General features: G+C 64.0%; 53 protein-coding genes and 3 tRNA genes (2 of these 56 cut by a window edge). 34 read left to right on the top strand and 22 right to left on the bottom strand.

Annotated elements, in window-relative coordinates; translation table 11 throughout:
* Positions 1 to 609 carry the 5' portion of an Era-like GTP-binding protein gene (locus C442_RS01145; protein WP_004590329.1) on the bottom strand. 33 nt of this gene lie to the left of the window's left edge, so only the first 609 of its 642 coding nucleotides appear in the window; it begins with the start codon at positions 607 to 609; its stop codon lies off the left edge, out of view.
* A gap of 932 nt (positions 610 to 1,541) precedes the next feature.
* Here C442_RS01145 and C442_RS01140 point away from each other — a divergent pair.
* The gene (locus tag C442_RS01140) at positions 1,542 to 3,116 is read left to right on the top strand and encodes a Cdc6/Cdc18 family protein (protein WP_008307187.1); all 1,575 of its coding nucleotides are present in this window, start codon (positions 1,542 to 1,544) and stop codon (positions 3,114 to 3,116) included.
* A gap of 69 nt (positions 3,117 to 3,185) precedes the next feature.
* Here the strand turns inward: C442_RS01140 and C442_RS01135 are convergent, their stop codons facing one another.
* Positions 3,186 to 3,839 (bottom strand): S24/S26 family peptidase, encoded by a 654-nt coding sequence (locus C442_RS01135; protein ID WP_008307186.1) that lies wholly within the window; start codon positions 3,837 to 3,839, stop codon positions 3,186 to 3,188.
* A 128-nt stretch (positions 3,840 to 3,967) separates the two neighbouring features.
* The gene (locus C442_RS01130) at positions 3,968 to 4,678 is read right to left on the bottom strand and encodes a S24/S26 family peptidase (protein WP_008307185.1); all 711 of its coding nucleotides are present in this window, start codon (positions 4,676 to 4,678) and stop codon (positions 3,968 to 3,970) included.
* 88 nt (positions 4,679 to 4,766) lie between these two features.
* Between C442_RS01130 and C442_RS01125 the strand changes: the two genes are divergently transcribed.
* The gene (locus C442_RS01125) at positions 4,767 to 6,335 is read left to right on the top strand and encodes a DNA-directed DNA polymerase II small subunit (protein ID WP_008307184.1); all 1,569 of its coding nucleotides are present in this window, start codon (positions 4,767 to 4,769) and stop codon (positions 6,333 to 6,335) included.
* Positions 6,336 to 6,716: 381 nt separating this feature from the next.
* Positions 6,717 to 8,015, top strand: a complete 1,299-nt coding sequence (locus tag C442_RS01120; RefSeq protein ID WP_008307183.1) for an O-acetylhomoserine aminocarboxypropyltransferase/cysteine synthase family protein — start codon at positions 6,717 to 6,719, stop codon at positions 8,013 to 8,015.
* Between the two features lie 288 nt (positions 8,016 to 8,303).
* On the opposite strand, the gene serB is transcribed toward C442_RS01120, so the two are convergent.
* From serB to C442_RS01105, 3 genes are all read right to left on the bottom strand, one after another.
* Positions 8,304 to 8,936, bottom strand: coding sequence for a phosphoserine phosphatase SerB (gene serB, locus C442_RS01115; protein ID WP_008307182.1), 633 nt, complete (start codon positions 8,934 to 8,936; stop codon positions 8,304 to 8,306).
* A gap of 237 nt (positions 8,937 to 9,173) precedes the next feature.
* Positions 9,174 to 10,583 carry an erythromycin esterase family protein gene (locus tag C442_RS01110; protein WP_049942754.1) on the bottom strand — a complete coding sequence of 470 codons (1,410 nt, stop codon included), beginning with the start codon at positions 10,581 to 10,583 and terminating at the stop codon, positions 9,174 to 9,176.
* 225 nt (positions 10,584 to 10,808) lie between these two features.
* A complete protein-coding gene (locus C442_RS01105) occupies positions 10,809 to 12,986 on the bottom strand; it encodes an ATP-dependent DNA helicase (RefSeq protein ID WP_008307180.1) in 2,178 nt (725 codons plus the stop codon).
* 76 nt (positions 12,987 to 13,062) lie between these two features.
* On the opposite strand from C442_RS01105, the gene C442_RS01100 reads away from it, so the two are divergent.
* Entirely contained in the window at positions 13,063 to 13,815 is a 753-nt protein-coding gene (locus tag C442_RS01100; RefSeq protein ID WP_008307179.1) for a hypothetical protein, read from the top strand.
* Here C442_RS01100 and C442_RS01095 read toward each other — a convergent pair.
* Positions 13,794 to 14,765: a cation diffusion facilitator family transporter gene (locus C442_RS01095; RefSeq protein ID WP_008307178.1), complete on the bottom strand. Its 972-nt coding sequence runs from the start codon at positions 14,763 to 14,765 to the stop codon at positions 13,794 to 13,796. The two genes, C442_RS01100 and C442_RS01095, sit on opposite strands and share 22 nt — an antisense overlap.
* Before the next feature lie 66 nt (positions 14,766 to 14,831).
* Between C442_RS01095 and C442_RS01090 the strand changes: the two genes are divergently transcribed.
* Complete coding sequence (locus tag C442_RS01090; RefSeq protein ID WP_008307177.1) at positions 14,832 to 15,341, top strand: metallophosphoesterase; 510 nt, start codon at positions 14,832 to 14,834, stop codon at positions 15,339 to 15,341.
* Positions 15,342 to 15,478: 137 nt separating this feature from the next.
* Here the strand turns inward: C442_RS01090 and C442_RS01085 are convergent, their stop codons facing one another.
* Positions 15,479 to 16,162 (bottom strand): ArsR/SmtB family transcription factor, encoded by a 684-nt coding sequence (locus tag C442_RS01085; RefSeq protein WP_008307176.1) that lies wholly within the window; start codon positions 16,160 to 16,162, stop codon positions 15,479 to 15,481.
* 159 nt (positions 16,163 to 16,321) lie between these two features.
* Between C442_RS01085 and C442_RS22795 the strand changes: the two genes are divergently transcribed.
* Positions 16,322 to 16,447: a DUF7859 family protein gene (locus C442_RS22795; protein ID WP_004959992.1), complete on the top strand. Its 126-nt coding sequence runs from the start codon at positions 16,322 to 16,324 to the stop codon at positions 16,445 to 16,447.
* A 43-nt stretch (positions 16,448 to 16,490) separates the two neighbouring features.
* A complete protein-coding gene (locus C442_RS01080; RefSeq protein WP_008307175.1) occupies positions 16,491 to 17,582 on the top strand; it encodes an aminopeptidase in 1,092 nt (363 codons plus the stop codon).
* A 187-nt stretch (positions 17,583 to 17,769) separates the two neighbouring features.
* Here C442_RS01080 and C442_RS01075 read toward each other — a convergent pair whose 3' ends face one another.
* Positions 17,770 to 20,136 (bottom strand): methyl-accepting chemotaxis protein, encoded by a 2,367-nt coding sequence (locus C442_RS01075; RefSeq protein ID WP_008307174.1) that lies wholly within the window; start codon positions 20,134 to 20,136, stop codon positions 17,770 to 17,772.
* Between the two features lie 284 nt (positions 20,137 to 20,420).
* Here C442_RS01075 and C442_RS01070 point away from each other — a divergent pair, with 284 nt between their 5' ends.
* The gene (locus tag C442_RS01070) at positions 20,421 to 20,795 is read left to right on the top strand and encodes a YccF domain-containing protein (RefSeq protein WP_008307173.1); all 375 of its coding nucleotides are present in this window, start codon (positions 20,421 to 20,423) and stop codon (positions 20,793 to 20,795) included.
* A gap of 3 nt (positions 20,796 to 20,798) precedes the next feature.
* On the opposite strand, the gene C442_RS01065 is transcribed toward C442_RS01070, so the two are convergent.
* Positions 20,799 to 21,314 (bottom strand): CNNM domain-containing protein, encoded by a 516-nt coding sequence (locus C442_RS01065; RefSeq protein ID WP_008307172.1) that lies wholly within the window; start codon positions 21,312 to 21,314, stop codon positions 20,799 to 20,801.
* A 107-nt stretch (positions 21,315 to 21,421) separates the two neighbouring features.
* Between C442_RS01065 and C442_RS01060 the strand changes: the two genes are divergently transcribed.
* The gene (locus C442_RS01060) at positions 21,422 to 21,742 is read left to right on the top strand and encodes a DUF7577 domain-containing protein (RefSeq protein WP_049942753.1); all 321 of its coding nucleotides are present in this window, start codon (positions 21,422 to 21,424) and stop codon (positions 21,740 to 21,742) included.
* Here C442_RS01060 and C442_RS01055 read toward each other — a convergent pair whose 3' ends face one another.
* Together C442_RS01055 and C442_RS01050 are read right to left on the bottom strand one after the other, a co-directional pair.
* A complete protein-coding gene (locus C442_RS01055; RefSeq protein ID WP_008307170.1) occupies positions 21,743 to 22,579 on the bottom strand; it encodes a hypothetical protein in 837 nt (278 codons plus the stop codon).
* A 315-nt stretch (positions 22,580 to 22,894) separates the two neighbouring features.
* Complete coding sequence (locus tag C442_RS01050; protein WP_008307169.1) at positions 22,895 to 23,926, bottom strand: radical SAM protein; 1,032 nt, start codon at positions 23,924 to 23,926, stop codon at positions 22,895 to 22,897.
* A 133-nt stretch (positions 23,927 to 24,059) separates the two neighbouring features.
* Between C442_RS01050 and C442_RS01045 the strand changes: the two genes are divergently transcribed.
* The 5 genes from C442_RS01045 (at position 24,060) to C442_RS01025 (ending at position 27,534) form a co-directional block, all read left to right on the top strand.
* Positions 24,060 to 25,394: an MFS transporter gene (locus C442_RS01045; RefSeq protein ID WP_008307168.1), complete on the top strand. Its 1,335-nt coding sequence runs from the start codon at positions 24,060 to 24,062 to the stop codon at positions 25,392 to 25,394.
* A 41-nt stretch (positions 25,395 to 25,435) separates the two neighbouring features.
* Entirely contained in the window at positions 25,436 to 25,936 is a 501-nt protein-coding gene (locus C442_RS01040; protein ID WP_008307167.1) for a phosphate-starvation-inducible PsiE family protein, read from the top strand.
* A 45-nt stretch (positions 25,937 to 25,981) separates the two neighbouring features.
* Positions 25,982 to 27,079 (top strand): DUF373 family protein, encoded by a 1,098-nt coding sequence (locus tag C442_RS01035; protein WP_008307166.1) that lies wholly within the window; start codon positions 25,982 to 25,984, stop codon positions 27,077 to 27,079.
* Positions 27,079 to 27,375: a hypothetical protein gene (locus C442_RS01030; RefSeq protein ID WP_008307165.1), complete on the top strand. Its 297-nt coding sequence runs from the start codon at positions 27,079 to 27,081 to the stop codon at positions 27,373 to 27,375. The genes C442_RS01035 and C442_RS01030 overlap by 1 nt, the downstream gene beginning before the upstream one ends.
* Positions 27,376 to 27,429: 54 nt before the next feature.
* A tRNA-Arg gene (locus C442_RS01025) sits at positions 27,430 to 27,534 on the top strand.
* A 592-nt stretch (positions 27,535 to 28,126) separates the two neighbouring features.
* On the opposite strand, the gene C442_RS01020 is transcribed toward C442_RS01025, so the two are convergent.
* A complete protein-coding gene (locus tag C442_RS01020) occupies positions 28,127 to 28,489 on the bottom strand; it encodes a group I truncated hemoglobin (RefSeq protein ID WP_008307164.1) in 363 nt (120 codons plus the stop codon).
* A gap of 131 nt (positions 28,490 to 28,620) precedes the next feature.
* Positions 28,621 to 30,084 (bottom strand): M61 metallopeptidase family protein, encoded by a 1,464-nt coding sequence (locus C442_RS01015; protein ID WP_049942752.1) that lies wholly within the window; start codon positions 30,082 to 30,084, stop codon positions 28,621 to 28,623.
* Between the two features lie 145 nt (positions 30,085 to 30,229).
* Between C442_RS01015 and C442_RS01010 the strand changes: the two genes are divergently transcribed.
* Entirely contained in the window at positions 30,230 to 30,679 is a 450-nt protein-coding gene (locus C442_RS01010) for a TRAM domain-containing protein (RefSeq protein ID WP_008307162.1), read from the top strand.
* A gap of 76 nt (positions 30,680 to 30,755) precedes the next feature.
* Positions 30,756 to 31,538: an SDR family oxidoreductase gene (locus tag C442_RS01005; RefSeq protein ID WP_008307161.1), complete on the top strand. Its 783-nt coding sequence runs from the start codon at positions 30,756 to 30,758 to the stop codon at positions 31,536 to 31,538.
* A gap of 21 nt (positions 31,539 to 31,559) precedes the next feature.
* Here the strand turns inward: C442_RS01005 and C442_RS01000 are convergent, their stop codons facing one another.
* Together C442_RS01000 and C442_RS00995 are read right to left on the bottom strand one after the other, a co-directional pair.
* Positions 31,560 to 32,555, bottom strand: coding sequence for a mannose-1-phosphate guanylyltransferase (locus tag C442_RS01000; RefSeq protein WP_008307160.1), 996 nt, complete (start codon positions 32,553 to 32,555; stop codon positions 31,560 to 31,562).
* Between the two features lie 81 nt (positions 32,556 to 32,636).
* A complete protein-coding gene (locus tag C442_RS00995) occupies positions 32,637 to 32,921 on the bottom strand; it encodes a DUF7091 family protein (RefSeq protein ID WP_008307159.1) in 285 nt (94 codons plus the stop codon).
* A 178-nt stretch (positions 32,922 to 33,099) separates the two neighbouring features.
* Between C442_RS00995 and C442_RS00990 the strand changes: the two genes are divergently transcribed.
* On the top strand, positions 33,100 to 34,044 hold the full coding sequence (locus C442_RS00990) for a replication factor A (RefSeq protein ID WP_008307158.1): 945 nt from the start codon (positions 33,100 to 33,102) through the stop codon (positions 34,042 to 34,044).
* Entirely contained in the window at positions 34,045 to 34,659 is a 615-nt protein-coding gene (locus C442_RS00985) for an RPA family protein (RefSeq protein WP_004590293.1), read from the top strand.
* A gap of 49 nt (positions 34,660 to 34,708) precedes the next feature.
* On the opposite strand, the gene C442_RS00980 is transcribed toward C442_RS00985, so the two are convergent.
* A complete protein-coding gene (locus C442_RS00980; protein WP_008307157.1) occupies positions 34,709 to 35,137 on the bottom strand; it encodes a VOC family protein in 429 nt (142 codons plus the stop codon).
* A 134-nt stretch (positions 35,138 to 35,271) separates the two neighbouring features.
* Here C442_RS00980 and C442_RS00975 point away from each other — a divergent pair, with 134 nt between their 5' ends.
* Positions 35,272 to 35,706: a CopG family transcriptional regulator gene (locus tag C442_RS00975; RefSeq protein WP_004515935.1), complete on the top strand. Its 435-nt coding sequence runs from the start codon at positions 35,272 to 35,274 to the stop codon at positions 35,704 to 35,706.
* Here C442_RS00975 and C442_RS00970 read toward each other — a convergent pair.
* The gene (locus C442_RS00970; RefSeq protein WP_004590290.1) at positions 35,698 to 36,150 is read right to left on the bottom strand and encodes a DUF5814 domain-containing protein; all 453 of its coding nucleotides are present in this window, start codon (positions 36,148 to 36,150) and stop codon (positions 35,698 to 35,700) included. The genes C442_RS00975 and C442_RS00970 overlap by 9 nt on opposite strands.
* 179 nt (positions 36,151 to 36,329) lie before the next feature.
* Between C442_RS00970 and C442_RS00965 the strand changes: the two genes are divergently transcribed.
* The 4 genes from C442_RS00965 (at position 36,330) to C442_RS00950 (ending at position 38,411) form a co-directional block, all read left to right on the top strand.
* Positions 36,330 to 36,400 (top strand) — tRNA-His (locus C442_RS00965).
* Between the two features lie 104 nt (positions 36,401 to 36,504).
* Entirely contained in the window at positions 36,505 to 37,353 is an 849-nt protein-coding gene (locus C442_RS23030) for an HNH endonuclease (protein WP_049942751.1), read from the top strand.
* A 43-nt stretch (positions 37,354 to 37,396) separates the two neighbouring features.
* Positions 37,397 to 37,675, top strand: coding sequence for a hypothetical protein (locus C442_RS00955; RefSeq protein WP_008307154.1), 279 nt, complete (start codon positions 37,397 to 37,399; stop codon positions 37,673 to 37,675).
* A 91-nt stretch (positions 37,676 to 37,766) separates the two neighbouring features.
* On the top strand, positions 37,767 to 38,411 hold the full coding sequence (locus tag C442_RS00950) for a phosphoribosyltransferase (RefSeq protein WP_008307152.1): 645 nt from the start codon (positions 37,767 to 37,769) through the stop codon (positions 38,409 to 38,411).
* A gap of 3 nt (positions 38,412 to 38,414) precedes the next feature.
* Here the strand turns inward: C442_RS00950 and C442_RS00945 are convergent, their stop codons facing one another.
* On the bottom strand, positions 38,415 to 39,620 hold the full coding sequence (locus C442_RS00945) for a CBS domain-containing protein (RefSeq protein ID WP_008307151.1): 1,206 nt from the start codon (positions 39,618 to 39,620) through the stop codon (positions 38,415 to 38,417).
* Between the two features lie 101 nt (positions 39,621 to 39,721).
* On the opposite strand from C442_RS00945, the gene C442_RS00940 reads away from it, so the two are divergent.
* From C442_RS00940 to C442_RS00930, 3 genes are all read left to right on the top strand, one after another.
* Complete coding sequence (locus tag C442_RS00940; RefSeq protein WP_008307150.1) at positions 39,722 to 40,087, top strand: cupin domain-containing protein; 366 nt, start codon at positions 39,722 to 39,724, stop codon at positions 40,085 to 40,087.
* Positions 40,088 to 40,373: 286 nt separating this feature from the next.
* Positions 40,374 to 42,419: a DEAD/DEAH box helicase gene (locus C442_RS00935; RefSeq protein ID WP_008307148.1), complete on the top strand. Its 2,046-nt coding sequence runs from the start codon at positions 40,374 to 40,376 to the stop codon at positions 42,417 to 42,419.
* Positions 42,420 to 42,498: 79 nt separating this feature from the next.
* Positions 42,499 to 44,670 carry a hypothetical protein gene (locus tag C442_RS00930; protein WP_008307146.1) on the top strand — a complete coding sequence of 724 codons (2,172 nt, stop codon included), beginning with the start codon at positions 42,499 to 42,501 and terminating at the stop codon, positions 44,668 to 44,670.
* A 33-nt stretch (positions 44,671 to 44,703) separates the two neighbouring features.
* Here the strand turns inward: C442_RS00930 and C442_RS21985 are convergent, their stop codons facing one another.
* Positions 44,704 to 44,877, bottom strand: a complete 174-nt coding sequence (locus tag C442_RS21985) for a glycyl radical enzyme family protein (protein ID WP_008307145.1) — start codon at positions 44,875 to 44,877, stop codon at positions 44,704 to 44,706.
* Between the two features lie 142 nt (positions 44,878 to 45,019).
* Between C442_RS21985 and C442_RS00925 the strand changes: the two genes are divergently transcribed.
* A complete protein-coding gene (locus C442_RS00925) occupies positions 45,020 to 46,894 on the top strand; it encodes an SLC13 family permease (protein ID WP_008307144.1) in 1,875 nt (624 codons plus the stop codon).
* Positions 46,895 to 46,949: 55 nt separating this feature from the next.
* Positions 46,950 to 47,022, top strand: a tRNA-Pro gene (locus C442_RS00920).
* A 183-nt stretch (positions 47,023 to 47,205) separates the two neighbouring features.
* On the opposite strand, the gene C442_RS00915 is transcribed toward C442_RS00920, so the two are convergent.
* The gene (locus tag C442_RS00915) at positions 47,206 to 49,578 is read right to left on the bottom strand and encodes a methyl-accepting chemotaxis protein (RefSeq protein ID WP_008307142.1); all 2,373 of its coding nucleotides are present in this window, start codon (positions 49,576 to 49,578) and stop codon (positions 47,206 to 47,208) included.
* The gene (locus C442_RS00910) at positions 49,578 to 50,723 is read right to left on the bottom strand and encodes a BMP family lipoprotein (RefSeq protein WP_008307140.1); all 1,146 of its coding nucleotides are present in this window, start codon (positions 50,721 to 50,723) and stop codon (positions 49,578 to 49,580) included. The genes C442_RS00915 and C442_RS00910 overlap by 1 nt, the downstream gene beginning before the upstream one ends.
* Before the next feature lie 386 nt (positions 50,724 to 51,109).
* On the opposite strand from C442_RS00910, the gene C442_RS00905 reads away from it, so the two are divergent.
* From C442_RS00905 to C442_RS00880, 6 genes are all read left to right on the top strand, one after another.
* Complete coding sequence (locus tag C442_RS00905; RefSeq protein WP_008307139.1) at positions 51,110 to 53,206, top strand: minichromosome maintenance protein MCM; 2,097 nt, start codon at positions 51,110 to 51,112, stop codon at positions 53,204 to 53,206.
* A gap of 1 nt (position 53,207) precedes the next feature.
* Complete coding sequence (locus C442_RS00900; RefSeq protein ID WP_008307138.1) at positions 53,208 to 53,480, top strand: DUF7854 family protein; 273 nt, start codon at positions 53,208 to 53,210, stop codon at positions 53,478 to 53,480.
* Positions 53,481 to 53,649: 169 nt separating this feature from the next.
* The gene (locus tag C442_RS00895) at positions 53,650 to 53,985 is read left to right on the top strand and encodes a DUF7855 family protein (RefSeq protein ID WP_008307136.1); all 336 of its coding nucleotides are present in this window, start codon (positions 53,650 to 53,652) and stop codon (positions 53,983 to 53,985) included.
* A complete protein-coding gene (locus C442_RS00890) occupies positions 53,982 to 54,791 on the top strand; it encodes a DUF7856 family protein (RefSeq protein ID WP_008307134.1) in 810 nt (269 codons plus the stop codon). The genes C442_RS00895 and C442_RS00890 overlap by 4 nt, the downstream gene beginning before the upstream one ends.
* Positions 54,792 to 54,823: 32 nt before the next feature.
* On the top strand, positions 54,824 to 55,591 hold the full coding sequence (locus C442_RS00885) for a DUF7857 domain-containing protein (protein WP_008307132.1): 768 nt from the start codon (positions 54,824 to 54,826) through the stop codon (positions 55,589 to 55,591).
* Positions 55,588 to 56,117, top strand: partial view of a MinD/ParA family ATP-binding protein gene (locus C442_RS00880; protein WP_008307130.1) — the 5' portion only. The gene runs 187 nt beyond the window's last position; 530 of the gene's 717 nt are visible here — the first part of the coding sequence; the start codon lies at positions 55,588 to 55,590; the stop codon falls past the right edge of the window. Before C442_RS00885 ends, C442_RS00880 begins: the two co-directional genes overlap by 4 nt.

The following is a 56,117-nucleotide window of genomic DNA, read 5'->3' as shown; positions in this document are numbered from 1 at the left end:
TTCGTCCATGTTGTCTCCCTCAAGCGCCGACAGCGGAATCGTCTCGTGCTGGGGGTAGGCGTTTCGGATGCGCTGGACGGAGGACTCCTCCAGATCGATCTTGTTCGCGAGGATCAACACCGGAAGGTCCTGGCTCTCGATGATGCCAATGAGCATGGTGTTGACCTGCGTGAACGGATCGGTCGCGGAGTCAAGCACGTAAATGACACCGTCGACATCCTCGCGGAGCCAGTGCATCGCTTCGGCGACGCCCTCGGTCGCTTCGCGGGAGCGACGGACGGCGTCGTCTTTCTCCATGTCGTGTTCGAGGAATTCGGTGTAATCGACCTTCGTCGTCACGCCCGGCGTGTCGACGATGTCGATTGTCACTTTCTTCCCGTCGCGTTCGATCTCGACGTTCTCCTTTCGGCGCGCACGGCGAGTCTCGTGTGGAACGTGACTCTCCGGACCGACGGCGTCGCCGGTCCAGTCGCGTGCGATGCGATTTGCCAGCGTCGTCTTGCCGGCGTTCGGCGGGCCGTAGATACCGATCCGCTTCGGATCCTCTTCGGAGAACAGCGTCGATGCCGCGCGTGAGATGCTATCTTTGAGGTTTGTTAACAATCCCATCCTATCCTCCCGCCGCCCGGAGTCGTCCGGTATGGCGGCTCTGCCCGTAAAAGATAGGCGAATTCACTTAAGCCTACGTCAGACATTAGTCCTTTTTCTGACATGGGGAGGCATAGCACAGATCAGCGTGTGCGCGTTTCCGCGGATGCGATCGTGACGGGAACTGTTCGGGTGGAGTCCGGTCATCCGAAACCCAGCGATTCGGATTGGGGGTGGACCATCCTAGCCCCCCACCCCTTTGTTTCAGGTGGAACGACAGACACCCCTGGGGAGGGGGTGGAGAATTACCGATCAAATCGGGAGCGGACCAGCTGTTCAAATCGGCGCGACTTGCGATACCACTAGTTAGAACGGCCTAGACACTAGAAAACTGAACACTACCCTCTACTAGGAATTTGTTTTATCTAGTACGGCTTTGGTTTTTGAGGTAGTGTATTAAACCTTTCTCCTTACTAGAGGGCATTTTCGCCCCCCTCACCCCCTCCCCCCGGGCCTGTTTCCCGTTCCACCGGAAACGAAGGGGTGGGGGGGTTGGCCCGTTACGGTCGCTTTGTCCTACAGGTCCCGTCCTTCCGTGGTACCACCAGTCGTGTTCACACAGCGTACCAGCTCCCGGAACCACTCCATGGCTTCCCTCCCCTCCACTCATTCCCCTGCCGTACCATGCCCGTCTAACCCAGTGAAACTGAAGCTATAGTCCTCTTTACGACAACGGAACCCATGCGGGAGAAATCATAAATATGACAACATATATGTTTCATGGGTGGTGTACCGAAATATTTAATATCGACTCACGGTACGGTTCATGTGGTTCAACTGGACGCACCGGAGAGCGCTGATGCTCACTAACGACGGCACTGACGCACTCCTCGCTCCCTCTGTTCCGGTGTCTCCAACTCTCTCCACACGAAACGAAGGGGACTCTCTCGACTATGACTGACGAAAGCGACAACTCGGCCCCGGCATCCGACCCGTCGACGACAGAGACGTCGAACGACGCCGACGGGTCCGACGAGCAACTCGATGTCGAAACGGACTCCGGGACATCGACCGGGCCGTCCGATCTCGATGACGTTATTCTCGACAATCTCGATGCCGGATCCGACGATCCCTCAGACGAGGCGTCCCGCGGCCTGTTCGACGACCTTCTCGAAGGGGAACCCATTTTCGAGAACAAGGAGGTCCTCCGCCCCTCCTACACGCCGCACAAACTCCCCCACCGCGAGGAGCAGATCAACAACATGGCGACGATTCTCGTCACCGCCTTGCGCGGCGATACGCCGTCGAACATCCTCATCTATGGCAAGACTGGAACGGGGAAAACCGCGTCCGCGAAGTTCGTCAGCGAGGAACTCGAAACGACCTCACAGAAGTACGAGGTCCCCTGTGAAGTGGAGTACATCAACTGCGAGGTGACCGACACCCAGTACCGCGTGCTGGCCCAGCTCGCGAACAAGTTCATCGACAAGAACGCCCAGCTCATCGACGACCGCATCGCCGAACTCGAGGATGTTCAATCACGCGCACGCGAGAACGCGGCTGCACTCGAAGAGACGGCGTTCGATTCCCTCGACGACATCGAAACCGAAATCGAATCGCTGGAAGCCGACAAGGCGGAGTTCGAGGAAGTCCCGATGACGGGGTGGCCGACGGATCGGGTGTACAGCTCCTTTTTCGACGCCGTCGACTACCACGAGCGCGTGGTCGTCATCATGCTCGACGAGATCGACAAGCTCGTCGAGAAAAGCGGCGACGACACGCTGTACAACCTCTCCCGGATGAACTCCGAACTGGAGAACTCCCGTGTCTCCATCATGGGCATCTCGAACGATCTGAAGTTCACCGACTTCCTCGATCCACGGGTCAAATCCAGCCTCGGCGAGGAGGAGATCGTCTTCCCGCCCTACGACGCGAACCAGCTTCGGGACATCCTACAGGCACGCTCTGACGTGGCGTTCAAAGGCGACGCGCTCACTGAGGACGTCATCCCGCTGTGTGCGGCCTTCGCCGCACAGGAACACGGGGACGCACGCCGGGCGCTCGACCTCCTCCGGACGGCCGGCGAACTCGCCGAGCGTGACCAGACGGACAACGTCCTCGAAGACCACGTCCGGCAGGCTCAGGAGAAGATCGAACTCGACCGCGTCGTCGAGGTCGTCCGGACGCTCCCCACGCAGTCGAAGATCGTCCTGTTTGCCATCATCCTGCTGGAAAAGAACGGCGTCCACAACATCAACACCGGCGAGGTGTTCAACATCTACAAGAACCTCTGTGAGGAGATCGACGCCGACATCCTGACACAGCGCCGCGTCACAGACCTCATCTCGGAGCTGGACATGCTCGGCATCGTCAACGCCGTCGTCGTCTCGAAGGGCCGCTACGGGCGCACGAAAGAGATCTCCCTCTCGGTTCCAACCGAAGAAACGGAGGCGGTGCTCCTGTCGGATTCGAGACTCGGCGATATCGACGACGTCCAGCCGTTCGTCCAGGCCCGGTTCGACAACTGACCTGCGAACTGTATTCGCGCTCGACAGCTCGGCCGTTCCAGGTGAAACAGTCCCCTTCGAGTGCTACGGCTACCCGGCCGCGGTGCCGTTCACCGCTGTGGGTCCCGTCTCGTCCGTCACCGTCGGCCCCGCCTCGTCCGTTACTACACCAGTCGCTCCGGCCTTGTTCCACTGGAGTCGGACCTGTCCCAGCAACGGGACGCGTATCTCTGCCGTACCGACGACCCACCCGGGTTTGACCGGTTCGCTGATCGGGGGAGAGCCGACCTGATCGTATCGGCCGTTTTTGTCGCCCTTGGTGATGAAGCCGGCGTGGTCGGCCGGACAGGAGCTGAGGTCGTCACAACTGTCCGCACTGCCGATGTAGTCCTTGTTCGCGCGGTCGTACCAGTTCTCGTCCTCCTCGACCCACAGCATCGCTCGGTGGATGATCGGAGTCTGCCGACTGTTGCCGTCGGGCTCGTATACGATAACGTCGCCCGGACGCTGGAACGTCCGATAGCTGTCGTCGTTCGCTGCGGTGACGACACCCTCGTGATCACCCGGGCCGGAGAACCGCTCCTCTTCCATCACGAACACGAGGTCGCCTTCCTTGATATGGGGGTCCATGCTCGGGCTTTCGATAGCGACGAGCGGGGGCCACACACCGCTGACGGCGAACAGCAACACCCCGACGAGCAGGACCGAGCCGGCGCTACTGACGATATCGGCCACGTACATCATCCCTCCCGGTCCTTCGGTTTCGTCTCCGTCCGACGACCGACGGTCTGACCCGGCCATTCGTACCACGAATACTCGGAGGCGGCCAATCAACTTTCTGTTGTTGGACCGAACGCTATCTTCCGGTTTGGTCAGGCTGCCGCTGGTGCTGTAGCTCCTCCGACCGGTATCGACACCGACGTGTGCCACAGCTGAGACGGCTGGACCCGCACGTATCCCAGACGCGGAATTCGGAAAGTACCGGTCCCAATGACCCACTCAGGACGGACAACGGTACTCGCCCCGGTGACCTGATCGTATCTAGTGTTGGTTACTTTGTTGTCACCTTTCGTAATAAATCCAGCATGCGGCGCCGGACAGTTCTGTAGTTCGTCGCAACTGTCCGCGCTCCCGACGTACGTCTGGTTCGCGCGGTCGTACCAGTTCTCGCCGGCATCGACCCACAGCATCGACCGGTGGATGATCGGCGTTCGCTGCTCGTTACCGTTAGGTTCGAAGACGATGACGTCCCCGGACTGCTGAAAGGTCCGATACCCGGTCTCTGTCCCGGCCGCTGCCGTTACAACGCCGTGACGGGCCTCCTGTCCCGAGAACCGCTCCGCGTCCATGACGAACACCATATCGCCGGTGTCGATGTGTGGCTCCATGCTCCCGCTTTCGATGGCGACCAGTGGCGGCCACACCCCGCTGACAGCAAACAGGAACGCGCCGACGAGCACCACGGCCCCGACGCTCGTACCGATGTCACGGACGTATAGCGCGAGACGAAACGCAGGGCTGGCCTCCACAGACTCCTCTGTCCCGTCTGGAGGCGTGCTACTGGTCGGTTCGTCCCGGCCCATCCTATCTCGGATTGCCGACAGCGGCGTATCAATCTTGTGACGGCCGTTGGTTCGCTATCCTTTTGCCCGCAGACACTGAGTGTGGAACGTGCCTCTGGAGACGCCGGCACGAATCGTCAGCGAACTCGCGAGCCACGGCTACAACGCGGAGCGCGAGGCAGTGACTCGGATCGCCGACACACCGGACCCATCGGCGACGCTGGAACGCGCACTCGAAACCCTCCCCGACGACGCGCTGAAGCTGACAACAGACCACGTCGAATCTGTGATTGAACCGACAGAAAACGGTGAGGGAACGTCAAATACCGAACCAGACCGCGAAAACGAAACAACCGGCGCTCCGACTCAATCACACCCCTCCGTTTCAACTGGAACTGACGCAGCCTCGTCGACCGAACCGGGTGCGTCCGCTCCACCTGAAACGGGGGGGTCACGGGACGTGGACACATCCCTCCGGGCAATCGAAGTCGCGAACGACATGACCGGCCAGTCCACTGGGACCGGCGAGTACTCTGACTTCGTTGCGGTGTTCCGGGACCGCTACGAGAAACTGGCGGGCAAGCTGCGCGGCAGAGTGAACCACCGACCGACTGACGCCACCGAGAACATGGGCGGTGGCAGCGACGCCGCACTCATCGGGATGGTCTCGGATATTCGGTCGACCGCCAGCGGGCACTGGCTGGTCGAACTGGAAGACACGAACGGGACCTTCCCCTGCCTCGTGATGAAAGACCGGCCCATCGCCGACCTCGTCCAGCAGTTGCTCATGGACGAGGTCATCGCCGTCGAGGGGACGCTGGCCGACGACGCCGGCATCCTGTTCGTGGACTCGCTGTACTTCCCGGACGTGCCCCGGACCCACAGTCCCTCGACCGCTGACCGGCACGTCCAGGCGGCGCTCATCTCCGACGTTCACGTCGGGAGCCAGGAGTTCATGGAAGACGCCTGGCACCGCTTTACCGATTGGCTCCACACTTCCGAAGCCGAGAACGTCGAATACCTGCTCATCGCCGGCGACATGGTGGAGGGCGTTGGCATTTATCCCGAGCAGGACGAGGAGCTGGACATCATCGACATCTACGACCAGTACCGCGCGTTCTCGGAGTACCTCAAGGAGGTCCCGGGCGACATGGAGATTCGGATGATTCCGGGCAACCACGACGCCGTTCGGCTGGCCGAGCCCCAGCCCGGCTTCGACGAGGAACTCCGAGATATCATGACCGCCCACGACGCCCAGGTCCACTCCAACCCCTCGCTGGTCACCGTCGAGGGCGTCACCGTTCTCATGTACCACGGCGTCTCGCTCGACGAGGTCATCGCCGAACTCCCGGACGAGGAGGCCAGCTACGAGGAGCCACACAAGGCGATGTATCAGCTCCTGAAAAAGCGCCACGTCGCGCCGCAGTACGGGGGCCACACCCGGCTTGCCCCCGAGGACCGCGACTATCTGGTGATGGAGGAGGTCCCCGACGTGTTCCACACCGGCCACGTCCACAAGCTCGGCTGGGGCGAGTATCACAACGTCGTTGCGCTGAACTCAGGATGCTGGCAGGCCCAGACCGAGTTCCAGAAGAGCGTCAACATCGACCCGGACGCCGGCTTCGCGCCGATTCTGGACCTCGATACGCTTTCGATGACGGTCCGCAAATTCAGCTAAACCACGTTTTTCCACGGGGGCCTCGCGCTCGCCGGGGCCGAGCGCTCAACCCCCGTACAAAAACGTGGGCGAAAAAGGCCGGACGCTCACTCCGTTCGCGTCCGGTGAAACCGGTCGCCAGGCGACCGGTATGCTAACCGCCCGGCACGACCGCAGGCCTGCCCTTCCCCGGGTCGCTTCGGGTGCGACAGTCGTCGCACCACTCGCTCCCGGCCGTCCGCCTGTTTGTACGTTGTCTCGACAGCACCGCCCAGATTGTACCCTGTCGACCCATGGCCGAACCCATTCGGCATTAGTGCGAAGAATCACCGGTATCTCGTAGCAGTGGCGGGGCTGACCGGTGTGGCTGTTATTAAGACCTATCAGGCGAAAGCGGGGTGTATGAGTGACGACCAAGACCACGGATTCGAAACCGACGCGCTGCACGTCGGGCAGGAAGAGCCGGACGCCGAGACCCGCTCTCGCGCGCCGCCGCTGTACCAGACCACCTCCTACGTCTTCGAGGACGCCGAGGACGCCGCAAAGCAGTTCGCACTGGAAAAGCCGGGCCACATCTACTCGCGGCTGATGAACCCCACGGTTGGGATGCTGCAGGAACGGCTGGCGGCGTTGGAGGGCGGCGTCGGTGCGGTCGCCACCGCGTCGGGAATGGCGTCGCTGAATCTGGCGACGTTCCTGCTCGCGGACGTCGGCGACAACGTCGTCACGGCGTCGTCGCTGTACGGCGGGACCTACACCTACTACACCCACACCGCGCCGCGCAACGGCGTCGAGACCCGCTTCGTCGACACGCTCGACTACGACGCCTACGCCGAGGCTATCGACGAGAACACCGCCTACGTCCACTGTGAGACTATTGGCAACCCGTCGCTCGTCACGCCCGACTTCGAGCGCCTCGCCGAGATCGCCCACGACCACGGCGTTCCCTTCTTCGTCGACAACACCTTCGCGACCCCGTACCTCTGCAACCCAATCGAGCACGGGGCCGACCTCGTCTGGAACTCCACGACGAAGTGGATTCACGGCCACGGCACCACCGTCGGCGGCGTGCTCGTCGACGGCGGCTCGTTCCCGTGGGAGGAACACGCCGACAAGTACCCCGAAATCGCCGGCGACAACCCAGCCTACCACGGCGTCAACTTCCGGGAGCGCTTCGAGGACGCGGCCTTCACCTACGCCGCCATCGCCCGCGGCCTCCGCGATCTGGGCTGCCAGCAGTCTCCCTTCGACGCGTGGCAGACGATGCAGGGTCTGGAGACGCTGCCCGCGCGGATGGACCGCCACTGCGACAATGCGATGGGCGTCGCCGAGTTCCTCGCGGACCACCCCGAAGTCTCGTGGGTCACCTACCCCGGCCTCGAAGACCACGAGACCCACGACACCGCCAGCGAGTACCTCGACGGCGGCTACGGCGGCATGATAACGTTCGGCCTCGAAGCGGGGTACGACGCCGCCCGAACGACTGTCGAATCGACGGAGATCGCCTCACTGCTGGCCAACGTCGGCGACGCGAAGACGCTCATCATCCACCCGGCCTCGACCACCCACCAGCAACTCACCGACGAGGAGAAGGCCGCTGCTGGCGTCACCGACGACATGGTCCGTCTCTCTGTCGGGACCGAATCTGTCGAGGACATCAAAGCCGACCTCGATCAGGCTATCGGTCAGGCAACCAACTAACCGAAGATACAGTATTCTGGGGAAAATATCTGGACACTCGTACCAAAGCGGCGCAAGAATCCTCCTGTTCACTAGGTTTATTACGGGAGAGGATAATGTATTCAATGAACCGTCGCCGATAGCGAGCACGCGTCGGTTCACGCTCAACCATACTCTGTCATTGGTCCGACAACGAATGCTCGCATCCGTGGGGAGCGTGCCTCTCCCTGCTTCAATCTCTCATCCGATACTGTTCAGCGGCGAGAACGGCTTCAATGCGCTATCCGGAGCGCGAGCGCGGAAACTGCGCTACAGGACGTCTTCGGCTTCCAGCAGGTCGTACAGTTCATCCATCGTCTCGACTGACGTGTCACACGACGGGGCGACGGCCGGCTTCGGATCGAAGCCGATAGCCAGGTTTGCGACTTCGAGCATCGGCAGGTCGTTGGCTCCGTCGCCGACGGCGACCGTCGTGTCCCGGTCCTCGCCGGTGACTGCGGTCACGACCTCCATCGCGTCGTCTTTCGTTCCGGAGATGAGCGGGCCGCGGACCTCCCCGGTGAGTTCCCCGTCTTGCATAACCAGCCGATTGGCGACGATGGCGTCGACCTCGACCCCCTCCGTTTCGAGTGCAACCTCGACGCCGCGTTCGAACCCGCCGGTGAGGATAGCGACGTAAACGCCGGCGTCCCGTAGCGCCTCGATGACCCGCGCCGCACCGGGGCGCAGGGCGACCTCGTCGAAGGCGTCCTGTGCCTTCTCCTCGGAGAGACCTTCGAGGAGCGCACACCGCTGGCGGAGGCTCTCGGCGTACTCGATTTCGTTGTTCATCGCGCGCTCGGTGATGTCGGCCATGTCCTCGGCCGTCCCGTTCTGGCTCCCCAGCAGGACCGTCATCTCCGAATCGGAGAGCGTCCCGTCGAAGTCGAAAGCGACTAGCATTGCCCCCGAGTTTCGCGTGGAGGGTTTCAAAACATCCGGTTTCGGCTGGTCAACCGACAACGCCGAGCGGGTATCCGACGATCCGCAGTGGGCTCTCCATCTCGCCGGACCGGTCTCACAGCGCCTCTCTCGGGTCCTGATTTGGGAGCACCAGCAGTCGCCGCGAATACGGGACATACTGACGCGAACCTGAACCAGCCGTCGTGACCGGTTTGTAAAAAGACGACTTCGCTGTGGCTACGCTGACCCGGAGAACGCTGCGGGCGAGACCTCGCGGACGAAAACGACGCCATCCATCAGTTCGTAGGGAGGTACTGGAATCCCCATCGCACCTTTTTGGGGTGCCTTCGGGGCCGTCACCTGCATCTTCGATGTATTCGCGACCGAGCGGTCGATCGAGTCCCGCTCCCGTACGTCTTCGAAATCAAGGAAAAACTGTGGGTGTGACGCCTCCGCCAGCGTCGCTTCCAGCGTCTCGGCGACTGGGCCACCGAGGTCGAACGTCTCGAACTCGGTTCTCTCGTGGTTTGCCGGCACTGCGAACGAACCCGACCCGAACAGCAGTCCGAGCGAGTAGTAGTCCGAGCCAAACCGTTCTGTCAGGTGCTGCCCCATTCGCGCTCCGTTCTCCGATGCGTCCCCGACATTTCTCATCGTGTGGTTGGCGTTCCCCATCACGATGGCGCGCTCCGAACCCGTCCACTCACGGAGCCACGCGACGTTGTCGGCCATCGCTGCGTCTCGGATCGTTTTACCCTGTGTGTACTCCTCGGCAGCGAGTTTCTCCACGAACCGTAGCCCTCGCTCCAGCGTCCAGACGTGGCGCTGCATAAGCCGGAACTCGGTCTCCGAACGCTGCTCCACGTAGCGACTCTCGTGGGTCCGCAGCCGCTCTTCGAGATCCTCGATCAGTGCCACCTGGGAATCGGTCGCGACCGCGGAGGGATCGGTCGCCTGAAACCGCGTCGTCAACGGTTCGAGCGAGTCCTCGATCTCCGCCAGATACTCCGGGTCCACGCTATCGAGGTACGACCGGATAGCCCTCGCGTTGATGTGATAGAACTGGGCATCGTACCCCCGCACGACAGCCTGGTCCGCACTGGGTCGCCCGTCGTTGAACTCCCGTAGCCACTGGAACAGCCGGCGAATCTCGTCGGTCTGCCAGAAGTAGAATTCGAGTGACGACAGCGCCGCGTCGAGGTCACCTTCCCCGCCAGTGACGTACGCGTTCACGGGAGCGAAGTCCCCGAGTGTCCCTTCTATCGCCACCAGACGGTAGCCGTGGTCGCCGACCAGTCGCTGAACGAGTTGTCGAGGGATCGCTTTGAATTCCTTCACCCCGTGTGAACTCTCTCCGATCCCGACGATAGGCGTCTCAGCGAGTCGGGTGGCGATGTCGTCGAGCCCACTGGACGAGGATCTCAGTTCGAACGGAACTGCCTGGCTATCGATAGCCTTGACGAGGTCATTTGTCTCTGTTGCTCCGCCATCGGTCGTATTCGCGCCTGTTGTGCTCCCATCAGTGGTCTCCATCGCTGATTCCGTTGTTTCAACGGTGCTCCCGGAACAACCCGCTAGCGCACTGGTAGTGACTGCGCCGGCCACCGTGACGAACTCGCGACGTGAGATGTCTGTCGTTGGTTTCATCGCACTTTCTCAGGACGTCCGGTTCAAAACACCGGAGAATAAAGTCACGAGCAGTTTTCCAATCCTTGCAAACGATCCGACGTATCGACAACTTTATGATCAAATTGACATCAAAATTAAAATCATCCTGTGACGAACACAGCGACAAGAGCAGGGAGCAGCACCCCTCTCTGAGTCTGAGGCTCTTTATGCAACGGACTCACGGGAAGACGTCACAGATCCGCTCTACGGCTTCGGTGGCGGCCCGTCGTAGGCGTCCATGTCCTGATAGAAGTTCAGCATCGCGAACTTGAGTTTCTCGGGGCCGATGTCGACCATCTCGCGGCGCTCCTCGGGCGGAAAAGTTCCGCGAACGGCGTAGTCGTGCATCTCCATCTCGGCGGCTTCGGTGTAGCGCTTGTCCAGCAGGATGCGCGCGCCGAAGTCGTCCGGCGAGCGGACCACGCGACCGAGGGCCTGTCTGGTCTTGCGGACGGTCGGAATTTCGACGGCGTAGCGCCAGCCGGCATCGTCCTCGCCATCGCCGAAGGTCGTGTCGTAGGCGTCCTGCACGGCGTCCATCCGGTCGTCGAGGTGCGGGTAGGGAACGCCGACGACCACGACCGTCCGGGCGTCGTCGCCGTCGTAGCTCACCCCTTCGCCAAGCGTCCCCCACAGCGAGGTGTACAGAACTCCGTCGTCGCCGTCGGTAAAGGCCTCGCGGAGGTCACGCGCCTGGGTTCCCGGTTCGTCCAGATACCGCGTCGCGCTGACGGCGGTCATGTCGTGGTAGCGCTCGGCCTCGCTGTAGGAGGGACAGAAGACGAGCGTATTGCCGGGCGTGAAGCGAACGATGTCTTCGAGCGTGCGGGCGATGCGTTGCTGGGTCTGGGGGTCGTCCCGTTCGCTGGAGAACAGCGCGGGGCCGTCGACGGCGTAGGTTCGGCGGCGCTCCTCGGGGAACTGCGCGCCGTAGGCCATCGTTACCGGGTCCTCGACGCCGACCACGTTCTCGGTCACGTCGAACGGCCGGAGCGTGGCGCTCATCAGCACCGCCGCGTGCAGGTCCTCGAACAGGTCGCGGGTGACTTCCTCGGGGATGCAGGTGTACAGCTCCGCGCGGCCGTACACGTCGTCGGTCGACTCGTCGCGGCGGACGCTGACCACGGGATACTGGCCGGTGTCGTCCGATTCGTCGAGCCAGTCGGAAATGAAGCCGGCGGCCTGCAGGGTCTGACACTCCTTTCTGGTGTCCAGATCGCCCTCTTTGAACGCCTTCTGGTAGCGGGCGTCGAGGTCCCGGCCGAGTTCCAGCGCGCGGTCCAGTTCCTCGTGGAAGCCGGGGCCGGTGTACCCCTGGAGGAAGGCAAGCGTCAGGTCGTCCTTCCGGTCGTCGTTGGCGATGGTGATGTCGTCCCAGTGCTCGTCGACGGCCGCACGGCCACCGAACTCGAAGGAGTCCTCGTAGGCCTCGACGAGCGCGTCCCGGAACGTCTCGATGACGTTGGCCGCGGCGTCCGTTCGGGCGTCCTCCTCGCTGTCGAGTTCCTCCAGCGCCTGATCGAGCGTGTTCTCGGTGAGCGTCCGCCGGGCGTGGTCGCGGGCGGCGGACTCGACGTTGTGGGCCTCGTCGAAGACGGCGATGATGTCCTCGGGGTCGCGGCCGATCCAGTTGAAGAACTGCTCGCGGATGGTCGGGTCCAGCAGGTGGTGGTAGTTACACACCACGAGGTCGACGCCGTCCATCCCCTCCTTCAGCAGTTCGTAGCCACACAGCCCCTGCTGGTGAGCGTACTCGTACACGTCGTCGGGCGTCCGCACGTCGTCGAACAGCCACGCGTAGAACTCGCTGGTGTCGACGGTCAGGTTCCGGTAGTAGTGGTCGCAGGTCGACCGCTCGGTTTCGATTTCCTCACGCTCGTCCTGCAGATCCCGGAGTTCCTCGACCACGGCGTTCCGAGCCTCCATCGCCTCGCTGCTGCCCGCCTGGCCGTCCGAGAGCAGTTCCCCCTCGCGCTGTTCGAGTTCGGCGATGTCGCTCTCGACTTCGACCAGGTCACGGGTCGTATCCCGCAGCGCCTGGCACTCCTCGTAGTCCACGTCGATGTGACACATCGACCCTTTCCCCCGGAAGACAACCGCTCGCAGTCGCTCCTGGGCGGTAATCGCTCTGGCGTCCTCGACGAACTGACGCATCTGCTGGTGGACGTTCGTCGTGATGACGACGGTCTTGCCCGTCTCACGGGCGTGTTCCAGCGCGGGGACCAGTGAGGCGAGCGTCTTGCCGGTCCCACACGCCCCTTCGAACAGCACATCCCGGCCCTCGTCGAGGGCATCGTATATCGTTCCCATCGCCTCCTGCTGATGGTCGTACGGCTCCTCGAAGGGGAAAAACCGCATGTAGCCGTCGTCCGTCGTTGCCACGTACTCTCGATTGGCCGTTCACCGGCAAAAGGGTTCGGCCCACAGCTACTTGCCGCGAGCGCCCTTCCTGAAACGTATGTGGCGTGTCACGCTCACTGTCGCCATCGCGCTTCTCGCGGGCTGTTCCGGGCTCTTTTCGGCCGGGTCGACAGCGGACGGCGGCGACCCGGTGACGCCAGCGCCCGTCCCCACTAGCTCGCCGGACGCGACAGTGACAGTCCCGACTAGCAACGGAACCGTCGACGTGGACCGACTACTGGACCGTCACCAGCAGGTGCTTTCGACCCGGAGCTTCCACCGCCATGTCGAACAGGCGGGGCCACAGAACACGCTCGACGTCTGGGTAGACCGTGAGCGAGAGGTCCAGCGCGTCAGACGGCGGTTCGGTCCGATATCTGATGACGTGGTCCTCGCCAACGGGACGGTGTACACCAACGTCCGAGACGATCCCGATACGCCGTACGCCACCACGCCCGCGACACCGAACACGTCGCTGGTCACCTCGACAGCCGGGACTAATCTGCTCCGACAACTCCTGTCGAATACCGAGTACCGGCAGGTGGATTCCTTCCAGTGGAACGGACGGCCGGTCGCTGTTCTGGCCGCGACGGAGACGGTCGAGACGCCGATTGGCGAGAACGAGTCCGAAATCGGGCGGTCGCGGCTGTACGTCGACCGACAGGGGGTAATCAGATACGTCGAACACACCGAACGTCGACCGGACCGGCCGGACATCGATACGACAGTGACGGTCACGACCGACACCGAGCGCGTCCCGATTCCGTGGTGGCTCGAAGACAGCGACCCCTACGACTCCGGCTCGATGTAGACTTTCCTGATGTCGCCGTTAGTGTCCTGCATCGCTGATTCGAGGGTCGTTATCTCGTCGTCCATCAACTCAGTATCGAGTGCCGGGTCGAACTGTAGGTCCGCGAAGACGATGACCTCGTTCGGCCCGAAGTAGACCGTCCGGAAGCCGATGATCCCCGTCACGTTCTCGTTCTGCATGATGACGTCACGGAGTCGCTGTTCCTCGTCCGTCGGGAGGCTTTCCCCCAACAGGAGGCGCTTGTTCTCCCAGGCCAGGGCCAGGGCGAAGCCCATCAGCATAATCCCGATGAGCAGCGCGGAGATCCGGTCGAAAAACGGGTTGCCGGTCTGCTGTTCGAGGAACAGGCCGACCAGCGCGATGACGATACCTGCCAGCGCGATGGTGTCCTCAGTGAGCGCGGTCAGCGTCGTCACGTCGCTGGTCTTGCGGAACGCCTCGCGGTAGCCCGACCAGTCGTTCCGGTCGATCTGGCGTTTCATTTCGGCGCGGGCCTTTATCAGCGCGTACGTCTCGAAGACGAACGCACCGAGGAGGACGGTGTAGTTGACCCACAGCGGGTCCAGCCATGCCGGCGGCTGGAAGGAGAAAAACAGGAACTCAACCGCCTCGCCGGCGTGTCCACCGCCGCCGTGCCCGCCGGCGGTCAGTTGGTTGTAGCCGTGTTTCGCGCTCTCCCAGCCGGCGATGCCGAACAGGAACACGGAGACGAGAAAACTGTAGAAGAACTGCGCCTTGCCGTAGCCAAAGGGGTGGCGACGGTCCCGCTCCCGCTCGCTGAACCGAATCCCGATGAGCAAGAATACCTGATTTCCGGTGTCTGAGATGCTGTGGTACGTCTCCGACAGCATCGCGGCACTCCCAGTAAGGAGGAAGCCGAAGAACTTCAAAATCGCAATCGCGCCGTTGGCTATCAGTGCGGCGATGACGACTGATTTGCTCCCTGCCATTATTTTTCCGTCACATCCATCACGCAAAATGCTTCTGGATTTATACCTGGCTCCGTTACCGGCGGTATGCTCACTGTCATCTCAGATACACACGGGACGGACGACCATCGACTGTCAGGTCGGACGCTCGATGCTGTCCGCGAGGCTGACCATGTTCTCCACGCGGGCGATTTCATGACCGAGCGGGTCCTCGACGCTATCGACGCCGAATGCGACGAACTGACCGGCGTCGTCGGGAACAACGATAGACCGGCGGTCCGCGCCCGCCTCCCCGACGTTGCGACCGTCTCCTGGGAGGGGCTGACCATCGTCGTTGTCCACGGCCACGAGCACACCGAAACCGCCCTCGGGATGCTGGCTCGGCAGGAAAACGCCGATGTCGTCGTCGTCGGTCACTCGCACAAACCCGTACTGACTGATTTCGGCGGCTGGACGCTGGTCAATCCTGGCAGTTACGCGGACCCGCGGCGCTATCAGCCGGCCCACGCGGAACTGGATGTGATGGCCGGTGACGTTCGCGTCCGTCTCCGCTCCCCGGATGGCACGCCGATATCGACGACTATCGTCGAACGGTGAGACAGTTACAGCGGGAGCAAGGCGAAAGCCCACCCCTTCAGGGGTGTGGATGAAGCCGACAACCCGGCAGCTTCGCCTGTAGCCTCACACGGTAACTTTCCGTCAAAAGCTCGCGCCACAGTGAACCGAATCAGCGGCTACTGGCGCATGTACCACAGCGCCGCCATGCCTGCGATGACGAACGCACCGCCGGCGAAGAACGCCAGTCCCGGCGGAATCACAGCAGCGGCGGCTTCAGCGCCGCCCTGTGCGGCGGTGTCGAGCGCGCCCGCAGTGGCCTCGAAGCCGCCGTCCGTCACGGTTGCGTTCTCGGCGTAGAGACTCGGATTCCGGGGGTCAGTGTCCGCACTCCCGGAGGACACTGTCGGGCCACCGAACAGCGACCCAAGCCCGTTCCCGAACACCTGCTGGACCAGCAGGCTGGCGAAGCCGATGATCGCGAGCCCGCCGATAATGTTCGCTAGCGCCGCCCGCAGCCCCGACGTCTCCTGTTCGTCGCCGGCACAGATAACGAGCGGCTGGTTGGCCGGCGCGAACACGTCCATCTCGCGTCCCTTCTCGGAGTAGGCCGTATCGACGACCTCGACCGCACCGGCGTTTTTGAGTTTTTTCAGGTGATACTGTGCGTTCTGTAGCGACGTATCCACCCGGTCGGCCAGCTCCGACGGCGGTGCTGGCTCCTTGTTTAGCTCTGACAGTAAGTTGCGCGCTGTCTCTGCCGAGAGTGCCGACAGCACGTCGTCCGCATCATCACTGTCGACACCGATTACTCGGGGTTCGGCGTCCGGGGTCGCCGGGTCCCGAGAGGGCAGCAACGACATGACTATCTGTATGTTCTATGGGATTATGAGTCTTTGCCAAAGCACAGTGATCGTTGTAGCTATCGGTCAAACCCGTATTTTACCCTCCGATATCGACCGGTAGACGCCCGAAGGCGGGTCTCCCGAAAGGACTTTGATGTCGGCTCGACAACCGCCGGTATGGCTGACCTGCTCACCTACGCACTCCTCGCTGCTGTGCTCCTGTTTTTCTTCTTTATGTATCTGATGCTCCGGCGGACCTTCCAGGGATTCAAAGAGGGGTTCCAGCAGAGCAAGAAGAAGTAGCCGGGAGGGTAACGATTAGGGGCCGTCGGTGGTGCCTATCTGTATGGACCCACGTATTCGCGAACACGCGGAAGTCATCGTCGACCACTCTATCGACCTGAGCGAAGGCGACAACCTCGTTATCGACGCCCACCCGCAGGCTTCGGACCTCGTCACCGCGCTACACGAGTTCGCCGCCGACCGCGGCGCGAACCCGCTTGTCGTGCAGGACCGTCTCGGCGAGCGGTTCCGGCGCGCCTACCTCCGCAACCGGGACGAGTTCGAGACACCGAGCCACATCGAGGCGCTGTACGAGGAGATGGACGCGTACATCGCTATCAAGGGCAGCGACAACGTCACCGAGACCAGCGACGTTGACCCCGAAACGACAGCCGCCTACCAGCAGTCCCAGCAGCCACTCTTGAACGAGCGGCTCTCGAAGACCTGGTGTCTCACGCAGTACCCCGCGCCCGCGAACGCCCAGCTCGCCCAGACCTCCACAGAGGGGTACGAGAACTTCGTCTGGGACGCCGTCCTCAAAGACTGGGACGCCGTTCGCGAGCACCAGGCACAGATGGTCGAGATACTCGACCCCGCCGAGGAAGTCCGCATCGTCTCGGGGGAGACGACGGACGTGACGATGTCTGTCGCCGGCAACGAGACGCTCAACGACTACGGCGAGAAGAACCTGCCCGGCGGTGAGGTGTTCACTGCGCCAGTCTCCGACAGCGTCGAGGGCGAGGTGCTGTTCGACAAGCCGCTGTACCACCAGGGCCGAGAAGTGACCGACGTATTCCTCCGCTTCGAGGACGGCGAAGTCGTCGAGCACAGCGCCGCCAAGAACGAGGCCCTCCTGACAGAGGTGCTGTCGACTGATGACGGTGCGAGCCGACTCGGCGAACTGGGTATCGGAATGAACCGGGATATCGACCAGTTCTCCTACAACATGCTGTTCGATGAAAAGATGGGCGACACCGTTCATATGGCGGTAGGGCGAGCCTACGACGAGACGGTTGGCGAGGACAACGAGCAAAACGAATCGGCCGTCCACGTCGACATGATCGTCGACATGAGCGAGGACTCGTTCATCGAAGTCGACGGCGAAGTCGTCCAGCGGAACGGGACGTTCGTCTTCGAAGACGGGTTCGAGGACTGAGTACCGACCGCGAACAGAGTGAGCGGTCGGCCTTTTCATCGACGTTTTTCAAGGAGCGGTCGCCAGCGGCGACCCGACGCCGAAAAAGGTCGGTGCAAGTCGTCCAGCGGAACGGGACGTTCGTCTTCGAAGACGGGTTCGAGGACTAACGGCTGGGTAGGGTCCTCGTCGGAGAGCCGCTGACCGCTCAGTCGTCTCCTGTTGACTCTACTTCTGTCTGGTTCTTGATCGCTGCATCGAACACGTCGGTCTCACCGTCGATGCTACCGAGCTCTTCGTCGACAGTGAACGCTTCGAGCAGCTGCCCGAGATCAGTGGCGCGCTCGGAGAGCTGTGTGACGGAGGATTCGACGCTATCGACGGCCGTGACTTGCTCGGTCGCCGCGTCGGCGACGGCTGCCGCTTCGGTCGCTGTGGCGTCGCTGATATCGCCGACTCCCTCGACCATCGAGACGACTTCCTGCGTGGACGCCGCCTGTTCGTCGGTCGCCCTGTCGATCTCCCGCATTCCGGTGGTCGCGTCCTCGATGTCGTCGACGATGCCGTCGAACGCCGCCAGCGCCTCGCCGACGGTCTCGGCCCCGGTGGCGACCTTCGACTGAGTGGTGTGCATCTCGTCGACGGTGCGTTCGACCTGTTCGCGCATCTCGCCGATGGCGGTCTCGATGTCGTCGGTCGCGGCGACCGTCTCGTCTGCGAGAGCCTTCACCTCGTCGGCGACAACGGCGAACCCGTCGCCCTCACCGCTGGTCCCGGCACGGGCGGCTTCGATGTTTGCGTTCAGTGCGAGCATTGTCGTCTGGTCCGCGATGTCCGCGATGAGGTCGGTTACGGCTTCGACCTCACTCATCAGCGCGTCGAGTTCCTCGACCTGAACGACGGTCTCTCCGGTCGAGATCTCGATTTCGTCGAGGGCCGTCGCTGCACGCTGGGCCGCCGCGCGCCCGTCTTGCGACCGGTCGAGCGCCTCGTCGGCGCGGTCCCTGACGGTGTCGGCGGCGGTCGATACCTCTTCGACGGTGGCAGAGAGGTCTTCCAGCTCCGCCAGAACGGTATCGAGCTTCGCCGACTGGGCCTCCGCGCCGTCGGCCATCTCCGTCGCCGAGTCCTTGACACCGGTGCTGCGGTCGTGGACCGCGGCGACGTTCTCGGAGACAGTCCCGCTGGCGGCCTGGACCGACTCACTGAATGTCCGGACCTCGCGCATGGTGTCCTCCCACTCGTCGAGCATCGCGTTGTACGTCGTCGCGATGTGGGTCATCGACTCGTTGTCCGCGTCTGTCGCCATCCGCGCCGTCAGATCGCCGTCGGCGCAGGCGTCCATGACGTCACCGTAGGCCGCGGCGCGGTCCTGCAGTTGCTCACTGAGTTCCAGCGCGTCCTCGCGAGCCGATTCGGCTTCCCGCTTGGCCGATTCCGCCTCGCTCCTCGCTGACTCGGCGCTTTCCCTGGCCCGTTCGGCGTCGGCAATCTGCTCCCGCAGGGACCGACGCATCTCGTCGAACGCGTCGAACAGGCGGCCGATCTCGTCGTCGCGGGCCGTGTCGAGCGTCACGTCGAGGTCGCCTGTTTTCATCCTGTCGGCCGTTTCGGCGAGGTCCGCGAGAGTCGTCGCCGACCGCTTCCCCATGCCGATGGTCACGCCCCCGAGGACGACCAGCGCGGACGCGAGCGTCAGGAGGAGGCTGGTCCCGATTTGGTTCCGCATGGCGTAGGCGCTCGACGCCGGTACCTGGGTCACGACAGTCCAGCGGACGCTATCGAGGTTCGCGTAGCCGTACACCGTTCCCGAGGACTGCTCGAACCCGTCCCCGTCGCCGCTCGCAAACGCCGTGGCCGTTGCCGAGGGGACGCTCTGGCCGACGACTGCTGACCCGTCCGGTCCGAGAATTGTCGTCTCACCGTCGGTCATCGATCCGCGGAACTCCTCGGTCCGGGCGGAGAGGTTCGCTTCGACGACGACGACGTGTTCGGTGTTTCGCGGGGGCGAACTGACGAACGCGAGAACGTTGTCGTTGGTCACCGGCGACTTGTAGGGCTCTTCCGGCACAACGACGGCCCCCGACGTGTCGGTTTCGCTGTCGACCCCCGCCATCTCCGAGCCCCACGGTACACCCAACTCGGCGAGTGTCTGCCCGCGGATCCCGTTCGCGGTGCTTGCCTCCACCGTCCCGTCCGACGCCTGTACGTAATGCACGGCGACGAACTCGGAGGTAAGGTCACTCGACTCCAGCAGGAGATAGTCCTTGATGACGCCCGGCTGTCCGTTCTGGAACTCCTTGACCGACGAGAGCGTTCGGGTCTGCCGGCGGAAACCGTCGACCCAGTTGTCGAGACCGTCCGCCTGTAACTCGGCGGTCGAGACGACCTGTGACTCGACACGGCGGTCGAGCGTTCGCGTGGTGTCGACGTAGAACGCCGCTCCGATGCCACCGGCGACCAGTACTGCCACTAGCACGGCCGCGAGAAACTTCCTGACGAATCGTTTCCGGATAGCATCCGGGACGAACCGTGAAACCCGGAACCGGGACGGACGAAAGCGTTGGCTCACCATTCGTCCGCCGGTTTCTAATTATTATACAAAAAGCTGCCACATATATAGAATTACTGACTGAGGCATATACGAACATATTGGCCAGAGAACGGCATTTTCAGGCGATCTGATGGACGATATACTCATCCCATTTTTGAGACCTGTCCGTGAATATATCATCTGCTATGCGTCGGGTATCACCTCTGATACTGATCTGGTAGACGCCCGACAGTGTGGGTACACCTATGATGACGCATCCCGCCACCGAACCAGAAACTTATGCCGGCAGGTATGGTAGCTCCTGTATGAGTGAACAGCGGTCCCTCCTCGTTCGGGCGGTGTGGTTTCTGCTCGTCGGCTGGTGGGTGACGGGCATCTGGCTCTCGGTCGCGTGGCTACTGAACGTCACGATCATCGGCATCCCGCTGGGCATCAAGATGATAAACAGGGTACCGCTCGTGCTGACGCTCAAGCGGCGCGACCGACTCGTCACAGAGACCGACGGTGGCTCGCAACACTCGCTGCTCGTCCGCGCCGTCTGGTTCGTCTTCGTCGGCTGGTGGGCCAGCGGCGTCTGGACCGGCGTCGCGTACGCGCTGTCGGTGACGATCATCGGCCTCCCGCTGGCGATCTGGATGTACAACAAGCTCCCGTTCGTCGTTTCGCTGTACCAGTACTGACGGTCAGTCCAGATACGGCTTCTCGATGTCCGTCTCGACGGGGATGAGGGCGTTTATGCGACTGGTAATTCCGTCGAACAACGTGATAAGCGGGGAGAGCACGCGCTCGACGATCCGGACCGGCGATGCGACGGTCAGGGCCCATTCTTGCGCGTTGCCGAGGCCGAACGCCTTCGGCACGATCTCGCCGAAAATCAGGATGAGGAAACTGGTGACGACCGTGGTCGCGACGACCGCCGGCCCTGGGGAGAGATAGCTCGCGACGAGAACGGTGATGATGCTCGAAATCGCGATGTTGACGATGTTGTTGCCGACCAGCAGTGTCACCAGCAGGCGGTGTGGGTTGTCGTACAGCTCTTCCAGCACCTGGGCCTGTCGGTCGCCCGTCGCCGCCTGCTGTGCTATCCAGTCCTTCTGTAGCGAGAACACTGCGATCTCCGAGCTCGAAAAGAACGCGCTCAACCCGAGGAGCAAGACCACGGCGAGTCCGCCACCGACTGCCACGATAGGGCCACTCATACCCTGTCTTCAGCGAGGCGGGGCAAGAAGGCGTCGACGCGGCCTGACGGCCCGCGAGCCGACGGATGCGGCGAAGGATACTCGACGCTTCAGCCCATTGTGACTGTATGCCACCCGGTCAGGTGGAACTGGCGTTGCGCGTCATCATTGGCCTGTTCGTCATCGTCGCGCCGACGCTGCTGTTTCTGGGACTGTGGCGCGGCCTCGAAGCGATGCGTGACGACGAACTCATCCAGCAGGCCCACCAGCGCGCCGAGATGAAAGACCAGTCGCCGACCAGACCCGACTGGTCGGCCGACGTATTGACCGACGCCGAGGCGTCACCGCTGTCGGCGACCAATATGTCGGTCGTGACCTGTAGCACCTGCGGCACGCCGAACATGCAAGACGCCACTTACTGTCAGGAATGTCTCACGGAACTGGAGTAGTCAGTCTAACGTGTCGCCTTCGTCGACCTGAATCGCTATCGTCGGCTCGGAGCGCTCCGCGCTGCAGTCGATGTCTCGCTCGACGGCGTACGTTTTTGACTCCGTCCGGTTCGGGTCAATCGGTAACTCGGCGGTGACGGCGTAGGACTTCGTCGTCGAAGCGCCGATGGTGTCCTCGTCCCACTGGATATCGGTGTCTACGTACACGCTGTCCTGCGGGTGGTCTGTCGGCCCGACCAGACAGCCCGAAAGCGAGGGGAGGTCTAGCGCTCGCAGGAACGGTGACGGGTTCGATGCGGTAACGGCTCCGATCTCCGCCTCGATGTACGGGTACCTGTCCGGGTTCTCCGGCTCTGGGACCGACACGGTGACCGACTCGTTTGTCTGCACGTCGTAGGTCACCCCGCCACTGAGCGCGTCGGCTCCCACGAGCAGGACGCTCACGACGAGGAGGCCGCCGAGGGCGACTGCCGCTGTTTGCCGCGACGGTGTCGGAATCCCCGCTCGGAGCGCGTAGCCGAGGCCAACGAACAGCCCCGCGGACGCGGCGAGCAACAGGAACGTGCCAGTTTCACCCGGCGAATACCGGACGACGACGTAGCCGGCGAACACGACGTAGGTCACGCCACTGAGAGCGAAGGCGACGACGTCAAGCACGTCCCGTTCGACGGCCACACCTGCTACGAAGAACGCAATAAAGCCCAGCAACAGCAGCGCCGCTTTCACCGTTATCGAGAGATCGAACACGACGTCCCGGACGAAATACAGCAGCGCCGCCGCGGCGAACAGGACACCGAGTGCGTACAGCAGTTTGCCGCTGTCGATAGCCAGGCGCATGGAGGGTCACTGGCATTTCTCTTAGCTGATAAATAAAGCCACGGCTGGAGAGTACAGGCCTGTGTGATGCAGAAACCGGGCAGAAAAACGGAACCCATGTCTCAGTCGTCAGCCGTTGCTCGTCCAGCGTCAGCACCGTTGGACAGCGGCGTCCGCTCGACGACCGTCCCGTCGTATGTCGGGTACTGCCGCGAGTACCTTTTTCATCGTCGGGTTTCCTCGCTCGCTCCGCTCACTGCGGGAACCACTCCTCGAAAAATCTACGCTAAAAAACCGGACGTCTCACTCGCTTCGCTCGTTCGCGTCCAGAACGACTCAGTCCCCCACCGCCGACTGCTCCGACTGCGGATTCGAAGCCGACAGCGGCGTCCGCTCGACAACCGTCCCGTCGTACGTCGGGTACTGCTCGACGATTTCGCCCTTCTCGACGTCGCCCTCTTCGACCATCTCTTCGAGCAGCCACCAGGCGAGTTCGACGTGCTCGGATTTGACTGTGTAGTACTCCTCGGGGACGCCGAGGGTTTCGAGTCGTGCTTCGGAGGTCCACGCCTTCCCGTAGACGAGCGTGCCGTCGTCAGTCACGTCGTCGAAGGGCCGGCGGATGTTGCGGGCCATCCGCTTGAGCCGTGAGCGGTGCTGGGCGGCGTCTTTGAACACGCTCGTACAGAAGTACACCTTCTCGTGGTCGCCCATCTTCTCCAGGATGTCGTGGGAGCCCTCGACAGCGCTCATGTGGTCTTCCTTCAGTTCGAAGCCCTCCTCCTGCATCCGGCGGTAGTTCCCGTCGGACATCTCGAACTCGTTGATGTTACAGAAGTCGGCCGCGCCCTCGTCGAGGAATTCGAGGAACTCCTCCTCCGCGCGGATGCCGGGAATCTCGAAGGCGGGGGTCAGCCCCTCCTCGCGGGCGATGTAGAGGATGTCCTCCCACTCGGTCCCGTGGAGGTCGCCCCACTGCTCCAGAGGCGGGTGGAAGCGGATCTCGTCGAGGCCGGCCTCAGAGAGGCGGCGCATATTCTCGCGGCCGCCGGGGATGCCGGTGTAGAGGTGCGTGTGGTGATCCTCGCCGAACTCGTCTTTCAGCAGTTCCAGATAGTGACAGGTCCGGTCGAGCACTTCCTGGGGTTCGCCGCCGGTGATCGATGTGCCGAGCGCGCTCATGCGCTTGGCCTCCTCGATGACGTCCGAGTCGTCCTCGACGGGACGCTCGTTGGCGTACATCTGGGTGACGTTCTTGCGGTTTTCCCCGAGGGGACAGTAGAAGCAGTCTCGCTGGTCGCAGTAGCCGTAGACGAACAGCACCATCTTGCCGCCTTTGGCGCACTGTTCGCAGCCCTCGGAAATCATTGTCTCTAGCCACTCCGCCCAGCGGGAAAAAGCGTGCGCATCGGTTCTGGCGTGGGACGGGACGGCATGGCTCGTCCCCCTGACTGTCCTGGCCTCCCTGGCTCTTATCCCGCTCCCCGACGCAGACGGTGGTATGACAGACACCGGGACCGGAATCACCGGATCCCGCCGCCGTCGCGGCCTCGCGGTCGTCTTCTTCGTGGTCTTTCTGGACCTGCTGGGGTTCGGTATCATCATCCCCATTCTGCCGTACTACACGCGCACGTTCCCGGGCGGCACGGAGTTCGTCATCGGACTGCTCGCGGCGTCCTACTCTGCGATGCAGTTCGTCTTCGCACCGCTGCTTGGCTCGCTGTCGGACCGCGTCGGTCGCCGCCCGGTGCTGGTGGTGTCGCTGTGTGGCTCCGTCGTCGCGTGGACGGTGTTTGGGCTGGCCGACGCGCTGTGGCTCCTGTTTCTGTCCCGGATGCTGGCCGGCGCGATGGGCGGGAACCTCTCGACGGCACAGGCCTACGTCGCCGACGTGACGCCGCCGGAGCGGCGGGCCGCGGCCCTGGGGTTCATCGGGGCCGCGTTCGGCCTCGGCTTCATCTTCGGCCCCGGTATCGGCGCGGTGTTGAGCTTCGACGCCACGGTTACCGCCGTCGACGGCCTTTTGCCGGCGGCCGTCCCGATAACCCGGTTTTCGCTCCCGAGCTTCGCCGCCGCGGCCGCGAGCCTGGGTGGCGTGTTCGTCGCACTCCTCTTTCTCCCCGAGTCCAGAAGAGCGTCCACGTCCACGGACACGACGGAACGTACGTCTGCGGTTACGCAACTCCGCACGGCGGTGGCGACGCCGGGTCTCCGTCCCCTGCTCGTGGCCTTCTTTCTCGTCTCTTTCGCCTTCTCCGGCGTGCAGGTGATGTTCGTCCCCTACGTCGCCGACATCTACGGCTACACCGCGGCCCAGAGCGCGCTGCTGTTGACCTACATCGGCGTCGTCGCGGTCATCACGCAGGGGGTCCTCGTTGGCCGGCTCTCGGCCCGCTACAGCCCGGTCCGGCTCTCGGTGTTCGGGACCGGGCTGCTCGTCGTCGGCGTCGGCGCGATCCCGATTTCGCGGCCCATCGGGTCGGTACTCCCCGACCTGACCAATCTCGTCCCGTTTCTTACTGCTGACCTGCTTGGCTTGCTTCTCGTGCTGACAGTGCTGCCGCTCGGCAACGGTATCCTCTCGGTGACGCTGACAGCGCTGGTTTCCCAGCAGGCCAGCGCGGCCCTCCAGGGGAGCGCCTTCGGCGTCACGCAGGGCGCTGGCAGTCTCGCCCGGACCGTCGGCCCGCCGGTCATGGGGGGACTGTACTTCGCCGTCGGCTACTGGTCGCCCTTCGTCGTCGGGAGCGTCCTGTTGCTCCCGGTGCTGTGGCTCGTCGCCAGATTGGGCGCGACACCGGAGTCCTACGAGCCCCGGCCGGCGGACCCACGCTAGATGGGGCCTGCTTTGAATGGGCTGGCGTTCGTTTCGTGCGTATGGACGACGAGGAGTCCGACCCCGTCGGCGGGCCGCTACCGGCGGCGAAGTCGTTTGACGACAAGGTGCTCGGAATCAGCGAGACGGCGATTCGGTACGTCGAAGTCGTCGCGGCACTGGTGATCGTCCTCCTCTTTGCTATCGGCGTGTTCGACCTGAGCCTCCAGATATTCCAGAGCGCGCTCCGTGGCGACATCACCGACCCGCTGGTCGTCGTCGGTTTCATCGACACTGCCCTCCTCCTGTTCATCATCGTCGAGGTGTACCAGACCGTCGTCGCGTACACGCAGGAAAGTGAAACCCGACGTATCGTTCGCCTGGTCATCTACACGGGCGTCATCGCGATGGTCCGGAAGGCTATCATCTTCCGCACCGGTGAGTACAGCTCCGAACAGGCCGCGCTCACCGCCGCAGCGGCGTACACGCTCATCATTCTCGGGCTCGCCGCACTGCTGCTCGTCGAGCGGCGGACCCGCGGGACGCTGCCGGAATCAGAGTGAGGCGGTCCCGAAAGAAGTTAAACACAGACGGCGTAGCGCCGGTAGATGCTGCTGGTGCTGTGTATCGACCTCGACGACGACCTCGGCCGCAAGACCGGTATCGAGACGCCAGTCATCGGGCGCGATGCCGTCGTAGACGCAGCGGTGGCGCTGGCCTCGAACGACCCGGAGGACTCCGACGTGAACGTCCTCTTCGAGGGCGTCCACATCTACGACGACATCACCGACGAACCGGTCGAAGTCGCGGCCGTCACCGGTGTCGACGGAAGCGACGTCGCCGCCAACCGGGCGGTCGGCGAGGAGGTCGATACCGTTCTCGCGTCGCTGGCGGCCAGCGAGGACGTGCGGGCGCTCATCGTCACTGACGGCGCACAGGACGAATCGGTGGTCCCCGTCATCCGCTCGCGGGTCCGCATCGACGGCGTCCGCCGCGTCGTCGTCCGCCAGGCACAGAACCTCGAATCGATGTACTACACCATCAAGCAGGTGCTCGACGACCCGGAGACCCGCGGCACAATTTTGGTTCCGCTCGGTATCCTCCTGCTCATCTACCCGCTGACAATCGCCATCGAGGCGCTGGGCTACCCCGGCTCCGCGCTGGGTGTCATCTCTGGCCTGCTTGGGCTCTACATCCTCGCCCGGGGCCTCGGCGCTGAGAAGATACTGGACGAAGCGGTCGAACGGGTGACTTCAGGGCTGTACGCCGGTCGCGTGACGATCATCACCTACGTCGTCGCGGCCGCGCTGCTCGCCATCGGCGGCGTCAGCGGCGTTCAGGAACTCGAACGCCAGACCGACCCCGACGCCCTCGAAGTCATCGCGTCGCTGGTTTCGGGAGCGATCCAGTGGTTCGCCGCCGCCGGCATCACCTCCAGCCTCGGCCGCGTGACCGACGAGTATCTCGACGGCAGCTTCCGCTGGCGGTATCTCAACGCCCCCTTCTATGTTCTGTCGATTGCCGCCGTATTGCACGCCGTCAGCGCCTTCTTCCTCGGGGTTCGGGACCTGGAGTACCTCGCGGTGATGCTCACCGGCGGGACGCTGCTCGGCCTGGTCAGCACGCTGGCCTTCGCCGTCGCGGAGGCCCGCTTCGACCACCCCGAACAGCACAATCAAGGCCCCGGCGGTCCCTCGTCCGAGTGATGTATGTCTCCCGTGCCGTCGAGAGTCTGCGTGCGGACCCCATCGAAGGCGAGCCTGTCGACCTGGTTCTCGAAACGGCCGACGACGCCGACTCCGAGCGTGTCGCCGCGGCCGCGGCGGCCGCCGGCGCGACCGTCGAGCGCCGCCTCCAGTTCGACGACCTGCTGGTCTCGACCACGCAGGACGAAATCGACGCCCTCTGTGAGCTGGACGGGCTGACCGCGATTCAGACCGGGAACGTCAACGCCATTACGACGGCTGATGACGTCGAAGAAGACCTCGACCACGGTGACTAACCGGCGACCGCGTTCCGCATTTCTTTTGTCACCACCGGAAGTACACGACAGCGAGGGCACGTAGCTCAGTCCGGATAGAGCGTCGGACTTCTATCTCCGCTGGCTGTGCCATCGGGGGAAGATATCCGACGGTCGTGGGTTCGAATCCCACCGTGCCCGTGAAGCCGCTGAACGATAGTGAAGCGTGCTGAACCGCAGCACGCAGGGGATTCGAATCACGCCAGACTGAACGGAGTGAGGCCTGGCCTCGGGTGAGAATCCCACCATCCCGTTATCTCCGAATAAAAGCAACGTAGACAGCCACGCGACACGCCGAGGAGTCACATTCTCAAAACAACAAACGCGCCATCGGTCGCATTCCAGCGTCCCCCGCGGTTCGCTGCCGACTGACCGCTCTGAAACTGCCTGTCACCATCGGTATGTCCCACCAGAACCAGTCCTCAGAATGTCGCAGTGAAGGGCACACTACTGCCGATACCTAGTCGGCTCGCATGACTTGTCAGAGGCACGGCAACCCGACTTGGGGGGATGGTATCGGTTTCGTACCCTCCACAGCCATGGTTTTCCCGGCGAGATGTATGAAACAGCGACATTTTCACACCCAGCTATTGTTTTGAAAACATGGGTGAACCGTTGGTGTGGCGGTCGCCGTCTCGGCTCTCGTTCACAGGGCCGGACCTACAGCGACACCGAGCTGTTCCGGTCTCCAAACGGCTCCAGCGCTGTGTCTGAATGCATCCGAACCCCAGTGCTACGCTTCTACGATGTCGTCTTCCATGGCAACGACCTCCGTGAGAATCGCTTCGACGTCGTCGTCGGGGACGCCGTTCTCCCGGAGCGCGGCTTCGAGGTGGGTCGCGACGTTGGCGAACGCTTCCTCGGTGATTCCCATGCCCTCGTGGGCGGTCTGCATGTCATCGCCGTCGTAGTCGACCGGTCCGCCGGCGACGGCACTGATGAACTGCGCCTGGTGGCTGCGGAGCTGGTCCATGTCGGTCGCTTCGAAGTACGGGTCGAGCACCGGGTCGTCGAGCACCCGGTCGTAGAAATCCGAGACCACCGCGTCGACCGCGTCGCGACCGCCGATCCGCTCGAAGATGGACTGTGATGCCATTGTCAGGTGACAGGTAAGCGGCCGGCATGTCAGTTGTGGAAAAACATATTCGGCACAGAACGCCGCGTTGGCGCTCGGACGCGATGCGTGGCCTAGCCCCTCTCAAAGCAGGCGAAGCGATCATCGAAGCGCTACAGCCGTTTGCGCCGTCGCTGCCGACCGACCAGTACCACCGACAGTATGCCGAGCGTCCCGAGCACGGTCCACTCCCCGTGACGGTCGGTGATGGGCTGTGCGGTACCGATGCCGTGCTTGCCCTCGTCGTCGGCGCTGGTCGCTGTGGCCGCGCTGCTATCGACTGACGGCGCGAAATTCGCCCGCCGGCCGGTCGTATCCGCCGCGCTGCTTCGCCGCAGGTCGCGGTCACTGAGTGCGTCGGTCTGGACCGACGGCGCGGTGTCAGTGACAGCCTGTCGAACGAACGCGTCGAGGTCGTCCCCGGCGACAGCCGACACTGTCTCGGCGAACAGCCTGAGTGTAATTCGCTCGTCTCGCCGGGTCAGCCTGTCGAGGACGGTTTCGAACGTTCGGTTACCGTCGGTCGCCTGCCGGAGGCGGGCGTCGATAGCCGCGACGACACGCGTTCCCTTGTGGTACTGCGCGCCCGGTCCGACCCAGCTATCGGGCTGTGTCAGGTCAGCGGTTTCGTGGCGCTCGGTCGTAATCCTCTCATGAAACTGGTCTTTTTCGATACCGCCCGCGCTGTAGGTGAGTGCCGCGGTGTGATAGTCCGCGCTCCCCTCACTGAGCCAGTCCATCGCCGGTGTCGTCTCGAACGTCTCCCGGGTGTGGCGGTACTCGTGGACCCAGACGTTGACCGGTGTCCGGACGGGTTCGCCGGCGTTGACGATGACATCTGACTCGCCGTTCGACGGGGTGTACCCGCCCGGTGCGAGTTCGTTCGGCGCGACAAACACGCGGATGTGGTCGTGGTCCGCTCCGGCGGTCGAGGCACGCTTCGCGTGGCTGATGGAGTCCAAGACGGCGGTTCGGTTGGGTCGCAGGTCCGAAGCCGCCGGGACAACGAGCGTGATTCGGTCCCCGTCGACTGTTCTGGTTTCTGTCTCGTGGGGACCGATGTAGGCGGCCGTACGCCCGGCGACACCGTTCTGGCCGGGCGCGAGCGCGAGCGACTCGTTCCACGTGGGCCGCGGCCCGACGTGCCAGCGCCAGCGGGCACGCAGTGACACTTCCTGTCTGGCCAGCAGCGTCCAGTTGTCGGTGTCGGCGGTCCGCTGGCCGAACGTCGTCGAGAGTCCGACCGGCACAGTGTAGGTCAACTGTGCTGTCCTCGTATCGCCGCTGAGACGCCAGCGGTCGCCATCGGACTCGAGGCCGTCGGCTCGAAGCACAGTCGTCTCCGCCGGCGTCCGAACTGACAGTCCAGTGACGTGCCGTGGTCGCTCAATCGTCGCGGTCACCCGTACCCGACCGGTCTGGGTCGGCTCTCTGTCGACTGTGTACCGGACATCAATCGAATTATCGCTGTCGCTGGTGCCGATTTGTGCCGGTGGACTCGACTCGACACCGAGGGCGACTGGAGACGTGCAAACCAGAAGCAGGCAAACCAGCCCTGCCGACATCTGCGTTCTCATAGCTCTGGGCACTGCCGAATGCTACGCGACAACCAGCGAGTGGCAGTAAAGTGTGTGCCGGTGAAAATCTCAAACGTAATAACAGGCTGTGCGGCGCGGAGATGGGGTCGCAAGCGTTTTGCCAGCGGCCACGTTATCCCCTGATATGGCCGATTGTCCGCTCGCAGACGACTGTCCCAAATTCACCGAACGAATCCAGGGGATGGGCTGTACCCACTACGGCGACCGTGGCGGCGCCGAGTGGTGCAATCACTACAACCAGCCGATCTCGGAGCTCAAGAGCCAGCCGGTCAAGATGGGCGAGGAAGTCGCCGTCGACGTCGAGGACATCCACGAGAGCGGTGCCGGCGTCGGTCGGACCGAGGACGGCTTCATCATCATGGTGGACGGCGTGCTCCCGCCGGCCCGCTCGCTGGTCAAGGTGACCAACGTCCACTCGAACCACGCCCGCGCCGAGGAGGTCGAGCGACTGGAGATGGACGAGGACCTCTCCGAATCCGAAACCGACGAGAGCGACACCGAGACCGACGAGACGGACGACGACCCCGACGACGGCCGGCGTCTCGGGAGCCGGGACAACTTCTGGGGCAGCTAGGACAGTCCGCGGTCGACAGTCATTGGGACAGTTTGCGAGCGGGACTTCTTTGGGACAGTCGGTACTTCTCCCGGACATGGACCTCGAACTCGATGGCAACGCAGCGCTGTGTACCGCCGCGACGAGCGGCCTCGGACTCGCGAGCGCCGAAGCCCTCGCCGCTGAGGGAGCCGACGTGGCCGTCTGTGGCCGAACGCCCGAACACGTCGACGAGGCACGGGACCGGCTCGAATCGGTCGGCGACGGCGATGTACTGGCCGTCGAGGCCGACATCACTGACCCCGACCAGATCGAGGCGCTCGTCGAGGAGACCGTCGACAGCTTCGGCGGCCTCGATCACGTCGTCACCAGCGCCGGTGGCCCCGCCCCCGGACCGTTCATGGAGACGACGGAACGGGACTGGTACGGCGCGTACGACCTGCTGGTGATGAGCGCCGTCTGGACGACCAAGACCGCCTACCCCTACCTCCGGGAGTCGGAGGCCGGGACCATCGTCAACATCACCTCCCGTTCAGTCCGGGAGGTCATCGACGACCTGGTGCTCTCGAACGCTGTCCGTCGAGCCGTCATCGGCCTGATGAAGACGCAGGCCCGCGAGTTCGCACCGGAAGTCCGCGTGAACGCGGTCCTGCCCGGCGCACACGAGACGCCCCGCATCGAGGAACTCGTCGAGGCGGCCGTCGAGCGCGGCGAGTACGACTCCTACGAGGAGGGCATCGAATCCTGGTCCGACGCGCCGCTCCAGCGCGTCGGCCAGCCCGAGGAACTCGGAGACGTGGTGGCGTTCCTCTCGTCGGCCCGCTCCTCCTACGTCACCGGGACGGCCCTGCCCGTCGACGGCGGCGCGATGCGGAGCTAACAGCCCTGGCCGCCGATCCGCTCAGAATCGCTCGTCATCGCGTAGCTCCGACACGACCTCCCGAACGCGCTGAGCCTCGTCTTTCGGGACGACGAGCGTTCGGTCGTCGAAGGTGGCTACCACGAGGTCTTCGACGCCGACGGCGCTGACGTGCCCGTCGCTCACCAGCACGTTCCCATCGGCGTCGATGGTGACCGCCTCCCCCAGCACCGCGTTTCCGTCCTGTTTGTTGAGGATGCGCTCGAAGGCGTCCCACGACCCCAGGTCGTCCCAGTCCAGCGCCGCCGGGACGACGAAGGCGTTCTCGGCGTCTTCGAGCACAGCGTAGTCGATGCTCACCGGGTCGACGGCGTCGAATGCGGCGTCGTAATCGCCTTGATCCAACCGCTCGACCATCGGTGCAAGCGGCGAGGACGCCGCGGCGGACAGGAGCGCCGTCGGCGTCCAGGCGAACAGCCCGGCGTTCCAGTAGAAGCCCTCCCGGACGTACGCCGTCGCGGTCTCCCGGTCGGGCTTCTCATGGAACGTCTCGACCGGTGCGAAGCCGTTCTCGGACGCCCCGGGCTTGATGTAGCCGTAGCCGGTCGCTGGCCGGTCCGGCTCGATACCGACGGTGACGAGCCCCTCGGTTTCCACTGCGACCCGCGCCGCCGTGCGGGCGACATCCGAGAACGGTCCCGAAATCCGGTGGTCGCTCGGCAGACACAGCAGGACGCAGTCGCCGACCTGCTCGCGGATGCGATGCGCCGCGTAAGCAAGCGCCGGCCCGGTGTCTTTGGGCGCTGGCTCGGTCAGCACTGCCGCACTAGGGGCGCGTTCACGCACCCCGTCGGCGAATGACTCCCGGGTCAGAACGTATGTCTCGTCCGCGAAGCCGACACGGTTGACCGTCTCGGCGAGCAGGGACTGTTCTCGGCCAAAGGAGAGAAACTGCTTTGGCCGGTCGCTCCGGCTCGCCGGATACAGCCGTGTGCCGGTTCCCCCGGCCAGGACGAGCGCGACGATTGGTCGCTCCATACTCGGCGTTCGCCCGGCCGGTGCTAAAGTGTTGTACTGGTGACCGAGATGCGACCCGGTGAATCCACTGCCGTCGGTTGGCTACCACGTCTCTATCGTGCCGTCTCTGATGTCTTCGACACAGCCCTGACAGTCCGGGTTCTCGGCGTCGTAACACACCGGCCGGCGCTGCTCGTCCATCGACACCGCGCGGTACTCGGCGTGGCGGCGACAGACGATGCGGGCCCGCCCCTCCTCGTCCCTGGGCAGGCCGGCCTCCGCCGACCGCTTGCCGTTCTGATAGGCCTTCTTCGCGTCCGAGAGCTGCTGCTCGGCCGACCGCAAGGTATCTCGGATGAACCGTGCGAGGCGGTCGTCGTCGGCCATACCGACCGTTGTGCCCGCCGACAAATCAATCTTCTCGCGTGGCTCTCACAGCTCAATTCAGGGGCCACGACATCCGAACGCAGCTTCACTTTCACTCCGCCGGGCGAGTGTTTATTACCGAAGGCGACCAAGCGTCGGATGTCTCCCAACGAAAACCAGGCGGAGACAGTGAAAGCCAATGACTGAGTCAGATTTGCGTACCCACGCGACAGAGATACACGAGCAGTTTTCCGACCAGCTAGAGATCGACGTCGACGACGTCGTCGAGCGGCTCGATACGCTGGTGAACGACTATCAGGTCCCGATCAGCGAGGCCCGCCGAAGCGTCGTTAACACGTACCTCGACGAGGCCGGTATGGACCGCGACCAGCTGGGCGGCGGCGACGGCGGCGGCAACGAGCAGGTGGACGTCGCCGACGTCGACGCCCCCGAGGAGTGGGTCGACGTCCGCGCGACGGTCGTCGAACTCTGGGAGCCGCGCGCCGACGCCGTGGCCCAGGTCGGCCTGCTGGGCGACGAGACGGGCACGATCAAGTTCACGAAGTGGTCGAAGTCCGACCTCCCGTCGCTCGAAGAAGGCAAGTCCTACGCCCTGCGCAACGTCGTCACCGACGAGTACCAGGGCCGCTTCTCCGTGAAGCTCAACCGGACGACGACCATCGAGGAACTGGACGAAGCAATCGAGGTCGGCGACGACAGCGTCGAGGCCGAGGGCGCACTGGTCGACATCCAGTCCGGCTCCGGGCTCATCAAGCGCTGTCCCGAGGACGACTGCACGCGCGTCCTCCAGAACGGCCGCTGTAGCGAACACGGCGAGGTCGAAGGCGAGTTCGACCTCCGAATCAAGGGCGTCCTCGACGACGGCGAGGAGGTCACCGAGGTCATCTTCGACGAGGAGGCGACAGAGGAACTGACCGGCATCGCCCTCGAAGAGGCGAAAGAGATGGCGATGGACGCGCTCGACACGACCGTCGTCGCAGACGAGATGCGACAGAAGATCCTCGGCCGGTACTACCGCGTCCGGGGCCCGACCTTCGGCCGCTACCTGCTCGCCGACGAGCAGGAGCGACTGACCGGGGCCGTGGATGCAGACGAGATTCTCATCAAAGCGAGGTCGATCTAAATGGCGAGTACACCCACCCGCGAGGTCGCACGGCGCGTCTTCGCACGCGAGTTCAACGACGCGAGCTACACGTTCAAAGAATCCGACGACGACCGCGCGCCGGTGTACGTCCTCCTGCCGACCGGCCAGCGCGCCAACCGCGTGTTCCTGGTCGGGACCCTCACCGAGACCGAAGACGTCGGCGAGGACAGCGAGTACTGGCAGGGACGGGTCGTCGACCCCAACGGCGACACGTTCTTCATGTACGCCGGGCAGTACCAGCCCGACGCGGCGTCGATGCTGCGCGAACTGGAGCCCCCGGCCTACGTCGCCGTCGTCGGCAAGCCACGCACCTACGAGACCGACGAGGGCGAGGTCAACGTCTCGATCCGCCCCGAGTCTATCTCGGAGGTCGACGAGGCGACGCGGGACCGCTGGGTCGTGGAGACGGCCGAGCGCACGCTCGACCGGGTCAAGCGGTACAAGGAGGCCGACCTCGAGGACCCGGCCACCGACGAGTACATCGCGATGGCCGACGAGGAGTACGAGCAGTTGTCAATCGAGAACTACCGGCAGTCGGTCGTCGGCGCACTCGAAAGCCTGCAGGACGAACAGGCCGAAGCCAGCGCGGACTGAAACGGACTGGTCTCGGCCCGCTTTTTCGACTTTAGCGGTTTTGCCGACGCTACGGCTCTAGTAGCTCGATTCGGTTCCCTTCTGGATCGACGACGAACATGATCGTCGTCCCGCTCTCGGTCGTCTGCGGGCCGCTGAGCGTTTCGACTTCGTCGGGCAGTCGGTCGGCGACGGCGTCGAGGTCGTCGACTTCCAGCCCGGGATGGGTCGCTCCCGGTCGATTGAGGTCCGGGTCCGGCATCGCCTCGCCTTCCGGCTCGTAGGTCGCCAGTTCCAGGCGTACGCCGCCAGCGTCGAGGTGGACCAGTTCGGCGCTGGCTCCCTCGATGTCGACAGCGGTGCCGAACGCCTCGTCACCGACCGAGAAGCGCGTCAGCACGTCGAGTCCGAGCACGTCGCGGTAGAACTCAATGGCACGGTCCAGGTCGCTGACGATGATACCGAAGTGGTGAGCGGTTGCGTCGATGTCTGTCGCCATCTCTGTCCGGAACCGGGGTCGGCCGGCTGTTAAATCACAGCGGTTCGACTGTTGCGACTCACGGCTACCAGGGAATCGGTCCGGTAGCGTCTGACAAACGATTAAATACGTTGCTACTAAAACAGTACGTAACTATGGGCAACAAAAACAAAACAATCTCCTTTCGCGTCAGCGAGGACAAATTCGAAACCCTCCGCGAAATCGCCGAGGAACGCGATATCTCGCTGTCCGCCGTCTTCCGGGATTACGTCGACACGCTTGTTTCCCACGACGGTCAGGTGAAGGTCGCGCCGGAACACGAGTTCGAAGACGACGCAACCGAGACCAGCACCGAGAGCTTCCCGCCGAAAGTCGAAGTTCCGAAGAGCTTCGTCCGCGAACACGAACGGCTCGAACTCGAAGCCGAACACCTCCGCGAACAACTGGAAGAACACAAGCGCTACGTCACGAAGCTCCGCCAGCAACTCGACGAGATGGATCAGGACGAGGTCATCCACCTCGAAGACCTCGATCAGGGCGAGGAGGAAGACGCCTCCTATCGCATCGGCAGCTTCGACGACCTAGAGTAACCGCTGGCGTTTCTGCTGTACGTCCTCGGCGACGTCGTCGCGCCCATCGACGTCGGCCAGGGTCTCCACGGCTTCTAACGTTCTGACGGAGTTATCGAGGAACGAGAGCACGTCGCCCGGATAGGCATACAGCATGTAGTCGTCGCTCATCACGTCGACGATCGCGTCCGGCCCCATGCCCTGCTCGCGCAGTTCCAGCAGGTACGAGATGAACTTCCGCTCGGCACAGCCACAGTGTGGGTTGGCCTCACAGTCACAGTCGAGGAAGTCCTCAGCGAAATCGAGGACTCGCTCCCTAGAGGCTTCGTCGAGCTTTGCCAGCCCTTCGCCCTGAAAGAGAATGTCCAGCGTCGCACCCTTGAACGCCCCTTTCGGGAAGCTCGTCTCTAGCTGGGAGGCGAGTTGCTGGTGGTTCTTGACGTATATCTTGTCCGTGATGGCCACGCGTGCCTCGCTGTACGCGTCGGCTGTGTAAAAGCGTCTCGAAGCAGCCGGTGACCTGGACGAAATCCACTCCGAACCGATGTACAACCGCTGTCATGCGCTCTCACGACTCACTGGTTTCCAGATTCGTAACGTATTTCTGTTCCAGCGGAATACCTTTGGATGTCTCAACACGCGTGTCCGGGTTGGGGTAGTGGTATCCTTCAGCCTTGTGGTGGCTGAGACGTGGGTTCAATTCCCGCACCCGGACTGTATGAAATTTCTTACATATACGACTGAGAACTGCAGCACGTTTAGTTTCACTTTCACTCTCCCCGGCTCGGATTTACTATCTCCCGCGTGGTCGTATGCGATATGACAGGATACGACTGTCCGACATGTGGTCGGGTGTTCGATAGTCGACGCGGTCTCGGGGTACATCATACCCGCGCCCACGACGAACGGTTACCGAACAGAGAGTGCAACCATTGTGGGGACTCCTTCTACTGTGAGTCTGCCCGGGCCTACTGCTCGGAAACGTGCCACGACGCTGCCGTATCGTACGAAGGAGAAGCGAATCCGAACTTTTCCGATGCGACGGAGAAGACGAACTGCGAAGTCTGTGGCGCGGAGTTCGAGTACTACCCGTCAGAAAAAGACGGGGTGTACTGTTCTGACTGTGTCGAAAATGTGGCTTGGCGTGACCCGCCACAAACTTCTGGGACTGCACACCACTCGTGGTCCGGTGGCAAACTATCGGTGTCCTGTGACGTTTGCGATGCCCACATCGGGCGATATCCGAGTCAGATTCAGAGCGAAGTCGTCCTTTGCAGCCGCGACTGCCACGCCGAGTGGCTCTCGGAGGCGTTCACCGGCGACGGACATCCGAACTGGCGCGGCGGTGGCGTCGGCGAATACGGGCCGGGATGGCGGGCGGTGCGCGAGCAGGCCCTGGAGCGCGACGACCACGCCTGCGTGCTGTGTGGCGCTGCTGCCGACGACCTGGGGCGGAACCCGGACGTGCACCACATCGTGCCGGTCCGGCTGTTCGCCGCGATGCCGGCCCTCGCCGTCCGGGACGCACACACGCTGGACAACGTCGTCTCGCTGTGTCCGGGCTGTCATCGTCGCGCGGAGTTCGGTCGGGTCTCGCCGTCGGAACTGCGCTGGCGGGCCGGCATCCCTCGGACTGATGCCCCCGTCGCAGGCGGCGCGATGGCGTAACCGGACCGGAATCTACACAATCAGTCCCGCCGCCAGTACGCGTATGTCACCCACTGTCGACGAACTGCGGAACGAGATCCGCGAGGCTGTCGGGCGGTACGAACGCCCGGTTTCGACGGCCTTTACCAAGGAAGCTCTGGCGGCTATCTGCGGGGCTGTCGGGTACGATATCGACACCGACCGGTTGCCGTCGAAACCACAGATGCGGGCGGGAATTCTCTGGCAAATCGGCGAGCGGGACGACGATGACCCGGCGGACGCGGAGCAGCCCTTCCGGAAGGGGGAACTCGAAGCGATTGCCGCGGCGCTGTCCGACGAGTAACGCCGTCGTCGACTGGGGCGAGAGTCCAGTTGGCAATCCAGCAGTCGTTAGAATGCGGAGATATTTGCTTCCCGACAGCGAACTAACCAGTATGGGACGCAACCGCTCCCCGACGTTCGAGAACAGGCAGACTGCCGGTCGGCGGCTGGGAGAGGCGTTGCGCGAGCGGGACATCGCGGTCGACATCGTCCTCGCGATACCGCGCGGTGGGCTGCCAGTGGCGCGTCCCGTTGCTGACGCGCTGGACGTGCCGCTGGACATCGCGGTCGCAAAGAAGATCGGCGCACCGAACAATCCCGAGTACGCTATCGGCGCTGTCGCCGCCGACGGGTCGGTCTGGCTCAACACCGATGTCATCGAGCGACGAGAGGTTCCCCGCGACTACGTTGCGAGCACACGAGCGGAAATGGCGGACGCCGCCCGACAGAAAGCCCAGCGCTACCGCGACTCGGAGTCGTCGCCGCTCACAGGCAAGCGGGTGTGTCTCGTCGACGACGGCGTGGCGACGGGCGCGACGGCGCGGGCCTGCATCGAGCAGATTCGACAGGCCGGTCCCGAGCGACTCGTGCTTGCGGTGCCGGTCGCTTCGCCGCGGGCGATTTCGGACCTCGAAGCGCTGGTCGACGAAGTGGTCTGTCTGGAAGTCCCGTCGGCGTTCCGCGCTGTCGGCCAGTACTACGAGCAGTTCGACCAGGTTTCCGACGAGGACGCGATGTCGTATCTCGACGGCGAGTGACCGTTACCGCTCTATCCTTGATTCCGGCCGGACAGTCTCGGTCTCCGTCTCACCGATGGGGGTAAAGTCGCCGCTGGACTTGATAATCGAGAGCGCTGTCATGATGTCTGTCCGGGTGAGTAACCCCTCGAAGGAGCCGTCCTCGTCGGTGACGAGCAGGCGACCGACGGAGTTCTGCTGGAGCGAGGTCAGCGCGTCCATCACATCGGTGTCCGGGCTGATCGTGATGATCTCCGTCGTCATCACGTCGCCGACGGTGTAGGCCTCGCGCTCGACCTCCTGGACGGCGCGGGCGTCTTCGAGCGTGACGAGGCCGACGACCTCGCCGCCGCGCTCGACCGGATAGCCGGTGTGGCGCTCCTTGAACATCGTCTGGATGAGCTCCCGGACGGACATGTCCTCGGGGACTGTCGTTACGTGGTCCGCCGGCGTCATCACGTCCGCGACGGTGACGCCCTCGAACGCGGCCCGCATCGAGGTTTGGCGGGACTCGCCTGCCGCGCCGATGTAGATGAAGAAGGCCAAGCCGGCGAGGAAGATGTTCCCGAGGACGAAGATGCCGAAGAGGCCGAGGAAGACGGCGAACACCTTCCCGACCTCGGCGGCGATGGTGGTGGCTCTGGCGTAGGACCGCCGGCGGGCCAGCAGCGCGCGCAGGACGCGGCCGCCGTCCATCGGGAAGCCGGGGAGCATATTGAACGCCGCCAGTGCGATGTTCATCAGCGCCAGATAGCCGAGGATGAACCGCGCCGATTCGACGATGGTCCCCACGCCGCTCGGGAGAATTTGGAACGCGACGAAACAGACGGCACCGACGGCGACGCTGACGATTGGGCCGGCAATAGCGATGACCAGTTCCTGCTTCCAGTCTTCTGGCATCTCGCTGAGCTGGGCGATGCCGCCGAACAGCCAGAGTGTGATGGAGTCGATGGGGAAGCCGTACCGGATTGCGACCAGCGAGTGGCCGAGCTCGTGGAGGACAACGCCAGTGAACAGCCCCACGGCCGCCCCGATGCCGAGCACCCAGACGAGCGCACCGTCGGTGAGGATGGCCACGTCCAGCCCGGCGTTCAGCGTCCCGTTCAACAGCTCAGTCGTCTGTTCGATCTGTGTCCCGATAATCCAGGCGAACAGCGGTAGCACGAGGAGAAACGTCAGATCCAACTGGATCGGGATTCCGAACGCGCTTCCGATACGAAACCGGCGCATACCCGTCGTTTGTCGGGGGACGGTCTTAAGCCCCCTTGGCGGGACTGCCACGGTTACCGACGCCGGCACGCCTTTTGCAACGCACCTGCGATGGACCACACATGAGCGACCCACTGATTCGCTGCGCGGACGACATCGAGTACGAACCCGTCGACGCCGCCGACGGGCTGGAAAAGGGTGTTCTCATCGGCGAGGGTAACGGCGGCGGGAACCTCGCACTCCGTCGCTTCACGCTCGCCCCCGGCGGCAGCGTGCCGAAACACACCAACGAAATCGAACACGAGCAGTACGTCCTTTCCGGACGGTACACCGTCGGCATCGAAGGCGAGGAGCACGCAGTCGAGGCCGGTGACAGCCTCCACATCCCCGCCGGCGCTGTCCACTGGTACCGTAACGACGGCGACGAACCGGGCGCGTTCCTCTGTGCGGTTCCCGCCGGCGACGACGAAATCAAACTGCAAGGGTGACCCGGAGCAACAGTTCACTTCTCCCCGTACTTGGAACAGTGCGGGCCAGACTGCCCTACCCGTCGCTCGTTGGACAAGCCATGCTGGGTGGGACTGAAAGGGGCGGTCGGCTACGCGAACCCCGACGACGCAAGCACTGTACCGAGCGAAGCGAGGGAAGCGCACAGCGAGGCGCGGGAGCGTAGCCGACCGGGGCTTTCCGGCTGTTTAAATCAACTGTCACAGCACCAGTAACACCCACAGCTAGTCCGAACCGCTCAAGTAGCGCAGTCGCCTCTAGACGACTGTGTCACAGCAGGCCGCACAGGTAGAGACGCTGTTCCTCCACGAACACGGCGAGGAGTTCCGCGTCGCCGCGCACCGGGACGGCGAGCGCCTCTTCCACGGCATCCTCGAACTGAAAGAGACCGACGCCGGCCCCCGCCCGCGTCGGCTCCGCGTCAAGGACGGGACCAGCGAGGAGCTTCGGTCGCCCGACCAGTTCGTCGACCTCGCCCGCCGTGCGGCCCGCATTCGTATTTCCGAGCAGACTGCTCCGCGTGCACGCGAGCGAATCCGCGAGATGCTCGACGCGTACCAGATCGAGGCCAAGGTCGTCCGGACCTGCCGGCTGTGTGCCTCCGACGGGCGCTACTCGCCGATTACCAGCGAGACGGCTATCGAGACTGACGACGAGACCATCTGCCCGGAGTGCGCTCGCCACCAGCTCGACCGCGAACTCGCGTTCAAGGGGAGTATCAGCGGCGACGCCCGCGACCGGCTCGAAGAGCTCTTACTCGAGGTGCAGGACCTCGACCGGGTGACGAACCTCCTGTCAGGCCAACTGGACCCAGACCTGACGAAGTTCGACGAGATTTCGGCCACCGTCGACGAGGTCGACCCCGTTCGCGTCGACTCGCTGGACCTTCACCCGGGAATGCAGGACCATCTCGAATCCCGGTTCGACACGCTGCTGCCGGTCCAGAGTCTCGCCGTCGAGCACGGGGCCACCGAGGGCCGCGACCAGCTGGTCGTGAGCGCGACGGCGACGGGGAAGACGCTCATCGGCGAGATGGCGGGTATCGACCGCGTCCTGAACAACAAGGGCACGATGCTGTTTCTCGTCCCGCTGGTCGCACTCGCGAACCAGAAGTACGAGCAGTTTCAAGACCGCTACGGCGACATGGTCGACGTGTCGCTGCGCGTGGGCGCGAGCCGCATCGCTGACGAGGGTGGGCGGTTCGACCCCGAAGCCGATGTCATCGTCGGGACCTACGAGGGAATCGACCACGCGCTCCGGACCGGCAAGGACCTCGGGACGGTCGGCACCGTGGTCATCGACGAGGTCCACACGCTCGGTGAAGACGAACGGGGACACCGGCTCGACGGCCTGATTTCCAGACTCAAATACTACTGTGAATCAGGTGGCGCACCTGACAGCGGCGACACGCAGTGGATCTACCTCTCGGCGACGGTCGGCAATCCAGGCCAACTGGCCGACCAGCTCCGGGCGACGCTCATCGAGTTCGAGGAGCGGCCGGTCCCCATCGAGCGCCACGTCACGTTCGCCGACGGCCGCGAGAAGATCGAGACGGAAAAGAAGCTCGTCAAGCGGGCCTTCGACAACAAGTCCAGCAAGGGGTACCGCGGTCAGACTATCATCTTCACGAACTCCCGACGGCGCTGCCACCAGATTTCACGGAAACTGGAGTACAGCTCCGCGCCGTACCACGCCGGGCTGGACAACCGGAAGCGCCAGCGGGTCGAGCGGCAGTTCGCTGACCAGGACCTCGCGGCGGTTGTGACGACGGCGGCCCTCGCAGCGGGGGTCGACTTCCCGGCCTCGCAGGTCATCTTCGACTCGCTTGCGATGGGTATCGAGTGGCTCACCGTCCAGGAGTTCAGCCAGATGCTCGGCCGGGCCGGCCGCCCGGACTACCACGACAAGGGCACCGTCTACATGCTGGTCGAGCCGGACTGTTCGTACCACAACAGCATGGAGATGACCGAGGACGAGGTGGCGTTCAAGCTCCTGAAAGGCGAGATGGAGCCGGTCATCACCCGCTACGACGAGGGCGCGGCCGTCGAGGAGACGCTGGCGAACGTCACCGTCGCCGGCAAGCAGGCCAAGCGGCTCAACGACCGGATGGTCGGCGAGGTGCCGACGAAACACGCGCTGGGGAAGCTACTGGAGTACGAATTTATCGACGGCCTCTCACCGACGCCGCTCGGCCGAGCCGTGACCCGGCACTTCCTCGCGCCCGACGAGTCGTTCCAACTGCTCGACGGCATCCGGAAGGGACAGCACCCCTACGAGATCGTCGCCGACATGGAACTGCGCGACGAGCACTGAACCGTTTTCGTTCCGCAGACCTGTCGGCCAAGTATCCTTTCGGCGTACATTCTTGTAGCGGCACGTACTTCCGGTGTCCATGGGCCTGTTCGATACGATCCGTCGCGCCGTCGGTGGCGATGACTCGTCGACCGACGGGGACGAGCGGGCGGCCAGGGGCGACCCGCCGTCCGACGACGGGCCGGACCTTCTGGATACAGCGACGCTCGACCCGACGACGTTCCGGGAGTACGCCGAGCACGTCGTCGACGGCGCGGACCCGCTGACCTTCGACCCCGATGCGCTTGCCCGCCTCGATACGGCTATCGAGGAGAGCTACGACGGCAAAACCGTCGGCGACGCCGCGAGTGTGACGACCTACACCGAGAACACGGTTCGGTTCGGGAGCTACCTCGGCGAACTCCTCGTGCGAGCCTACGACGGCGAGTGGGTCCAGTCCGACGGTCGATGGGGCGTCGCCGTTGCCGGGCCGGACGACGAGGTGGCGGTCGCGGTGTTCGACGTGGCCGCCCGCTCGTTCGGCGACGAGCCGGTGTTTGCGGCCGTCGTGACGCGCCTGGAGTCCGAACTGGAACTGGATAGCATACAGAGTACCGACGACGAAGGTCTGACAGAGCCGGGCGCGGACGAAACCGACGCCGACAGCGCCGTCTCCGACCCGACGCGGATCGTTCGCCGCGTCGACGACGGACAAGCAAACGAGCGCGACGCGCCTCCCGAACCGGCGGCGACAGACGAGCGAGGTGAGGCAACTGCCGGCGACACCGCTGCTACCGATTCGTCCCAGGCCATCGAAACAGAGCCGACCCGAATCGTCCGGCGGGTCGAATCCGAGTCGGAAGGCGAAGACCGGCCGGACGACACCGACCCCACACCAGCCGTCAGTGAGGCCGCTGACGAGCCAGAGAACGAGCCACCGTGGGGCAGTGACGACGCCGACGGTTCGACCGCTGACATCGGCGAGGACGCAGACCCAGAGACGACCGAGTCAGCGTCAGACGATGCCGGCAGCGAGCCGTCGGCCGCTGAACCCACCGAGGAGGGGTCGACTATCGACTCAAGCGATGCAGGGTCGGGCACCGACACCGCTGCCGAGCAGTCGGCTGTTGATACCGCCGATGAGCAACCAACCGCCGAAACACCGGCAGCGGACTCAGCCCTCGACGCCTCTGAAGACGGACCGACTGCTGACACGACTGATGCTGTCGAGACGACGGCCGATGATACCGCTGATATGGCCGCTGCCGACGAAGCGGCCGCGTACATCGACGAAGCGGAACCGGCAGCCGACAGTGCTACAGCGGACCCCTCGGACGAAGCGCCGGCGGCCGAGACACTTCCCGAAGACTCGGCTGTCGACACTCGCGACGAGGACCGAACTGTCGACGCGTCCGCGGGAGCGGCAACTGACACATCTGCTGACGAAGCAGCGACCGATACAGCCGACGACGGAGCGGCCGGGATATCGATAGACGACGAATCGAAGCCCGATATCTCGCCGGATGCGTCGTCAGACGCCGCTACAGACGCGGAGGCGGTTTCCGAAACCACGGGTGACGAGTCGCCTGCAGACACCGCTGACGCCGCGGGAGTCGATGACACGCCGGCAGCCGTTGCGGAATCCGATGCCGTGGAACAGTCCGATGATCGTCCCGACACATCGGCTCCTGTCGGGGATGTCGAGACGTCTGATGCCACTGAGACTGCACCGTCACAGAGCGCGGCCGCTGACGAGACGGCTGAGACAGCGGCCCCCGACGAGGGTGAGACAGCCATCCCCACCGACGGCGACTCGACCGCTGACTCGATGGATCGCTCGTGGGAGCCCGGAACAGTCCGCGCAGAACACGCCGACACCGCCGTCGAGTTCGCCGACTTCTGGGGCGAACACGACCTCGACTTCTCGCCGGCCTCGCTTTCGCGGCTCGACGATCTGGTCGACGCGGAGTGGGACGACGAGCGCTTCGCCGAGACGACGTTCGGGAGCGACGCGTCGTTCGACGACCGCGCGTTCACCAGCGTCGTGCGGGAACTCGGCGGCTACTTCGGCGAGGTGCTCGTCCGGCAACTCGACGGCGAGTGGACCGACGAGACGGATCACGAAGCGGCTGTCGTCGTCGGCGGGCCGGCCGGGCAGTTCGCCGTCCCCGTCTTCGAGGTCGCGATAACGTCGCTCAGAAAACAGGCGGTGTTCGGCCGGAGCTACGACGCTCTACTCCAAGACCTGGGTCGTGACGGGCCGACGCGGTGAGCGACGCGACGCCGGCCACGTTCCCCGCTGTTCCTAGTCGGACAGGGGTATGACCGACGTACTCCCACATTCGGGACACTCGTCGTGGTCCGTGTAGAGGAGCGTGTCACACTCGATACACCGGTGGGTAGCTTCGTCGTCGGTCGCGCTCCCGACCTCCTGTTTCAGCTCCTCGACTTTTCGACCGAGATCGTTGAAAAGGCTCATTGCCACTCCTTCGGCCCGGACAGGGATAAACGTCGGCTGCCTGGTCAGGGTGTGAGCGGACGCCCTCGCTTGCAAACGACCCATGCTTTTGTCACTGGCGGCGCAGGGGCCAGACGTGTCGCTGCCACCTGTTACGCCGGGGATGTTGTTCGTCTTCGCGGTTATCGTCGCTGCGCTGGTGCTGTTTGCGACGGAGGCGCTGCCAGTCGACGTGACTGCTATCGCCGTCATGGTCGCGCTGATGCTGGCCGAACCGGTGACGGTGCTCGCGGTCGACCTCGGGCTGCTCGCCGAGCCGGTGTACGTGTTACACCAGGCCGGTGACGGGATTTCGCCGCTGGACCGCGGGCTCTCCGGCTTCGCCTCGACGGCGACGATAACGGTGCTGGCGATGTTCATTCTCTCCGACGGCGTCCAGCGGACGGGTATCGTCCAGATCCTCGGCGCGAAAATCGCCTCGCTGACCGGGGACAGCGAGACGAGACAGCTCGGTGCGACCGTCGGTCTGGTCGCGCCCATCTCCGGGTTCATCAACAACACCGCCGCCGTCGCCATCCTCCTTCCGATGGTCACCGATATCGCGCACAAGGGCAAGCTCTCGCCGTCGAAACTGCTGCTGCCGCTGTCCTACGCCTCGATGTTCGGCGGGATGCTGACGCTCATCGGCACCTCGACGAACATCCTCGCCTCGCAGCTCTCGGCGGAACTGCTCGGCCGCCCGTTCAGCATGTTCGAGTTCACCCAGCTCGGCATCATCGTGACCATCGTCGGGACAATCTACCTGCTTACCGTCGGGCGCTATCTGGTTCCATCGCGCATCCCGGCGGAAGAAGACCTCACCGAGGAGTTCGAGATGGGCGAGTATCTCACCGAGGTCATTGTCCGCGACGATTCTCCGCTCATCGGCCAGACCGTCGAGGAGGCGCTCAGGGTCTCTGAGTTCGACGTGGACATCGTCCAGTTGGTCCGCGAGAAACGCACGTTCCTCGAACCGTTCGGCCAGAAAACGATTCGAGCCGGCGACGTCTTCGCGATTCGGACGGGCCGGGACACGCTCGTCGACCTCCTCGACGTCGAAGGGCTGGACGTGATTCCCGAAGTCGAGGTCGGTGAGGCAGAACTGGAGGCCGCAAACGAGCGAAAGAACCTCGTCGAGGTCGTCGTCGCTCCCGGCTCCTCGCTCATCGGTGAGACGCTCGTCTCCACGAGCTTCCGCCAGCGCTACGACGCGACCGTGCTGGCACTTCGCCACGGCCAGGAGCTGTACCGCCAGCGGATGGACCATGTCAAACTCCGCATCGGCGATACGCTGTTAGTGCAGGCCACCCCCGACAGCATCGACCGTCTCAACCGCAACAACGACTTCATCGTCGCCCAGGAGGTCGAACGGCCGGACTTCCGCCGGTCGAAGATTCCCGTCGCAGTCGGCATCGTCGCCGCCGTCGTCGGCGTCGCCGCGCTGACGCCGATTCACATCGTCATCTCGGCGCTGGGCGGCGCGCTCGCGATGGTCCTCACCGGCTGTCTCCGCCCGTCGGAACTGTACGACGCCGTCCAATGGGACGTCGTCTTTCTGCTTGCCGGCGTCATCCCGTTGGGTGTCGCCCTGCAGGAGACCGGCGGCGCTGACCTGCTCGCGGAGCTGTTCGTCGTGGGTGCCGGCAGCGTCCTCACCGCCGGGGGCGGCCTCGCCGTCGTCCTCGGGCTGATGTACCTCGTCACGGCGCTGCTGACGAATATCATCTCGAACAACGCCTCCGTCGTCCTGATGATCCCCGTCGCCATCGAGACCGCCCAACAGCTGAACGCCAACGCCTTCGCGTTCGTCCTCGCCGTCACCTTCGCCGCCTCGACGGCGTTCATGACGCCGGTCGGGTACCAGACGAACCTCCTCGTCTACGGTCCCGGCGGGTACCGATTCACTGACTATCTGAAGGTCGGTGCGCCGCTACAGGCCGTCTTCGCCGTCGTGACGACCCTCGGCATCGCGTACTTCTGGGGCCTCGCTCCCGCGTGACACGGCGGCCTCGCAACGAAACCCTTTACTCGCTGTCCGGTCGAGATGTTGATGCGGGATCGTGGGGTAGCTTGGTAACCTTCGGGCCTTGGGTGCCCGCGCCCCTAGTTCAAATCTGGGCGATCCCATCCCTACCACACTCGAAGTGGCCTTTTTGCCGCTTCTACTGTCGTTCCTTCAGATACTCGTCCTGATCGTCCTCGGAGTCATCGCTCTTCGTCGTCGTACTCGCGTTCCGACTTCCGCCGACATGCTACCAGCGAATACCCGAGCTACACTGCGAAAAGAAGCTGTAGCGATGGCACGCCGCGCTAGTCGCCAGTCTCGTCGGGGGTGGAACGCGGAGTGCGCTCCTCGCCGGCACCGTCGGCATCGCCGTGGTCGTCGCCCTCGCCACTGGTGTCGAACTGATCGACAGTCGCGGCCAGCGAGTCGGCGCGGTCGCGGAGTTCGTCCGCGCTCTGGGCGATTTCGGCGACGGACGCGGACTGCTCCTCGGCGGCCGCCGATACCTGCTCGGCGTCCTCTGTCACGTTCTGGCTGATCTCGGAAACACCGTCGACGCGGTGGACGACGCTCTGTGTCGCGTCGGCCTGGTCTTCGGTGGCATCCGCGATCTCCTGAATCCCGTCGTTGGCGTCCTCGATTGCCTCGACGGTATCCTCGATGGCGTCGGCAGCCTCGCGGACAGTCTCGACACCGGTGTCGATGTGGTCGCTGGTCGCGCGGATGTCCGTGACAGTCTCGTCGGTCTCCGTCTGCACGGCCGCGATTTCGGCCTCTATCTCTGCGGCCGCCTGTTTCGTCTCCTCCGCGAGGGTCTTGACCTCGTCGGCGACAACGGCGAAGCCCTCGCCGTCCTTGTCGGCACGGGCGGCCTCGATGTTGGCGTTCAAGGCGAGCATATTCGTCTGCTCGGCGATATCCGAGATGAAGTCGACGATCTCGCCGATGTCGTCCATCCGCTCCTGTAGCGCGAGAATCTGGTCGACCGCGTCTGCCGACCGGGACTCGATTTCCGCCATGTCGTCGATAGCTGATTCGGCGGCTTCCCGGCCCGTTTCGCCACGGTCGACGGCTTCCCGGGCCGTCTCTGCGACCGTCGTCGACGACGCTGCGACTTCCTCGATGCTCGCCGATAGCTGGTCCATCTCGGCGGCGGCCTCCTCGAGGTCGTCGTGCTGTCTGATAGCGCCGTCGGCGATCTCCTGTATGCGATCGCTGACGGTCTGGCTCGTCGTCTCGATTTCCTCGGCCCCGGTCGCGACCTCGATTGTGGCGTTCGCGACTTCGTCGGCGAACGCCGCGACCTCGCTGACGGTGGCTTCGAGGCCGTCGAGCATCGCGTTGAACTCCACCGCGACTTCTCGCATCGCTGTCTCCTCAGCGTCCTCGTCGAGTCGCTCCGTGAGGTCACCGTCGGCGATGTCTTGCATCACCGCGCTGTACTCGGTGGCGCGCTCCTGCAGACGCTGGCTGGCTTCCTCCGCTTCGGCCCGTGCGTCCTCCGCTTCCGTGCGGAGCTCCTCGGCCTCCGACCGCGCCGTCTTCGCTTCCTCGACCGCATCCTCCGCTTCCTGAATGCGGTTCTGGAGGGAAATCCGCATGTCGTCGAAGGTGCCGTAGAGGCGGCCGATTTCGTCGGCGCGGTTCGTCGAGAGGTCGACATCGAAGTCGCCGGCCTCGATGCGTTCGGCACGGTCCCGCAACTGCTTCAGGGGGTCGACCGTGCGTTTCCCGAGCACGAGACCGACGGCCGACAGCGAAACCAGTGCCAGCAGTACAAGCAGTCCGACCGTCTGACCGACCGTATCCCGGACACTGAACGCCTGGGCCGTGTCCAGACTCGTAACTGTGACCCAGTTCGTGGTCGGGACGGGCGCGAACGCGTACACGCGACCATCGGAAACCGCTGTCACCGGCGCCGCAGTGCCGTTCGCGTCGCGGATCGCCGCGAGGCTCTCACTGTGCGTGTCGGCATCGAACTCGCGGTCGATGTTCAACACCGTCTCGTCGTTGGTGTTCAGAATCGTGGTTTCCTTCGTGGAATTGGTATCGCTGAGCCGGTCGACCTGGCTCTGGATGCGCGTGACGACGACGAGGTGCGAGCCGTCGCGCTTCGGGACCGAGCTAGCGAACGCCATCACGGGCTCGTCGTTGAGAACCGGTGAGCGGTACGACCGACTACTCGACCACACCTGACTGTTGTTCCCGGGTCCTTCCGGCACTTCGGCGGCCGTCCACGGCGCGTCAAGTTCGGACAGCGACCGTCCCTCGAGCGGGAGTTCCGTGCTGGCGACCACTTCGCCACGAGTATCGTTTACGAGGTGCATACTGACAACATCGTCGGGCAGTAGCTGGTCTTGCAGTAGGATGTACGCCGCGGCGCGCCGGTCGCTCCGGAGCGGTTCGCCCTGTGAGACGGAGCGCGTGTGCGTGCGTTGCTGTTCGACCCACGAACCGATAGAGTCCCCCTCCAGCTGGCTGGTCTCGGCGAGCTGTCCGGTCGTCTGGCGTTCGACGGCTGTGGATGTCGCCTGGAAGGTGAACGCGCCAGCGCCCGCGATGACGAGCAACACGGCGAGGAACGCAACAGCGAACTTCGCAGCGAACCGCTGCCGGACGAACTCGGGGGCGACCCGGTCAAGCGCACTCGCCAGTCCGTCGAGCGGACCGCCCGCCATCAGGCACCACCTGTGTTGGAGCGCTCAGTGGGCACGACGATGTCGCCGGTGGCGACCTGCTCCCGCGACGTCGACAGCGCCTCCCTGACGTCGTCGGGAATTGCCGGTTCGAGGGAGGTGCCATAGACGACGCCGACGCCGTCACTATCCAGCCCGAGAGAGACGACCTCACCAGCGGGGAGGTTGTCCGCGACCGTCGCCGTCGCAGCGTCGTAGACGGCTACGTTCACCCGCTTGACCATGCTCGCGAGCACGACGTCCGCGTACCGGGGGTTACTGCGGGACTGGTCCGAGTCCACCCCGATTGCGTACCGGCCACTGGCCTGTGCGGCCTGGAAGATGCCGACACCTGCGCCACCCGCTGCGTGGTAGACGATGTCCGCCCCATCGTCGTACATCCCGGCTGCGATGTCGCGGGCACCCTGCACGTCGTCGAAGTTCCCGAGGTACTCCGTGAGGACATCGACGTCCGTGTTGGCGTGTTCGACGCCGGCTCTGAAGCCGGCCTCGAACTTGTGGATGAGAGGCTGGTCGAGGCCGCCGACGAACCCGACGGTCGTCTCGTCCGGGTTCGTTGCGCCTGCCCCGAGATCGACCTCTCTGGTCGTGAGCAGCCCAGCGAGGTTCCCGGCCTGAAACGACCCCTCGTGTTCGCGGAACACGTAACTCGCCACGTTGTCGGCCTCCACGACAGAGTCGACGATCATGAATTGCTGGTCTGTGTACTCCGGTGCAGTCTCAGACAGCCCCTCGGCCTGCAGGAATCCGATACAACAGATCAGGTCGTATGGCGGGTTCGACGAACTCGCCAGTTCGGCCTGTACCTCCGCGAAGCCGGCGACGCTGTTTGGCTCGTGGTTCGTGTATTCGACCCCGTCATCGAGCCGCGCGCGCTGAATGCCGCGGTTCGCCGCATCGTTGAACGAGCGGTCATCGAGCCCGCCCAGTGCGTACACCATTCCGACAGTCGCCGCCGCATCGCTCACGTCGATGTCGCTTTCGGTCGCTTGCTGGCTGTCGCTGGTGTCCTCGTCGCCGCTCCCTCCGAAATCCCCGAAGCGGCCTGCACAGCCGGCGAGCGTTGCGGTCGCGGCCGCGCTGCCGCTGGCGAGGAGCCGACGCCTTGTGATTTTTTGATCGCGCACGGTTATTCTACTCTGAGTGAATCAGGTATATCAGCAAAAACTACTGGTCCCAATTCTCGGCACTGATATTGGTAGCGCCTTTGTGACGCTATAGTGGTGAAGCTATTATCCGAAATTGCCCGTGAGGCAGTCTCCTGTGCAGTAACTGTCGATTAAACCGACAGTCGTTTGCAGTAGTGATTGTGTCGATTGCAAGTCCTACTAAAGATAATCTCAGTCAGTTTCGTTACCCCCAGTCACCCGATTCGATCAGAGCCTCGTGGGGAATCCTTTGTCTTCACCGGCCCATATCACCAGCACCCGTGCGCCCGCTGGTTCCCTCGCTTCAGTTCCACCCCGGTTTGCGAACCTTCTTAGGCCAGTGGGCATAACCACTGTCCACTCAAATGGCGACCGCCGAGAACACCGAACTCATCGACCGCTTCGAGGAGTTCTACCGCAACTACTACCGCAACGAGATCGGTGAGCTCGCCCAGAAATACCCGAACGACCAGAAATCGCTGTATATCGACTGGGACGACCTCTATCGCTTCGACCCGGACCTGGCCGACGACTACCGCACCAAGCCCGAGCAGATTCAGGAGTACGCCGAGGAGGCCCTGCGACTGTACGACCTCCCGGTGGACGTCTCACTCGGGCAGGCCCACGTCCGCGTCCGGAACCTCCCCGAATCCGAGGATATCCGCGATCTGCGCCACGAACACCACGGCAACCTCGTCGCCGTCCGGGGCATCATCCGGAAAGCGACCGACGTGCGTCCGAAAGTCATCGAGGCGGCCTTCGAGTGCCAGCGCTGTGGCACGCTCACGCGCATCCCCCAGACCGCCGGCGACTTCCAGGAACCCCACGACTGCCAGGGCTGTGAACGACAGGGCCCGTTCCGGCTCAACACCGACCAGTCCCAGTTCATCGACGCACAGAAGCTCCGCGTCCAGGAGTCCCCCGAGGGACTGCGCGGCGGGGAGACGCCCCAGTCCATCGACATCAACATCGAGGACGACATCACGGGCCACGTTACCGCCGGTGACCACGTTCGCGTGACCGGCATCCTCAAGCTCGACCAGCGGGGCAACGACAACGAGAAGTCCCCGATGTTCGACATTTACATGGAAGGCGTCAGCGTCGAAATCGAGGACGAGCAGTTCGAGGACATGGAGATCACCGACGCCGACAAGAAGGAAATCGTCGAGCTCTCAAACGAGTCCGACATCTACGACAAGATGGTCGGCGCTATCGCGCCCTCCATCTACGGCTACGAGAAGGAGAAGCTCGCGATGATGCTCCAGCTCTTCTCGGGTGTGACGAAGGAGCTTCCTGACGGATCTCGAATACGTGGAGACCTCCATATGTTGCTGATAGGAGACCCTGGAACCGGAAAATCGCAGATGTTATCATATATCGAGAATATCGCACCACGCTCTGTCTACACCTCCGGCAAAGGGTCGTCGAGCGCGGGGCTCACTGCGGCCGCCGTGCGCGACGACTTCGGCGACGGCCAGCAGTGGACGCTGGAAGCGGGGGCGCTCGTGCTCGCCGATCAGGGCATCGCCGCTATCGACGAACTCGATAAGATGTCACCGGAAGACCGATCGGCGATGCACGAGGCGCTGGAACAGCAGCGTATCAGCGTCTCGAAGGCCGGAATCAACGCGACGCTCAAATCCCGCTGTTCGCTACTCGGTGCGGCTAACCCCAAGTACGGCCGCTTCGACCAGTACGAACCCATCGGAGAGCAGATCGACCTCGAACCGGCGCTCATCTCCCGGTTCGACCTCATCTTCACCGTGACGGACAAGCCCGACGAGGAGAAAGACCGGAACCTCGCCGAGCACATCATCCAGACCAACTACGCCGGCGAACTCCACACGCACCGGACGGAAAACCCCACTTCGAATTTCAGCGAGGAGGAGGTCGGGACCGTCACCGAGGAGGTCGCGCCGACAATCGAACCGGACCTCCTCCGGAAGTACGTCGCCTACGCGAAGCGCAACTGCTTCCCGACGATGACCGAGGAGGCGAAGACGCGCATCGAGGATTTCTACGTCGACCTCCGGATGAAGGGACAGGACGAGGACGCGCCGGTGCCCGTCACCGCCCGGAAACTGGAGGCGCTGGTCCGGCTTGCCGAGGCCTCTGCACGCATACGCCTCTCCGACACCGTCGACGAAGCCGACGCCGACCGAGCGGTCGACATCGCCCACTACTGCCTGAAGGAGATCGGTGTCGACCCCGAGACCGGCGAGTTCGACGCCGACGTGGTCGAGACCGGCCAGTCGAAGACCCAGCGCGACCGTATCCAGAACATCAAGGGCATCATCTCGGACATCGAAGACGAGTACGACGAGGGCGCACCCGCCGACGTGGTCATCGAACGCGCCGAGGAGGTCGGCATCGACGAGTCGAAGGCCGAACACGAAATCGACAAGCTGAAACAGAAAGGCGAGGTGTACGAGCCCCGAACAGACCACCTCCGGACGACCTGATATGGACCGCATTTCCGCACTCCGCAACATCGAGGAGGCGCTGGCCGAGTTCGAGACAGGGTCGAAGTCACTCAGTGACCTCGAACAGGACGTTCGCGGGACGCTCCGGACCTACGCGACTGAGTTCGAGGGAGACTTGCAGGCCTACCGGGCAAGCGGTGAGGCCGCCGTGGACGGCCTCGTCGTCCTCGCGCCATCCGAGACAGCAGCCCGCGAACGGGTGCAAGCCCTCGTCGCGGACGCCGGCGAATTTACCGTTACAGTCGTCGAATAGGGCGTTCTCTAGCACCGGGGGTACTGTCGGCGTCTCCATCTGCTGTCCACAGTGTCGACTCCGGAGTCCGACTGCCGCCGCTATCTTTCTGGCCAGTCGTCATATATATTCAGTTTAAACCAAATTCAATTCAGTAAAATTTTATAGTAATAATAGTAATGTCTACCCAGTGCTACTCGTCGTCACGTACTCCCGGGCGGCACGCACAGACCTGCGGAACGTCTGTCGTGCCCACGAAGACTGTGTCGTTCGGCAGTTCGGGAGAGCAGCGCTGTTCTCCGGAACCGAGTTCGGGGCCTTCCAGGCGCTCCGACTCCACGAGAAACACGACCTCGACATACAGATCGAACACGTCGAGCCGTTCGAGCCGACAGACGTCCCGAAGCACGTCCGCGAGGCGGCCAAACGGTACGAGGCACGCGAGGAACCGGCGACGCCCTACGAGCGGTTCGCGTCGGGGCGTGACCTCCCGGACCCGGACCAACTCCGAGGCGTCGACCTGTGAAGCTCCGCGTCGCTGGAACCACTTACGCGGGCGCTGTCGTCGACCTCCGAGCGCGAGACGTCGACGGTCGAATCATCGCCGCAAGTATCCGTGGGCAGCGGTGCTTTCCGGCCCTTTCCTGTCCGGAACCACCGGCCGTGTACGCCTACGCCGGATACGTCCACCCGTCGATGGGACTCCGAACGCGGACCGCGCTCGCGGCCGCCGCTCGGTCACGGGGACACGAGACCCCGCAGGACGACGCTATCGCTGAGTGCCGCGCCCAGCTGGCCGACCTCGAATGTTCGCCGCCGGATCTGCCGGACTCTGTCGACCCCGTCCCGGAGTCGACCATCGACGGCTTGCAAGAAGCGGTCGCGACCCACCGCGGCCGTCTCACCGCTCGGCAGGCGGTCGGGGCGGACGACGGGGCGGTACAGGCTGACCTCCGGGACGCGGCGACAGAACTGAGCGAACGGGAGACACGTCGGGCTGCCGCCAGAGAGACCCGCGAACTCCGCCGGGAGCGGGCACGCGCCTACCGGGATACGCTGGAGGAGCAGCGACGGCTTGCTGACGAACTGGCGAATCTCCGACGGAGTGCCCGGGCGACCCTCGTCGACCGATGCGCCGATGCGTTCGCTCGGGCCATCGAAGCCGTTCCGGGGCCGGTCCCGGACAGCCCGTTCGACGCCGACCCAGTAACGGCCGCGCTGGCCGTACTCCGGGTCGCCCGGACACCCGCACCAGTCGTCCTCGGAACGGATCGGTTCAGGTCACCGACGGCTGCGTCGGACTGCCTCGACGCCCCTGTCGTCCGCTGCTGACTTTTAAATCGGAAGGCCGGGCCACCCCCCCCATGGTTACCTTCGACTGTCGCGCCGAGCGAGTCGACGGCGTGACGCTCGTCACGGCGACCGTCGGCGACGTTGCCGAACCGACTCGAATTACTGTTCGGAACTGTCTCGATGGCCCCCTCTGGCCGCCGAGAAAGCAGGGCGTTCCCGAGGCCGGCTGGTCCGATGACGGGTTCGAGGGCGTCGTCGGCCCGGGAACGCACGCGCTCGGTTACGCGACCCCGGCCCCACTATCTGACCAGCCGGCGGAGCTGGTGCGTGCCGACCCGACGTCCGATACTCCTCCGGTGGACAAGCGACTCGACTCCGCCGATGCCGTCCTCAGGGAACTGGGCGACCCGTCACCGCCTGTTGATGCTGTGCCTGTAGGCGAGCCATCGCAGGCGGCCGAAGCCGCGAGTCGGCGGTCGAATGAATCCACGGTCGAACAGGAGATGGACCCGCAGCAAGCGACCGTCAAATCGCCAGCCGAGTCGAGGACTCCAAGCGGCCAGCGACCGGACCAGCAGCTCCCCGACGCTGTCTCGCAGTGGCTCGAAACCGTTGCTCGACGCGTCGACCGCGCAGAGCGGCTGGCCGAGGCGGACTCGCTGTCGGCGGCGACAGCTGCGGTTCGCGCGGCGGACGGCCTGTCCGGCGTCCGGACGGTCGCGACACGCGGCGATACTGACGAGCAGATGCTCCGTGCGTTGGCCCGGCGGGCCGAACGGCTCGCCGACCGACGGGCGGCCGCCACGGTGCCGACCGAGACGCTGTCGCGCCTGGCATGATCTTGGCAGTCACCGGCGGCAAGGGCGGCGTCGGCAAGTCCACTATCGCGTACAATCTCGCGGCGGAACTCGACGCGCTCGAACGGGCTAACAGCAGGGACTCGCGCTCGAACGCGAACGCTGGGAGCGTCGTCGTCGACGGCGACCTCGGGATGGCGGACCTCCCGTCCAGTCACGGCCCCGACCTGCACGACGTGCTCGCCGACCGCGCCGACCCGCACGAGGCTGTCCGTGAGACCGGCCCCGTGACCCTCGTTCCCTGCGGGCGGACGCTGGCCGGCGCTCGAAGCGCCGAGCTGCAGGGCCTCACGGACGTATTCGCCGCGCTGGAGCGGACCTACCGCTGGGTCATCGTGGACTCGCCGGCGGGTCTGCACGCCGACGTGGGTCTGCCCCTCGCAGCCGCCGACGCCGCGATACTCGTCACGACGCCGGAGGGCGCGGCGCTCGCTGACGCCCTCCGGGTCCGAGCGCTGGCCCGTGAACTCGACGCCGGACTCTGTCGGGTCGTCCTCAACCGTGCCGG

The sequence above is a fragment of the Haloarcula amylolytica JCM 13557 genome, from assembly GCF_000336615.1.
GTDB classification, from domain to species: Archaea; Halobacteriota; Halobacteria; order Halobacteriales; family Haloarculaceae; genus Haloarcula; species Haloarcula amylolytica.
This window is presented reverse-complemented; position numbering and strand designations above follow the sequence as displayed.

What these genes read in the sequence shown, in the direction of transcription:
- C442_RS01100 (WP_008307179.1), top strand. Translation starts at nt 13,063, where the DNA reads ATGTGGCGTGTCACGCTCACTGTCGCCATCGCGCTTCTCGCGGGCTGT.
- C442_RS01010 (WP_008307162.1), top strand. Translation starts at nt 30,230, where the DNA reads ATGGCCGATTGTCCGCTCGCAGACGACTGTCCCAAATTCACCGAACGA.
- C442_RS01055 (WP_008307170.1), bottom strand. Translation starts at nt 22,579, where the DNA reads ATGCGCCTGGCTATCGACAGCGGCAAACTGCTGTACGCACTCGGTGTC.
- C442_RS00905 (WP_008307139.1), top strand. Translation starts at nt 51,110, where the DNA reads ATGGCGACCGCCGAGAACACCGAACTCATCGACCGCTTCGAGGAGTTC.
- C442_RS01015 (WP_049942752.1), bottom strand. Translation starts at nt 30,084, where the DNA reads ATGAGAACGCAGATGTCGGCAGGGCTGGTTTGCCTGCTTCTGGTTTGC.
- C442_RS01060 (WP_049942753.1), top strand. Translation starts at nt 21,422, where the DNA reads ATGCCACCCGGTCAGGTGGAACTGGCGTTGCGCGTCATCATTGGCCTG.
- C442_RS01050 (WP_008307169.1), bottom strand. Translation starts at nt 23,926, where the DNA reads ATGATTTCCGAGGGCTGCGAACAGTGCGCCAAAGGCGGCAAGATGGTG.
- C442_RS00940 (WP_008307150.1), top strand. Translation starts at nt 39,722, where the DNA reads ATGAGCGACCCACTGATTCGCTGCGCGGACGACATCGAGTACGAACCC.
- C442_RS00980 (WP_008307157.1), bottom strand. Translation starts at nt 35,137, where the DNA reads ATGGCGACAGACATCGACGCAACCGCTCACCACTTCGGTATCATCGTC.
- C442_RS01140 (WP_008307187.1), top strand. Translation starts at nt 1,542, where the DNA reads ATGACTGACGAAAGCGACAACTCGGCCCCGGCATCCGACCCGTCGACG.
- serB (WP_008307182.1), bottom strand. Translation starts at nt 8,936, where the DNA reads ATGCTAGTCGCTTTCGACTTCGACGGGACGCTCTCCGATTCGGAGATG.
- C442_RS01130 (WP_008307185.1), bottom strand. Translation starts at nt 4,678, where the DNA reads ATGGGCCGGGACGAACCGACCAGTAGCACGCCTCCAGACGGGACAGAG.
- C442_RS01035 (WP_008307166.1), top strand. Translation starts at nt 25,982, where the DNA reads ATGCTGCTGGTGCTGTGTATCGACCTCGACGACGACCTCGGCCGCAAG.
- C442_RS00975 (WP_004515935.1), top strand. Translation starts at nt 35,272, where the DNA reads ATGGGCAACAAAAACAAAACAATCTCCTTTCGCGTCAGCGAGGACAAA.
- C442_RS00915 (WP_008307142.1), bottom strand. Translation starts at nt 49,578, where the DNA reads ATGGCGGGCGGTCCGCTCGACGGACTGGCGAGTGCGCTTGACCGGGTC.
- C442_RS01110 (WP_049942754.1), bottom strand. Translation starts at nt 10,583, where the DNA reads ATGAAACCAACGACAGACATCTCACGTCGCGAGTTCGTCACGGTGGCC.
- C442_RS01075 (WP_008307174.1), bottom strand. Translation starts at nt 20,136, where the DNA reads ATGGTGAGCCAACGCTTTCGTCCGTCCCGGTTCCGGGTTTCACGGTTC.
- C442_RS00995 (WP_008307159.1), bottom strand. Translation starts at nt 32,921, where the DNA reads ATGGCCGACGACGACCGCCTCGCACGGTTCATCCGAGATACCTTGCGG.
- C442_RS21985 (WP_008307145.1), bottom strand. Translation starts at nt 44,877, where the DNA reads ATGAGCCTTTTCAACGATCTCGGTCGAAAAGTCGAGGAGCTGAAACAG.
- C442_RS00925 (WP_008307144.1), top strand. Translation starts at nt 45,020, where the DNA reads ATGTTGTTCGTCTTCGCGGTTATCGTCGCTGCGCTGGTGCTGTTTGCG.
- C442_RS01090 (WP_008307177.1), top strand. Translation starts at nt 14,832, where the DNA reads ATGCTCACTGTCATCTCAGATACACACGGGACGGACGACCATCGACTG.
- C442_RS01135 (WP_008307186.1), bottom strand. Translation starts at nt 3,839, where the DNA reads ATGATGTACGTGGCCGATATCGTCAGTAGCGCCGGCTCGGTCCTGCTC.
- C442_RS00930 (WP_008307146.1), top strand. Translation starts at nt 42,499, where the DNA reads ATGGGCCTGTTCGATACGATCCGTCGCGCCGTCGGTGGCGATGACTCG.
- C442_RS23030 (WP_049942751.1), top strand. Translation starts at nt 36,505, where the DNA reads ATGACAGGATACGACTGTCCGACATGTGGTCGGGTGTTCGATAGTCGA.
- C442_RS01065 (WP_008307172.1), bottom strand. Translation starts at nt 21,314, where the DNA reads ATGAGTGGCCCTATCGTGGCAGTCGGTGGCGGACTCGCCGTGGTCTTG.
- C442_RS00900 (WP_008307138.1), top strand. Translation starts at nt 53,208, where the DNA reads ATGGACCGCATTTCCGCACTCCGCAACATCGAGGAGGCGCTGGCCGAG.
- C442_RS01030 (WP_008307165.1), top strand. Translation starts at nt 27,079, where the DNA reads ATGTATGTCTCCCGTGCCGTCGAGAGTCTGCGTGCGGACCCCATCGAA.
- C442_RS01095 (WP_008307178.1), bottom strand. Translation starts at nt 14,765, where the DNA reads ATGGCAGGGAGCAAATCAGTCGTCATCGCCGCACTGATAGCCAACGGC.
- C442_RS01120 (WP_008307183.1), top strand. Translation starts at nt 6,717, where the DNA reads ATGAGTGACGACCAAGACCACGGATTCGAAACCGACGCGCTGCACGTC.
- C442_RS01000 (WP_008307160.1), bottom strand. Translation starts at nt 32,555, where the DNA reads ATGGAGCGACCAATCGTCGCGCTCGTCCTGGCCGGGGGAACCGGCACA.
- C442_RS01005 (WP_008307161.1), top strand. Translation starts at nt 30,756, where the DNA reads ATGGACCTCGAACTCGATGGCAACGCAGCGCTGTGTACCGCCGCGACG.
- C442_RS01020 (WP_008307164.1), bottom strand. Translation starts at nt 28,489, where the DNA reads ATGGCATCACAGTCCATCTTCGAGCGGATCGGCGGTCGCGACGCGGTC.
- C442_RS00945 (WP_008307151.1), bottom strand. Translation starts at nt 39,620, where the DNA reads ATGCGCCGGTTTCGTATCGGAAGCGCGTTCGGAATCCCGATCCAGTTG.
- C442_RS22795 (WP_004959992.1), top strand. Translation starts at nt 16,322, where the DNA reads ATGGCTGACCTGCTCACCTACGCACTCCTCGCTGCTGTGCTCCTGTTT.
- C442_RS01085 (WP_008307176.1), bottom strand. Translation starts at nt 16,162, where the DNA reads ATGTCGTTGCTGCCCTCTCGGGACCCGGCGACCCCGGACGCCGAACCC.
- C442_RS00885 (WP_008307132.1), top strand. Translation starts at nt 54,824, where the DNA reads ATGGTTACCTTCGACTGTCGCGCCGAGCGAGTCGACGGCGTGACGCTC.
- C442_RS01080 (WP_008307175.1), top strand. Translation starts at nt 16,491, where the DNA reads ATGGACCCACGTATTCGCGAACACGCGGAAGTCATCGTCGACCACTCT.
- C442_RS01045 (WP_008307168.1), top strand. Translation starts at nt 24,060, where the DNA reads ATGACAGACACCGGGACCGGAATCACCGGATCCCGCCGCCGTCGCGGC.
- C442_RS01040 (WP_008307167.1), top strand. Translation starts at nt 25,436, where the DNA reads ATGGACGACGAGGAGTCCGACCCCGTCGGCGGGCCGCTACCGGCGGCG.
- C442_RS00990 (WP_008307158.1), top strand. Translation starts at nt 33,100, where the DNA reads ATGACTGAGTCAGATTTGCGTACCCACGCGACAGAGATACACGAGCAG.
- C442_RS01070 (WP_008307173.1), top strand. Translation starts at nt 20,421, where the DNA reads ATGAGTGAACAGCGGTCCCTCCTCGTTCGGGCGGTGTGGTTTCTGCTC.
- C442_RS00985 (WP_004590293.1), top strand. Translation starts at nt 34,045, where the DNA reads ATGGCGAGTACACCCACCCGCGAGGTCGCACGGCGCGTCTTCGCACGC.
- C442_RS00955 (WP_008307154.1), top strand. Translation starts at nt 37,397, where the DNA reads ATGTCACCCACTGTCGACGAACTGCGGAACGAGATCCGCGAGGCTGTC.
- C442_RS00950 (WP_008307152.1), top strand. Translation starts at nt 37,767, where the DNA reads ATGGGACGCAACCGCTCCCCGACGTTCGAGAACAGGCAGACTGCCGGT.